Raw genomic sequence first — 57,671 nt, 5'->3', positions numbered from 1 at the left:
CTTCACCGGGCTGCCACGTAGCGGCGAGGCCGGCGCTCCAGTCCGGACTGTGCGGGAGCAGACCCCAGCGCTCGAGCGGGTCGCTGGCCGGATGGTTTCCTGCCTCGTCCACGGCCGGTGCAGGCAGGCGCTCCGGGGCGTCCAGGGGGAGGCGTGGCTCCGGAGCCTCCAGGCAGGCCCGCCAGAAGGGCGTGAAGACCTTGTACGGGCCGCCGGCGCCGGTCCGGACCGTCCACGGCTCAAACATCAGGTTCGCCTGGAAGCTGGCAGCGTTGAGGCCTTCCTCGGCGGCCCACGCCTTGACGCCGGCGTCCACCTCGCGTTCCGGGTGCCCGTAGCGGCGGTTCCAGAGCAGCGTCGATGCACCGGTTTCCCGGGCAAGGGCCGGGATGATGCCCGCGGCTGCGCCGCGGCGCAGCACGAGACGGGAGCCTGTGGCCTCAAGCCCGGCCGACAGTGCGTCCAGGGAACGGTGCAGCCACCATTTCGTGGCACCGCCCAAGGGCCTGATGCCGGGGGAGGACTCGTCCAGGACATACACCACGGTCAGCGGTTGACCCAGGGAGGCGGCCTCGGTCAGGGCCGGGTTATCGTCCAGTCTCAGGTCGTCGCGGAGCCAGACAAGGGTCGAAGAAGGAGTTCCCGAAGACATGGATCAACGGTACACGGGAGCCGGGCAGGCTCCCGGCAGCACCGCTGTTTGGCGCGACGAAGGCCGGGCCTGCCGACTGTCGGAAGACGGTCGGCAGGCCCGGCCTGGGCGGAACGGGTCACGCTCGCGGCGGACACCCGCAGGAGCGGTTACAGCTTGTCGAAGTCCGCTTCGTCGACCGTGGAGCCGGCGGGCCGGCCCTCACCGGCGCCAATGGCGGCGGGGGCGCCGCCGGACTTCAGCGCGGCAAGCCGGGCCTCGATCTCGGTCTGTTCGCCAAGGTCCTCCAGTGAGTTGAACTGGGCGTCAAGGCTTGAGGCTGAAAGTTCCTGCTGGCCGCGGACCTTGGCCTCCTCGCGGCGGATCTTTTCCTCGAAGCGGCCCACCTCGGACGTCGGGTCCATGAAGTCGATGCTCTTCAGGGCGTCGTGCACCTGGCTCTGCGCCGCAGCGGTCTTGGAGCGGGCCACCAGCTCGTTGCGCTTGCTGGTGAGCTCGTTGAGCTTTCCCTTCATCTGGTCCAGGCCATGCTTGAGCTTGTCCACGACCTCGGTCTGGGAGGCGATGCTCGGCTCAGCGGACTTGGCCTCGTTCTCCGCGGACATCTGGCGCTGGAGCGCCACCTTGGCCAGGTTGTCGAACTTCTCAGCGTCGGTGGAGTCGCCTTTGGAGCGGTATTCATCGGCTTTGCGGGACGCAGCCAGGGCCTTCTTGCCCCAGTCCTGGGCGTTCTTGATGTCCTCGTTGTAGTCATCCTGCAGCATCCGCAGATTGCCGATGGTCTGCGCGACGGCGGACTCGGCCTCGGCGATGTTGTTGGTATAGTCCCGGACCATCTGGTCCAGCATCTTCTGCGGGTCCTCTGCCTGATCCAGCAGGGAATTGATGTTGGCCTTCGCCAGCTGCGCCATGCGGCCGAAAATGGACTGCTTCATGGTGTTACCTTTCGTCCTGCTCAGTGGTTTCCACTGAATTTCGGTGAACAGTGAAATGTACCGCTTTTATCCGCCGGCCGGGAGAGTATCCCACGGCGCCTAGTCTGTAGGGCCCTCGCCGTCGGGCCCGGTAGGTGGCCGGACTCCCGGTTAGAAGTCGCCGCCGCCGCCGCCGTCCCCGCCCCAGCCGCCGCCGCCGTCCCCTCCGCCGCCGAAGCCGCCGCCGGAGTCTCCGCCGCCGCCCCAGCCGCCTCCACCACCGCCGTTGAGGATGGAATTGATCAGGATGCCGCCAAGGATGGCACCGCCAAGGCCCCCGCCGCCGCCGCCGCCGAACATTCCCCCGCGGCCGTAGCCCTGGTTGGCATAGCCGCCGAAGTGATCGACATCGGACTGCGCCAGCTGGGCTGCCTGGGCCGCAAGGGTGTGGGCCTGCTGCGCGTACTGCAGGGCAGTGACAGGATCGTTGCGGGAAATGGACAATGCGTAGTCCAGGTTCCGCTGGGATTCCGCCAGCCGGGTCCTGGCCTCGGTCCCCACGCCGCCGCGGCGGGCGGTGATGTAGTCCGAGGTGGCACTGATCTGCGCCTGTGCCGACATGATGGTCTGCTGCAGGGAGGCCTGCGCGCGGCGCGCCTGCTCCTGCTGGTCACGGATCCCGGACAGGGCCTCGTCCAATGACTGGTGCGCCGTCCCGACCCGCTCCAGGGTGGCGATCGGGTCAATTTTTCCTGCCTGGATTTCGGCTTTGACCCGCGCCAGTGCGGCCTCCACCGAGGCAACCGGTCCGGCGAGTTCCGGGTGCGCCCCGGACTGGATAATCGCTCGGGCCTGTGCCAGGTCCTGAGAGGTGTCGACGACGGCGGACTCCAGTCCGTTTCGCGCCTCGTCCAGGTTTCCGGCCACCTTGGTGATGGCACCGATCAGCACGTTGGTCTGGTGCAGGCTCTCTTCCGCGGCCCGCACGGCGACGGCGGCCAGGCTTGCCTCGCCGGCGCTGAGCTTGTCCTGGGCCGCGTCCGAGGCGTTTTGCACAAAGTCAAGACGCTCCTTGGCCTGGTTGATGTTGTCGCCTACTTGCACGAGGGCGCTCTCGGCGTACTTGGCGCGCAACTCCGAGAGCGACTGCTCGGCGCTGGCGATCCTGGCTTGCGCCTCGGCAGCTCCGGCGCGGACCGCAGCCAGCGCCTGCGGGGCGTTCTTTTCCAGCTCGCGGAGCGAATCGAAGTCCGCTTTCTGCTCTCGGAGGGAGGTAAGGGCCGCCTCGGAACGGCGGATGATCTCACCAAGCCAGGAGCGTTGCTGCTCCTCGGTATCCGGGATGTGGTCATCGAGCTGTTGCTGCAGCTTGAAGGATTCCGACATGTGGCCTTTGGCGTCCTGCAGGGCCTTCGTGAAGTTCCCGACGGCAGTATCGCCGTACTGCGCCTGCGCGAAGCCGAGCTCCTGCTCACTGGACTTGATGGCGTCGTCAGCCTCGATCAGCAATGAGCCGCTCTTGCGGCGCAGTTCCTCGACGGTGAGGCCCGCGAGCGGATCCAGCTCAGCGCCCTGCGGACCATGTTCTGTGCCGATCCCCGCGGCTGCCTTCTTCCTGCGGTTCCGCAGGAACAGGTAAGCGCCCGCCCCGCCGGCCGCGACGACTCCGACGCCAACGAGGACGGCGTTGCCGGCGCCGCCCTCTGACGGCACGGTACCCTTGCCTCCGCCGGCGGCGTCACCGATGGCTGCCGCGCTGTCGATGGCGGCCTTCGCATAGTCCCCATTGCGGAGGTTCGGATCAATGGCGCTGGAGACGATCGTGTCGCGCTGGGCGTTGGTGATCTTGCTGTTGGATGGCTTGCTCAGCTGGTACTGCCGGGTGTCCGTGGCCACCGTCAGCAGCATGGCATTCGCGCCCAGGCTTGCTTTTTCCGCAACAGCATTGGCCCAGGCAACGCGGTCGGTGGGGTTCTCGAATTTCTTGACGTACACGACGTGGTAGGTCATGGCGTGGTCGGAGCCGAGCTGCTTAATGGCCTGTTCCACCTCACCGCGCTGGCCGCCCAGCACTCCGGCGGAATCGACAACTTTCGTGACGGGGTCGAGAGCCACCGGATCTTCGGCGAGGGCCGGAGCGGCGGGAAGCGCCAGAAGTCCGGCGACGCCCAGAACGGCGAGGAGACGTTTATACGTAGACCGCATGTGCAACCCTTCAGCACTTCTGCGACCAGTTCAGGCCGAACCAGTCGTCACAGAATGCGCCAGCGCCCCCACGCAGATGTAAAGCCGCAGGTCGCTGTGGCAATTCCATTTGATTCTATGGTGCACCAAATACACCGTCTACCGGCGGGAATATGCCACCAGCGAAAAGCGCTGAGACGGTTGCGGTGGCGCCAGCAAGGTGGTGCTAAACGTCCAGCAACCTCCCAGCAAACGTGCGCTCTAGTATCAGTGTGATCGTCCATAGTTAATGCAGACGAGGATGAAAGGAAGTCTTATGACTGAGAACCCAGCGCAGGGCACGTCACCAGAGAACCGGGACCCGGCCACACCGAACGAGGGTGCTCCGGCGCACCCGCAGGCTGTGCCCTCGCCGGACTCAGCGCACGAGAACCCGACACTCCGGCTGGACCGGCCCGAGAATTCCCCGCAGCCGGTGTATCCGCAGCACCAGCCGTCCTACGGCCGCCCGCCGGAGACCCAGCAGTTTGGCGCTCCGCAGGCCCACCCCCAGCACAGCCAGGGCGCATACGGACAGCAGCACCAAGGCAGCTACGGCGGCAACCAGCCCGGTTCCCCCTATGCGTCCAATCCCGCGCACGCTCCCAAGCGCAAAGCCGCCTTCGGCGTTCCCACCCTTGTGGCCAGCATCCTGGCCGCCGGGCTCGTCGGCGGCGGCGTGGTCGCCGGGACCTCCGAGCTGCTGGGCGACCGGTCGCCTACATCGGTGGGAACCAGCAGCAACAGCCAGGCAGGCCCTGTCATTGTCAATAACAGGGACGACGTGAACGCGATCACCGCGGCCGCCATGAAAGCCACCCCAAGCGTCGTCACCATCAAGGCCACGAGCGGCAGTGAGGGCGGCACCGGCTCCGGCATCATCCTGGACACTGACGGCAACGTGCTCACGAACACCCACGTGGTGACCCTCGACGGCACGGCGGCCAACGCCGCCATTGAGGTCCGGTTGAGTGACGGGAAGGTCTACAACGCGAAGATCGTGGGCACGGATCCGCTGTCCGATCTTGCCGTCGTCAAAATTCAGGGCGCCACGGGTCTGGTTCCGGCCGTTCTGGGCGACTCGGGCAAGCTGAACGTCGGCGACACTGCTGTCGCCATCGGTTCTCCCCTCGGCCTCACCGGGACGGTGACCGACGGTATCGTCTCGACGCTCAACCGCACCATCAGTGTGGCCTCCTCGGCCGCACCGAAGGACGGGGCGGACAACTCCCAGGGCGACGGGCAGGGCTTCCAGTTTGCTCCGCCGGACGGCGGGCAGGGTCAAAGCACCACCAACCAGGGAAGCATTTCGATCAACGTGATCCAGACCGACGCCGCCATCAACCCGGGCAACTCCGGTGGTGCCCTGGTCAACACCAAGGGCGAGATCATCGGCGTCAACGTGGCGATTGCTTCGGCCGGCGGTGACTCCGCGAGCAGCGGAAACATCGGTGTCGGGTTCAGCATCCCGATCAACCACGCCAAGCGCGTGGCGCAGGAGATCATCAACACCGGCAAGGCGACGCACGGGCAGTTCGGCGTCAGCGTCAAGCAAAAGTCGGCAAACGCTTCGGCTTCCGGCTTCTCCGTCGGTGCAGAAGTGGCCACAGTAGAGGCCGGCTCTGCCGCCGACAAAGCGGGCATCAAGGTCGGCGACGTCGTAACGAAGTTCCAGGACCTCACCATCAGCGATCCGAACCAGCTGACGGCTGCAGTCCGCGAACAGGCCGCCGGTGCTGCGGTGAAGGTGACAGTGCTCCGCGGAGGCAAGGAACAACAGCTCGACGTCAACCTCGGCACGGCCGCAGATCAGTAAAAGCAGAGCAGCAGAAACAGATCAGTAGATAAAGCTGCAGGAGCAGCAAAAGAAAGCCGGGAGAGTCCCTCGGGCCGGGCAGCGCCACCAGGTGCCGCCCGGCCCTTGCCGCGCTGGGCAACCTGCCCGCGCGTGCGCTCCCCGATATGGTTAGCTAGGAGCATCCCGGCACGCCGGGCGCTTCGCGGCCACGACCCCACCCGGCTGGCTGTCCACCCGCATGGAAGGCTGCTGTAAACACAGTGGAAGAGACATTGAAGATCATTGTGCTGGTCAAACACGTCCCGGACGCCCAGTTCGACCGGCACCTCACCGGCGAGGCCAACACAACGGACCGCACCGAGAGCATCCTGTCCGAACTCGACGAATACGCCCTTGAGGCCGCCCTGCAGCTGATCGAGGCCCGCGGCGGGGAAGCGGCCGGCCACAAGGTCATCGCCCTGAGCATGGGCCCGGCCGGTGCGGTCAACGCCGTGAAGAAGTCCCTGCAGATCGGCGCCACCGAGGGCGTCCACCTCATGGACCAGGCGCTCGCCGGCTCCGACGCCGCCGCCACCTCACTGGCGCTGGCCGCAGCCGTCCGCCACCTCGGCGCGGACACACCGGTGGACCTTGTCCTCACCGGCATGGCCTCCACCGACGGCGAGACCTCGCTGGTGCCGGCCCAGCTGGCGGAACGGTTGGACCTGCCGCAGGTCACCTTCGCCTCGTCTTTGGAACTCGATGGCACCCGGCTCACCGCCCGGCGCGACGGCGATGCCCACGCCGAGACCGTCGAAGCGACGCTGCCTGCACTCGTCTCCGTCACGGACCAGATCAATGACCCCCGGTACCCGAATTTCAAGGGCATCATGGCGGCCAAGAAGAAGACGATCACCACCCTGGGCCTCGCCGACATCGGCGTTGACCCGTCGCAAGTAGGGCCATCCGGCTCCTGGACCGCCGTCGAATCCGCTGAGGCGCGCCCGGCGCGCACCGCCGGAACCATCATCACCGACGAGGGGGACGCCGGCGTCAAGCTGGTTGACTTCCTGGCCGCCCAGAAGATGCTCTAAGGGGATCGCACACCATGGCAAAAGTACTTGTATTCATTGACAACCCGGGCCAGGTCCTCAAGAAGTCCAGCCTGGAACTGCTTACCATTGCCCGGTCTTTAGGCGAACCGGCGGTCGCGCTGAACGGTGAACTGCACGGCGACGTCGCAGCGGCCCTGGGCGCCTACGGGGTCCAATCCCTGTACCGGCCTTCCGCTGCGGACCTGAATGACTACCTCGTCGGCCCGAAGGCGTCCTACCTGGCAGCGGCCGTGCAGACGGCCGACGCCACCATCGTCCTGACCGAGAACTCGGCAGAAGCCCGCGAAGTCGCTGCCAGGCTCGGCATTAAACTCGGTGCCGGGGTCATCACCGACGTCGTCGCAGTGGACCCGGACGGCACGGCGCACAAATCCGTGCTGGCAGGTTCGTACACCACCGCTGCCAAGGCCACGACGCCAGTCGCTGTCCTGACCGTTAAGGCCAACAGCGTCACCCCGGAACCCGCGGTCACCGGCACGGCCCCGGCTACCTCCACCGTCCAGGTGCCGGAAACCGCCGCAGCGGCGTCAGCCAGGATTACGGCCCGCAACGAGAAGCCCGCCAGCGGACGCCCTGACCTCGCAGAGGCGCGGATCATCGTGGCTGGCGGCCGGGGCGTCGACGGCAATTTCGGCCCCCTCGAAGACCTCGCCGATGCCCTGGGCGCGGCGATCGGCGCCTCCCGTGCCGCAACCGATGCCGGCTGGATCGGCCACGACGCGCAGGTCGGCCAAACCGGCAAGACCGTTTCACCGCAGCTGTATATCTCTGCGGGAATTTCCGGGGCCATCCAGCAAAAGGCCGGCATGCAGACCGCCAAAGTGATCGTCGCCGTGAACAAGGACGCGGAGTCACCCATCTTCGAGATCGCCGACTTCGGCATCGTGGGGGACCTGTTCCAGGTCCTTCCGCAGGCCACTGAAGAAATCAAGAAGCGCAGGGGCTGAACCCTTGGACTCCTCCGCCGCCCTGGCACAAAGCCCGTTCGATCCGGCCCACCACCGGATTGAACGGGTGCTTTGTTTTGCTGCCCATCCTGATGACCTCGATTTCGGCGCCGCCGGCACAATCGCCGCCTGGACCGCTGCAGGGGTGCAGGTCAGCTACTGCATCATGACGGACGGTGACGCCGGAGGGTTCGACCCCGGCAAGCGGGACGAGATTGTCCGGCTCCGGATCGAGGAACAACGCCGCGCCGCCGCCCTCGTCGGGGTGACGGACATCCACTACCTGCATGAGCTCGACGGATACCTCGAGGCCTCACATAGCGTGATCCGCGACGTCGTGCGGCTGATCCGCACGCTGCGGCCCGACGTCGTGCTTTCCATGCACCCGGAACGGAACTGGACGCGGATCCAGAAGAGCCATCCGGACCACTTGGCGGTGGGGGAGGCCGTGACCCGTGCGGTCTATCCGGCGCTGGAGAATCCTTTCGCTTACCCGGAGCTCGCCGAGGCGGGGCTGGAGGCCTACAAGCTGCCGTGGTTGTGGCTCTTCGCGGGGCCGGATGAGCGGGACAACCACGTCATGGATGTCACGGACCACGTAGAGGCCAAGCTCGCCGCGATCCATGTCCACGTCAGCCAGCATCCTGATCTTGAGGCCATGGACCGCACCGTCCGGGGACTGATGCTCCGGACCGCGGAACGGGCCAACCTGCCGTCGGACCGGAGCGCCGAGGCCTTTCATGTCGTATCTGTCAACGGCCCGGGCACCATCGCAGGGTTCTAGTGTTGCCCCCTGCCGCCCTCTCCCATAAGCTGGCCTCTGTTTAAATCATATTTAAGTGAGGAAGGCAGGCTTTAATGGCGAAGACTGCGCAGCACCCCGTACTGGTCATCATGGGCGTCTCGGGATCGGGAAAGTCAACGGTCGCCGGTCTGCTGGCCAGCCGTCTGGGCTGGGACTTTGCCGAAGGCGATGACCTGCATCCCGCGTCCAATGTGGCAAAAATGCATGCCGGGCAGCCGTTGACCGACGAGGACCGCTGGCCGTGGTTGGAGAGTATCGCCGGCTGGATCCGGCAGCACACCGCATCCGGAAGCCCCGGCGTCGTCACCTGCTCGGCGCTCAAGAAGCGCTACCGGGACGTCCTGCGCGGGGAGGGCGTGGTGTTCGTGTTCCTCGATGGCAGCAAGGAACGGATCTCGGACCGGCTTGCGGCCCGGCACGGGCACTTCATGCCCCCGGCCCTGCTGGAGTCCCAGTTCGAGGCGCTCGAAGCACCGACCGGGGAGGAAAACTTCATCAACCTCAGCGTCAGCCTGGCGCCCGCGGACGAAGCGCAGGAGATCATCGACCGGCTGCACCTCGCCGCCAGCGACGCCGCGACGCCGTAGTCCGTGGCCACGTCCAGCACCGACATTCCAGCTGGGAACACCCTGTGAACTCCCTCTCCCTCCTGTAGTTTCCGGCTGCCATCGAAGCCTGGTCCGGCCTCGACACACGTCTTCTCGCGGTCACTGCCGTGGGCATCGCACTCATCGTGGTGCTGATCACCAAGTTCAAGCTCCACCCCTTCCTCGCGCTCATTCTCGGGTCAGCGTTCGTGGGCCTTGCCGCCGGCATGGACCCGGCCCTGGTCATCAAAAACTTCGAAGAGGGGGTGGCGGAGTCCTGAAGGAAGTCGGGCTGCTGATTGCGCTCGGGGCCATGCTTGGCAAGCTGCTGGCGGACTCCGGCGGCGCGAACCGGGTGGTGGACACTCTCTTGGCCAAGGCCACAGGGAACGAGGCCATAGGGGTGGCCACAGGCAAACGGGCCGCTCGACGGACAGTCTGGGCGATTACGCTCGTCGCAGTCATCATCGGCCTCCCGATGTTCTTCGAAATCGGGCTCGTCCTGTTGCTGCCAGTCATTGTCATGGTCACGCAGCGCTCAATAATGCCGCTGATGCGGATCGCCATTCCCGCCCTGGCCGGCCTTTCCGTCCTGCACGGACTCGTGCCCCCGCACCCGGGACCCTTGATCGCGATCAGCGCCGTCAAGGCCGTCAAGGCCGAGCTCGGTACCACATTGGCTCTGGGCCTTCTGGTCGCCGTCCCTACGGTTGTCATCTGCGGGCCGTTGTTCTCCCGGTTAGCTGCCACGTGGGTGCCTGTGGGGGCGCCTGCTGTCAACGGCGGCATTGACACACAGGCGGAGGCTTCAAACAGACCCTGATCGGCGCCGGCGTGGTCGACTCGGTCAAGAAGTGGGCTGAGGGCACCAACATGTCCGTGCTCCTGCTGGGCTTCATCGTGGCGGTCGCACTGCGCCCTTGCCACCGGCTCCGCCACCGTGGCCACCGTGACGGCCGCAGGAATCTAGCCGGATCCGGCCGACGCCCGGTCCGGGCCTTAACGCCGCAAGCCGCGCAGGCCTTGAACTCCAGAGGAGGACAAGGCCTGCGCGGCTTCAGCCGAAGGTCTACAGGAACTAAGCGTTCAGCGGTGCAGCCGCCACTGTCGGCATCGTCGGCGATTGGGAGCCACCAACCGGTTCCACCGTGATGCCGAGCGCCGCTGCGGTGCTGATGCCCTTGACGACAGCCGGCTTGGACAGCGCCTCCGCGTCCATCAGGCCTTGGGAAACGGGCGCCGAGCCATCCTTGGGGATCAGCCACATCTGGTAGACCTTGCCGGCCGGCGGCGCCGGGACATCGTTCATCTTTACGACAATCGCATCCTTCGAGCTTGACACGGACACAGTGGCCGTACCGCCGCCGACGACGTCGACCGTGGCCCGGCGGACATCGTTGGCCTGCAGTACCTGGTTCAACGGATCATTCTGGTTCGCCACGTAGGCGCCGACACCGACTCCGCCGACCGCGATGGCAGCAGCAGCAGCGACACCCACCAGCCAGTTGCGCATTCCCTGTGGACGGCGCCGCTCCTCGCGGCGTCTCCGGGCCGCCCCGAGTTCGTCGGTGGCGGAAAGCCCGGATGGGTCCCTGACAGGCCGGGCCACCACCGGCGGAGCGGCCGGCGTGCCGTACCCCGGTTGCCCGTCCGGCGCTGCAGCCACGTCCTGGGCGGGTAGGGCTGCCAGAATGCGGTCCAGCAGGCCGGCCGGCGGTTCTTCCTCCACCGTGAAGCTGGCGGCCAGCGTTTCCCGGGTCTGCCGGACGCGCTCATCGAACGCGGCCCGTTCCGCTGGCGGGGCAACGGAGATGTGAGCCTCGATGGCCGCGCGCTCGGCGTCGTCCACGGCATTCAAGGCATACACTTCCGAGAGGTCGGCAGCCCGCCCCGACGCAAGGTCGGTGGCAATGTCGGCCGCAAAGCCGCCGGGCACGCGGCCGTTGTTTTGCGCATTAGTGTCGGTCATCTCAACTCACCCCCAGACAGGTCTTGAGACGGATCAGTCCGTCACGAATTCGGGATTTGATAGTCGGAACCGCAGCATTGAGCCTCTCCGCGACTTCCCGGTAGGTAAGGCCGCCGTAATAGGCGAGCCGCACGGATTCCTGCTGTGTATCGGTCAGCGTCTGCAGGCACCGGACCACGGCCTCGGCCTCGAGCCGGCTGCCCACCTCGTCGGAGACGGAGTCGTGATCGATGTCCTGGCTGCTGGCGCCGTACTTTGCTTCCCTGTCGGTCGACGACTGGGAGCTTCTGACTTTATCCACGGCCCTGCGGTGCGCGATGGTCATGAGCCACGCCAGCGGGCTGCCGGCCTCGGCGTTGAATTTGGCGGCATTCTGCCAGACCTGGAGGAAGACCTCCTGGGTGGTGTCCTCGCTCAGTTCGACGTCGATCAGCACCCGCCGGGCCATGCCGAAGACGCGCCGGGACGTGAGTTCGTAGAACTCGGCGAAGGCTGCCTGGTCACCGCGGGCAACCTGCTCCAGCAGCGCGGCAAGCCGGCGGTTCACGTCGGCCGGCGTGCCCGGGGGAGCGGCAGCCTCGGGGTTCGGGGCGTTGGGAGTTTCCATCACCTTCAAGCATAGGGTGCCCGCCGCCCGCCGTGGGTCAAGACAGGCACTTGACGGGGCGCGAACGGCTCCGGCACGCCGGTGGTGGGCCCGGTCCACTTGCAAGGATGTCCTCACCTGCGGCTCCTTTCGCGTTCCCGTGCACCCGCTGATTGGAAGGCGCTTCAGAAGTAATTCGGGACCGCCGGGCAGCCGGATGGGCCGGGCGCCGCAAAAGTTGGGGCGGTTGCGGCGGTTACCGCCTGGCTCCGGCGAATCCGTTCTGACGCCAGGCTTCATAGACCGCGATTGAGGCTGCGTTCGCGAGGTTCAAGGAGCGCAGCGCGGGAAGCATCGGCAGCCGGACGCGGGACGTAACATGCCGGTCGTGCTTGAGTTCTTCAGGGAGGCCGACGGACTCGCAGCCGAACATCAGCACGTCCCCGGGACGGTAGCTGATATCGGTGTAAGACGTTTCGCCGTCGGACGTGAACGCGAAGACGCGTTCCGGTGCGAGAGCAGCCCAGGCCGCGTCCATGTCCGGGTGGACGGTCACGACGGCGAGGTCGTGGTAGTCGAGGCCGGCACGGCGCAGCTTCGCGTCGGAGAAATCGAAGCCCAAGGGCTCGACCAGGTGCAGTTCGGCTCCGGTGATAGCAGCCAGGCGGATGGCGTTGCCCGTATTGCCGGGGATTTCGGGGGCATGGAAGAGGATACGGAACACCCAACCCATCTTAGCGAGCCCGCTAGTGCATTCCGCGCAGCAGACGGGCCAGCACCGGAACAATGACGGTGTTGGGGGCCGGACCTGAACTCAGGAACTGTTTGAGTCCCCGTGCCAGCCCGGCGGCGTTGACCACCTGCACGGTCTCATGCGCTTCGGAGCGCCGGTGCCGGTCGATGACCGGCTCGTGCAGGTTGCCGTCAGTGCTGTGGACGACGGTCCAGCCGGTCACATTGAGTTCCGGAAAGATATCCTGCATCCGGCGCACCACATGGGACAGCTGGGGCGGGGCGATGGACCGGCCGCCGTGGGTGAGGGCGGCGCCGTTCCAGGCATAGGCACCGGGCGGCAGCAGCATCGAACCGAGAATGGCCATGCGGTAGCCAGAGAGGACGACGTGGTCGATGTGGCTGTTGTCCGCGGGGGATTGCAATCCGTTGACCAGGCGCGCGGCCGGGATCGCAGGAAGGATCTGCCGGCTGATGAGCTGCACCGTCCGCATCTCCCGCTGGATCCTGGCCTCCGCTCCAAAAATTCCCCGCTTGCGTGGCAGCCCGTGAACCTGCTGCCGGGCGAGGCTTTCCGGGATCAGCGGCACCTCGTTGACTCCCGCGTATTGCTCGAAGGGCGGCACGAACACGGCAGCGTCCGCCGCCGTGTTGCGGGGGGTATTGGGCCGCCGGACGTTCGCTGAGGCGCGGCTCCCGGCGGCGGGAGCATCAAAGTGCGCCCCCTCATCGGGGGACGGACCTGCGAAGGTGCCGCGTCCGCCGCCGTAGGACCGGTCGTACTCAGCCCGGCTTTTGGCATCGATCAGCGTTTCGTACGCGAGCGTGACGCGCCGGAACGCGGCGGGGTCACCGCCGTGATCAGGGTGGGCCGTGCGTGCGGCCCGGCGGTAGGCCACTTTGATTTCCCTGTCCGTCGCCGTCACGGGGATGCGGAGCACCTGGTAATGCGAGCTGTTGCCCTGCGTCAAGCAAAAATCCTTTGCGTCGATGGTGCCAGCCCATCCTGGACGTCCGGTCTGGCCAGTTTAACCGGCAAGGACAAGAACGAGCGCAAGGGGACGGAAGGTTCCCTGCGGCTGGCATAATTTCGCGCATGGTCATCGTTGTCGCCGTCAATCCACGGGCTTCTTTTGGCCGCGGGCTGCACGCCGGCAGCGAGTCGGCCAAGTGCTTCCGGGATGCCGGGGCGGAAGTGCTGGTCCTGTGTGCGGACAGTTATGCCGCGCTCGTGCTGTCCGTGGACCAGGCGCTCGCCTCGGGGGTGGACGCGCTCGTCGTCGTGGGTGGCGACGGCATGGTCCATCTTGGCGTCAACGCGCTTGCGGGAAGGGGCGCGCCCTTCGGCGCAGTTCCGCTGGGGATCGTTCCGACCGGCACGGGAAATGACATGGCGGGAGCGCTCGGCCTGCCCTCCCACGACGTACCCGCGGCCTGCGCGAGGGTGCTCGCGGCGCTGGCTTCCGGCGGCCGGCTGATCGACGCAGGACGGGCCACGTCCGAAGGCCGGTCCTGCTGGTTCGCCGGAGTGGTCTCCGCCGGGTTCGACGCGGCGGTCAACGAACGGGCCAACGCCTGGCGGTGGCCCCGGGGAAAGGCACGCTACCACTTGGCCCTGCTCCGGGAGCTCGTCTCGTTCCGGCCGATCAACTACACGGTGACGGCGGACGGCGAGCGCTGGCAGCAAGGCGCAATGCTGATCTCGGTCGCCAACGGTCAATCGATCGGCGGCGGCATGAGGATCACCCCCAACGCCCTGCTCGACGACGGCTGCCTGGACCTTTTCATTGTCGGCCCGCTGTCCCGCATCGGCTTGCTGCAGGTCTTTCCAAGGGTCTTCTCCGGCGGCCATCTGGGGCATCCGGCGGTCCATATCCGGCGGGTGCGAAAGGTGGTGCTGTCGGCGGCGAATGTGGTGGCATACGCCGATGGCGAGCGGCTCGGCCCGTTGCCGCTGACCATCGAGGTGGTTCCCGATGCCGTTCGCGTCCTGGCCTAGCCCGCAGAGGCCAACTCCCGGATCAGGCAACGCGCAGCCGTGCGTGATCCTTCGGCTTGAGGCCGGTCAGCAGGACGCCAACGACTACCATGATGCCGCCCGCCACCTGGACCAGGGTGAGCGGCGTTCCCAGCGCCACGGTGATGACTGCCGTGAAGACCACGATCAGGTTCAGATAGTTCCCCGCGATACCCGGCGGGGTGGTCTTCAAGGCAATATTCCACAACAAGTAGGCGCCCAGGGACGGGAAGACCACGATGTAGGCCAGTGACCAGGCCTCCGCCTGCGTCTGCGGAAGCCGCACCTGTGTGGCGAGGGCGAACGGGGCCAGCGTTACGGCCGCTATCGCCACTTGGACGGCAGTCGCTGAGATGGCAGGGACATCCAGCCTGCGGGCGATGATTGTGTAGAAGGCCCAGACGGCGACTGCGCCGATCATGAGCACTTCACCACCATTGAGAGAAAGACTGAACACCCGCTGCAGTTCTCCCCGCGTAAGTACCAGCAGAACGCCGAGCAGGCCGAGGCAGATGCCGGACCAGCCCAGGCGTGTCGTCCGCTCGCCGAGGAGGACGATCGCCAGCACCACAATCAGCGCCGGATTGGCTGACGTGATCAGGGCGGCGTTCACGGCCGAGGTCTGGCCGAGTGCTCCGTACAGCAGCAGGGTGTATCCGCTCATGCCCAGTGCGCTCAGCAGCAGGAGCACCGGCCAACGGCGCAGGACCGCGCGCCAGTCCGGTTTCTCCACGACGTGGGCCAGGAGCAGCAGCGGGACGGCGGCGAGCGTCCATCGCCAGAATGTCAGGTCCAGTGGCGTCATCGATGCCACCGCAGCCTTGCCGACGATGAAATTCCCGGACCAGAAGAGGGCGGCAAGAACAAGGTAAAAGGACGCTTTCACTGCTCGAATGTACACCAGTGCCGGCTGGGGCCCGCAGGTAGAATTGCCTTGTGTCCGTCTACCTTGATCATGCCGCCACCACCACCCTTGCGCCGGAGGCCCTGGCCGCGCTGACCCGCGAACTGGCCCGGACCGGCAACCCGTCCTCGCTTCACGGATCGGGCCGCCGCGCCCGGCGTGCCGTGGAGGACGCCCGCGAGGTGCTGGCGGCTGCGGCCGGCGCGCACCCCTCGGAAGTGATCTTCACCTCGGGTGGAACGGAGGCCGACAACCTCGCCGTCAAGGGCCTCTACTGGGCCCGGCGCGCTGAAAACCCGGCCCGTACCCGCATCCTGTGCACCGCCGTCGAGCACCACGCCGTGCTGGACACCGTGGAGTGGCTCGAGCGCCATGAACGGGCGGAGGTGACCTGGCTGCCCGTGGACGCGGACGGCGTCGTTGAGCTTTCCGTGCTGGCGGAGGAACTTGCGCGGGACCCGGGGTCGATCGCCCTTGTCACGGTGATGTGGGCCAACAACGAGGTCGGCAGCATCCAGCCCATGGCCGAGATCGTGCGGCTGGCCCACGGGGCCGGGGTTCCGGTCCATTCCGACGCCGTCCAGGCGTTCGGCTCCGTGCCGGTGGACTTCCGTGCCAGTGGCCTCGATGCCATGTCGGTGTCCGGGCACAAGATCGGCGGCCCCGTCGGCGTCGGGGCGCTCCTGCTGGGACGTGCCGTGAAGCTGACTCCGGTCCAGCACGGCGGAGGGCAGGAGCGCGACGTCCGCTCCGGAACGCTCGACACCGCGTCGATTGCGGCCTTCGCCGCGGCGGCCGAAGCCGTCACTGCCTCGCTCCGGGTCGAAGCGGGCCGCATCGCGGCGCTCCGGGACCGGCTGATCGACGGCGTCCGGACGGCCGTGCCCGACGCCGTCCTGCGCGGGGCTCCTGGTAGCGGGCGGCTCCCGGGCAATGTGCATTTCACTTTTCCCGGCTGCGAAGGTGATTCGCTGCTGTTTCTGCTGGATCTGGCCGGCGTCGAGTCTTCCACCGGATCCGCCTGCACCGCGGGCGTGCCCCGGCCTTCCCACGTATTGCTGGCCATGGGGCTGGATGAGGACACGGCCCGGGGGGCCCAGCGCTTCAGCCTGGGCCATTCCTCCACCGGGGCCGACGTCGACGCGTTGCTCGCTGCCCTGCCCGGCGCCTACTCCCGCGCGCGCCAGGCCGGCATGGCGGGGCACGAATCCAGCATTCAGACCGCCGGCACCGTGGCCCGCCGGTCCGCGGGTCCGGGCTAACGGGCGGCCCGCGCCGTAGTGATGCGCCCCGGGCGTTTTTTGGGCTGAAAACGGCGTGGCGATAGGATGGACCAGCAGGGCGTTGTGCTATCGACGCCGGCATTCACCAGTCCCCAGAGAAAGCCAGTATGCGAGTTCTTGCAGCCATGAGCGGTGGCGTCGATTCCGCCGTTGCCGCAGCCCGCGCCGTCGAGGCCGGGCACGACGTAGTCGGCGTCCACCTTGCCCTTTCGCGGATGCCGGGCACCCTGCGCACCGGCAGCCGCGGCTGCTGCACCATCGAGGATTCCCGCGATGCCTGGCGGGCCTGCGACGTGCTTGGTATCCCTTACTACGTGTGGGACTTCTCCGAGCGTTTCAAGGAAGACGTCGTCCAGGACTTTATCGACGAGTACGCTGCAGGCCGTACCCCCAACCCCTGCATGCGCTGCAATGAGCGGATTAAGTTCGCCGCGCTGTTGGAGAAGGCGATTGCCCTGGGGTTCGACGCCGTGTGCACCGGCCACTATGCCAAGGTGATCACCGACGCCCAGGGCAACCCGGAGTTGCACCGGGCCGCGGACTGGGCCAAGGACCAGAGCTACGTGCTCGGTGTCCTCACGCACGAGCAACTCAGGCACTCCATGTTCCCGCTCGCGGACACGCCCTCCAAGGCCGAGGTCCGCGCCGAGGCCGAGCGCCGCGGCTTGTCCGTGGCCAACAAGCCCGACAGCCACGACATCTGCTTCATCCCCGACGGCGACACCGCCGGCTGGCTGGCCGAGAAAATCGACATGACGACCGGCGACATCGTGGATGAATCCGGCGCCAAGGTCGGCGAGCACCCGGGCGCCAACGCCTTCACCGTCGGACAGCGCCGCGGCCTGAAGCTGGGAACCCCGGCCGCCGACGGCAAGCCGCGCTTTGTGCTGGAGATCCGGCCCAAGGAGAACAAAGTGGTCGTCGGGCCCGAGGCGCTGCTGGCCATCGACGAGATCCGGGGCATCAAGGTGTCCTGGGCCGGGCTGCCCATCGCGGAGATTGCCACCGGCGGGAATTTCGACTGCTACGCCCAGGTCCGCGCCCATGGTGACCCTGTGCCCGCAACGGCGCACATGGACCACGGCGACCTCGTGGTCACCCTGGCGGAACCGCTGCGCGGCGTGGCCCCCGGGCAAACTGTGGTGCTTTACCAGGGCAGCCGGGTCCTGGGACAGGCCACCATCGACGCCGCCCGGTCGCTGCAGCGGGCGGCCCTCTAGCCGACGGCCCTCCAGCGGACCGCCTTCCGGCGGACGGCCCTCCCGCGGACCGCCCTCCGGCGGACGGGACGGCGGACGTCCGGGCCGACAAGCCGCACACCTCAGGTGTGCGGCTTTTTTTGGCGGCCGGAACCGGCCGGCCCCGCCCTGGCGCAGCGAAGAAAATGACAGGCTTGGCCCAATCGGATAAATTTTGTGTCTCATCTCACAAGATGTAACGATTTACCTGATGGTGGTCTGGTTGAATCAAGGCATCAGGACAGTGCTCTGCCCCGCGTCATGACCAACATCAGTTCCGGGCAGCGCCCCAGTACTCATCGAACAGAAAGTTCACAGATGGCAATGAACAAAAAGGCCCTGCAGAGCGCTATCGCGCTCGCCGGGGTATCCGCCTTCGCACTAACCGCCTGCACCGGCCCTTCCGGCGGCGGTTCGTCGACTGGCAGCGCGGCCGGCGGAGGCACCGTGACGTATGGCACCACCGACAAGGTCGTCACCCTCGACCCGGCCGGCTCTTACGACGCCGGCTCCTTCATGGTGATGAACCAGATCTACCCGTTCCTGCTCAACTCGAAGCCCGGCACCGCCGACTCCACCCCGGACATCGCCGAGTCGGCCTCCTTCACGAGCCCCACCGAGTACACGGTCAAGCTCAAGCCCGGCCTGAAGTTCGCCAACGGCCACGCCCTGACGTCCTCCGATGTGAAGTTCTCCATCGACCGCGTCGTCAAGATCGCCGACGACAACGGTCCCGCCTCGCTGCTGGGCAACCTCGATTCGGTTACGGTCAAGGACGACTCCACCGTGGTGTTCACGCTCAAGGCCGGCAACGACCAGGTCTTCCCGGGCGTCCTTGCAGCCAATGCCGGTCCGATCATTGACGAAGAAGTCTTTCCGGCGGACAAGTTGTTGACGGACGATGAGATCGTCAAGGGCAAGCCCTTCGCCGGTCCCTACACGATCGAAAGCTACAAGAAAAACGAACTCGTGGGCCTCAAGGTCAACCCGGACTACCAGGGCCTGCTCGGCAAGCCGGCCAACGGCGGCGCCACGATCAAGTACTACGCCGATTCGAACAACCTCAAGCTGGATGTCCAGCAGGGCAACATCGACGTCGCCGGCCGCAGCCTGACGGCCACCGACGCCGCCGACCTCGAAAAGGACTCCAAGGTCAAGGTCTACAAGGGACCGGGTGGTGAACTGCGCTACATCGTGTTCAACTTCGACACCATGCCGTTCGGTGCCAAGGCCGCCGACGCCGATCCCGCCAAGGCCCTCGCCGTGCGGCAGGCCATGGCCGACGTCGTCGACCGCGACGCGATCGCCAGTCAGGTCTACAAGGGGACCTACCTGCCGGCCTACTCTGTTGTTCCGGACGGCTTCGTCGGGGCCATCCAGCCGCTCAAGGAAATGTACGGCGACGGCAGCGGCAAGCCCAGCGTCGACAAGGCCAAGAAGGCGTTTGCCGACGCTGGCGTGAGCGCTCCGGTCACCATCAAGCTCCAGTACAACCCGGACCACTACGGCAAGTCCTCGGGTGACGAATACGCCATGATCAAGGAGCAGCTCGAAAAGTCGGGCCTGTTCAAGGTTGAGCTGCAGTCCACCGAATGGGTCACCTACTCCAAGGACCGCACGGCTGACGCGTACCCCGTGTACCAGCTCGGCTGGTTCCCGGATTACTCCGACGCCGACAACTACCTCACGCCGTTCTTCGTCCCCGGCAACTTCCTGAAGAACCACTACGAAAACCCCGCCGTCACGGACCTGATCAGCAAGCAGCTGACCACCGTTGACAAGGGTGAGCGCGAAAAGGTCCTCGGCGAGGCCCAGACAGCCGTCGCCAAGGACCTGTCAACGCTGCCGCTGTTGCAGGGCGCCCAGCTCATGGTCGCCGGCAAGGACGTCAAGGGTGTCGAAAAGACCCTCGATGCTTCCTTCAAGACCCGCCTTGGTGTCATTTCCAAGTAGGTCCCACCCCCATCCGGTTCTGACCAGCCAACGAGGCGGGGCGCCCACACGGCGTCCCGCCTTGATGCTGAGACAGGACAACCGATTCCGGAGCCCGCAAGGGCCTCGGAACACACATTTAGGTACCAATGACAACACTTATCGAGGCGCCGCCGACTGACGGCGAAGGCCTTCTGCCGATAAAGAAAAAGAAGTCCGGTGGGGGACTGGGCCGCTACATCCTCATCAGGTTCTTCCTGATCTTCCCGACGATCCTCATCCTGGTCACCATGGTGTTCTTCCTGATGCGCACCACCGGCGACCCCATCACCGCAGCCCTGGGCGGCCGGCTTCCACCGGAGCAGCTCCAGGAACGCATCACTGCCGCCGGCTACGACCGGCCCATCTTTGTGCAGTACTTCGAGTACCTGGCCCAGCTCATCACCGGCAACTTTGGCACCACACTCTCGGACAACCGGCCGGTCTCGGAAATGCTTGCCACCTACGGCGCCGCAACCCTGGAACTGACCATCAACGCCCTCCTCGTGGCGCTGGTCGTGGGCATCCCCCTGGGACTGCTCGCCGCGCACCGGCGCGACAAGGGTCCCGACGCCGGGCTTCGTGTCTTCGCGATTCTCTGCTACGCCACACCGGTGTTCTTCTCCGGGCTTCTCTTCAAACTGACGTTTTCGGTCTGGCTGGGCTGGCTGCCGGTCGCTGGCCGCGCGACGCCGGCCTCGGAGCTCGCCCTGACCTCGCTCGGGTCGCCGACCGGCATCTACTGGCTGGACGCCATCCGCAGCGGCAATACTGCCGCGCTGGCGGACGTTATGGCGCACGCCGTCCTGCCGGCCCTGGCCCTGGGGCTCCTGACGGCAGGCATCTTCCTTCGCCTGGTCAGGACCAACGTGATCGGCACGCTCGGCAAAGACTACGTCGAGGCCGGCCGCTCCCGCGGTGTCAGCGAATACCGGCTGGTCACCAAGCACGCCTACAAGCCTGCCCTGATCCCCATCATCACCGTGATGGGACTGCAAATCGCCGTGCTGCTTGGCGGGGCGGTCCTGACCGAGACCACGTTCGAATGGAAAGGGCTGGGGTTCCAGCTCGCAACCTACCTGACGGCCCGCGACTTCGTGGCAGTCCAGGGCATCGTGGTCCTCCTTGCCGTCATTGTGGCTGTGACCAACTTCTTCGTGGACATCGTCGCCGCGCTGATCGACCCCCGCGTGAGGTACTGATATGAGCACCACTGCCGTTACTGAACCCATCAAGGACCCCCGGGGGCCGTGGTTCCGGCGCCTGCCGGTCATCTCGCACTTCAATAAGAGCGTCGGCCTGCAGCGCGGAATGCTCGTCGCCGGGCTTGTCCTCACCGCCGTGTTCCTGCTCACCGCGCTGCTTGCCCCCCTGATCGCGCCCTTCGGCTTCTCCCAGATTTCCGACGCCGAGGGCGGCTTCCCGGCGCAGCAAGCCCCCGGCGGAAAGCACCTCATGGGCACCACCGTCGGTGGCTACGACGTCTTTTCCCGCGTCGTCTGGGGGGCGCAGACCGCCGTCCTGGTCATCATTGTGGCCGTGATCATGTCCATCTTCATCGGCGTGATCCTGGGCCTGGTCAGCGGCTACATCGGTGGCTGGCTGGACCGGACCCTGGTGGTGATTGCCGATGCCATCTACGCCTTCCCGCCGCTGCTGGTGGCGATTGTCATGGCGATTGCCATAAGCGGCGGAAGGTCAAGCCTCTGGGGCGGCATCCTCGCGGCGGCCATCTCCATCACCGTCGTCTTCATTCCGCAGTACTTCCGCGTTATCCGGGCCGAGACCATCCGGCTCAAAGCGGAACCCTTCGTGGAATCGGCCAAAGTGGTGGGCGCCTCCAACATCCGCATCATGCGCCTGCACGTGTTCAAGAACGCCACCCGCACCCTTCCCCTGATCTTCACTCTCAACGCCTCCGAGGCCATCCTTACCCTGGCCGGCCTGGGTTTCCTGGGTTTTGGCATTGAGCCGACGTCCGCCGCGGAATGGGGCTTCGACCTCAACAAAGCGCTGGCAGACACCACGTCCGGGATCTGGTGGACAGGTGTATACCCGGGTCTCGCGATCGTCCTCACCGTCCTGGGCCTGACACTGGTCGGGGAGAGCATCAACGACCTCAACGACCCCCGGTTGCGTGGCCGCAAGAAAGCCGTCGCCGGCAAGGGCGGCCCGGACTCCACCACCGGCGCCAAAGCTGCCCTCGAAGCAGAAGCGAGAAGTTCATGACCAGCAACATCGATACAACCGGCCCCGCCGTCGGCCCCGTCCTCGACATCGACCACCTCAAGGTCACCTTCGCCACCGACGCGGGGGATGTCTACGCCGTCAAAGACGTGAGCTTGACGGTCAACCCGGGCGAGGTCGTGGCGATCGTGGGCGAATCCGGCTCCGGCAAGACCGTCACCGCCAAGACCATCCTCGGTCTCCTGCCGGAGACCGCCATCAGCTCCGGCGCGGTGCTGATCAACGGCAACAACGTGATCAGCGTCAGCCCGGCGAAACTGCGGGAAATCCGTGGCCGCGACGTCGCCATGGTCTTCCAGGAGCCCTCCACCGCCCTCAACCCGGTTTTTACTGTGGGCTGGCAGATCGCCGAGGGCATCCGTTCGCACGCCCGCCACGGGAAATCAGGACGGGTCAGCGCCAAGGAGGCCAAGACCCGCGCCATCGAAGCGCTCCGGAAGGTCGGCATCCCGGACCCGGAAACCCGGGTCAACTACTATCCCCACCAGTTCTCCGGCGGACAGAAACAGCGCGTGGTGATCGCTGCCGCACTCGCACTGAACCCGGGACTGATCGTGGCCGACGAGCCCACTACGGCGCTTGATGTCACGGTGCAGGCAGAAATCCTTGAGTTGTTGCGGGACCTCCGGGACCAGTACGGCACCTCGATCGTGCTGATCACCCACAACATGGGTGTCGTGGCCGACCTCGCCGACCGCGTCGTGGTGATGTACCAGGGGGACGTCGTTGAAGAGGCAGCCTCACGGGTGCTCTTCGCCGAGCCGAAACAGGAGTACACCAAAAAGCTCCTGGCAGCCGTTCCGCACCTTGGCCGGAACTCCGCCTCCGAGGGCATGACCCAACGGGCGCACCAGGGCGGGAAAGTGCTCGTCGAGGCCACCAACCTGACCATCGAATACCCCGGCCGGTTGGGGAGCCCCGCCTTCAAGGCTGTGGACGGGGTCAACTTCACCCTGTCCGAAGGGGAGGTCTTCGGCCTGGTGGGGGAGTCCGGCTCCGGCAAGACCACCATCGGGCGGGCCATCGCGGGCCTGAACCGGACCACCGGGGGCAGCTTGAAAGTGCTGGGCTATGAGATGCTCAACTTGAAAGAGCGCACGTTCAAGCCGCTGCGGAAGGAGATCGGGTTTGTGTTCCAGGACCCGGCCGCGTCGTTCAACCCCCAGCTGACAATCGGGGACTGCATCGCCGAACCTTTGATCATCCACACCAATCCCAGCCCGGCCCAGGCCAGGCAGCGGACCCGGGAACTGCTCGAAGCCGTGCAGCTGCCGGCGGCCTACGCCGACCGGTTCCCGCATGAGCTCTCCGGCGGGCAACGGCAGCGAGCCTCCCTCGCGCGCGCTCTCATCCTGAACCCGAAGCTCCTCGTCGCCGACGAGCCCACCTCGGCCCTGGATGTCTCTGTCCAGGCGGTCGTGCTGGAATTGTTCAAGGAGATCCAGGCCGAATTTGGCTTTGCGGCCTTGTTCATCAGCCATGACCTCGCAGTGGTGGACATTCTCTCGCACTGGGTTGGCGTTCTCTACAAGGGCGAGATGGTGGAGCAAGGGCTCGGAAACCAGGTGATGGGCAACCCGCAGCACGCCTACACCAAGAAGCTGATTGCCTCGCTGCCCGTGCCGGACCCGGACGAGCAGGCCAGGCGCCGGAAGGACTTCCGCGCCGTGCTGCACAGCTAAGCCCTCCGGCAGCAGCCCAAGGGACATGCCCGCCGTTCCCCTTGAACGGCGGGCATGTCCCTTGGGTAGGCCGGACCAGACCGGCAGCGGAAAACGCGCCGAACTGGCCTCCGGGCGGGCCTTCGCCCGAAGCTTGGCAGCGGATGCGATGAGCGCCCGTGCCTCTAGACTGGACCAATGACCGAGCAGACCCGAACTCCTCCCGACGCCGAATCCTATGACCCCGGAGCCAGCTCACTGGCCGGTCAGGTGGATCCCGCGGTGATGGCGGAGCTGCTGTCGATCCGCTCGAGCATCGACAACATCGATGCCACCCTCGTTTACCTTCTTGCCGAGCGGTTCAAGGCCACCCAAAAAGTCGGAGTCCTCAAGGCCACCCACAAGCTTCCTGCCGGCGACCCTGGCCGGGAAACGGCACAGATTGCCCGGCTGCGCCGGCTCGCCGCCGAAGCCCACCTGGACCCGGCCTTCGCAGAAAAGTTCCTAAACTTCATCATCGGTGAGGTCATCCGGCACCACGAGGCCATCGCCGAAGACCACGAGGCAGCCACCCAGGCCGCCATTGCGCACGCCGCCGGTTCCCCCACGCGTGGCTCCGCGGGCCCCGCTGACTCAGCCGGGGCGTGAGCGTGGCTGCCCCCGAACGTCCGCTGCCGGGCGAGGTCACTGCCACCGCCCTGGGCACCTGGCCCGGAGAGGATCCGGTGGAGGCCGCGCGCATCATCCGCGGTGAACTTGGCAGTCCGCACTTGCCGTTCCTGGCCGAGCTTCCGGACCGGGGCGTGGGATCCGACGCTCTGGGCCGGACGGCCGCCTTGCTGGTGGACCTGTCCGTGGACGTCCAGCCCTACGGCTGGCGCATTGTGGACCGGCCCGGCAAGGACCTCAAACGGGCGCGCTCGGCACTGTCCACCGACATCAACATCCTCGCCGACGTGATCGGCGCCGAAGATACGGCAGCACCGGACCTCAAGGTCCAGCTCCGCGGGCCGCTCAGCCTCGCCACCGGACTGCACCTGCACAACGGGGAGCGCGCGCTGATCGACTACGGTGCCCGGCGGGACCTTGCGGCCTCCCTGGCGGCTGGAGCCGGCAGCTACCTCAGCCGGGTGGCGGCTGCAGCTCCCGGCGCCCGCCTCGTGGTGCAGATCGATGAGCCCGAGATCGCGTCCGTGCTGGCCGGTACCATTCCCACCTCGAGCGGCTACCGGACCCTGCGTTCAGTCTCAGGGCAGGAAGCCACCGACTCCTGGAAGATGGTCATCGACGCGTTGCGGGCGGCCGGTGCCGCGGAGGTGGTGATCAGCGTCCCGGACGTCGAGGCCCCCATCAACCGGATAGTAGCGGCCGGCGCTGACGGGATCGCCATACCCCTGCGCGCGCTTACGTCCCGCCAATGGGAACAACTCGCCGGCGCTATCGAAGGCGGCAAGAGGCTGTGGGCCGGAGCGCTCGAGGTTTCCACCCCCGCAGCGGCGATGCCCCGGGTAGCCGACGTCGTGGACACCGTCTGGCGGCCATGGCGCCAGCTGGGTCTGGCCCCCGCGGCTCTGGGCGGGGTCCGGGTCACCCCCTCGGACGGGCTGGCCAGGCTTTCGCCGTCGGCCGCCACGGCGGCTTTGACGCGGCTGACGCAGGTAGCCGACGGCCTCAACCAGCTTGCCCTCGGCTAGCGCCGGCCTGTGCCGCCGTCAACTGCGGCTTTCCCAGCGGTCCGGCCTGGCGTAGTCCGGCAGGAAGCCCGATGATGTCAACCGGCCGGGGTAGGGTTCCAGCCGGTAGTCGAAGTGTCCCGCGTAGACCAGGACCAACCCGAGTTGCGGCTGGATCACCTTGACCTGGATGCGGTGTTTTCCGGCCGTGCCCTCCCGGGGCGCCCACCACTGTTCGGCGTAGGCTTTGGCATCGAGCGCGGCCGGCAACGGAATCCGCAGCGGGCCCAGGAACAGCCGGGAGGCCTCCGAGACTCCCCGCAGACGTCCTTCGGCCGTGACACCGAGATTGAGGTCCGTGACGAGCCGCCGGTACCGCCCGACATAGTCCAGCAGCCGGGGCTGGCCGCCGGCATCGTCCCAGCTAGTGGTGTCGTGGAAAAGCCGGGTGGTGCCCGGAAAGAAGATTTCGCGGCGGGCGGTCAGGCTGGAGCGGCCGAACGGGTCCAGGTGGGCGTGGTTCTCGATCCGAAACCGGATGCTTTCCCCGTACTCCGGGAAGAACGCCTGCTCTCCGCCGGCAAGCCGCAGCAAGGGGCGAAGCAAGCTCTGCCGGCAGCCCACCACCTCGAACACGCCCTCCCCGACGCCATAGTGGCCGGACCCGGGCGCGAGTGAAAAGTACTCCTGCAGCTCCGGCTGCAGCCGGCCAAAGTCAGTGCCAAGAGCCCGGTGGTAGATCGGGATACTCAAAGAAGCCTCCAGGGGTTTCATGTGGTTGAAGTGTTTCTGTCCACAGCATGCGGGATGGGCGGGGTTTGTTCCAGTCGGCGGGCGCACCGCCGTCGCATCAACGGGCCACCCGGGTAGCGGCGGCGCCATGCCCGGGCAGGGCTGAATACGACAAAGCCATTGCAATAAGGGAATATATACATATGAAGGCACGCATTCTGGTAGTGGACGATGACGAGGCGCTGGCCGAGATGATCGGTATTGTGCTGCGCAATGACGGGTTCGAGCCCGTCTTTTGCGCTGACGGTGGGCAGGCGCTGGAGGTCTTCCGCTCTGCCAAACCGGACCTGGTCCTGCTGGACCTCATGCTTCCGGGCATCGACGGCATCGAAGTCTGCCGCCAGATCCGCGCCGAGTCAGATGTTCCGATCGTGATGCTCACTGCCAAGGCGGACACCTCCGACGTCGTCCGCGGGCTCGAGTCCGGAGCAGACGACTATGTGCCAAAGCCCTTCAAACCGGCCGAACTGGTGGCCCGTGTCCGCGCCCGGTTAAGGCCCGGTGACCAGAAGGCGCCCGAGACCCTGCGCATTGCCGACGTTACGATCGATGTGGCCGGCCACCTCGTCAGCCGTGGAACTGAACGCATCTCGCTGACGCCGCTGGAATTCGACCTGCTCGTTGCCCTGGCACGCAAGCCCTGGCAGGTTTTCACCCGGGAACTCCTCCTGGAGCAGGTCTGGGGGTACCGGCATGCCGCAGACACCCGCCTGGTCAACGTCCACGTCCAGCGGCTCAGGTCAAAGATCGAACGTGACCCGGAAGCCCCCGAAGTTGTATTGACGGTCCGTGGTGTCGGCTACAAAGCAGGCTCCTGAGCCACCGGACGGCCAGACCGGGGCCGACCCGGTCAAAGACCCCACGGCAGTTGACCCCGCCGGCGCCGACCACGTGACGGCAGGCGGCCCGGCCGCGGGTAGGCAGTCGCTGCCTTTCCGCACCCGGCTTTGGGTGAAGCGGGCCAGAATCGTCGGCATCCGGGTGGCGCGGTTGGTCGGCATCGGGGCTTCCCGCCTGTTGCCAGGGACCCGCTACCTGCTGCGCTCCGTGCACCGCCGGTGGCGGCGGTCCTTGCAGTTCCGGACCATGCTGACCACTCTTATGCTGGTCGTCATCTCCTTCGCCGTCGTCGGCGCGTATCTGTCCAATCAGATCGCCGCCAATCTTTTCCAGGAACGGCTCGTCCAGGCTGAGTCGGAGACCCGCTACAACGTCAAGCAAGTCCAGGACACGTTTGACGGTGCCCAGGTTACTGACCAGTCGAGCGTGATCACACTCGTTTATGACACCCTTAATGCCGTCGAAGGCCGAGGCTCCGTGATCCAGCGGCGCTACGTCTTCGAGGCCATGCCGGAACAGACCAAACCCCGCAACCGCTGGGTCGAATCCCGGGCGTCGGACCAGCTCACCATCAGCGTCATCCCAACCGAGCTGCGGGCCGCCGTGCAGGACTCGGGCAAGGAGCAGTTCTGGGCGTCCACGGAGTTCCCGGTGGGCACCGAAGACCGGCCCGGCATCGCCGTCGGCAATAAGGTGACCTTCAACGGCACGGTTTACGAGCTCTACCTGATCTACGACTTGAACACGGCCCAAAAAACCCTCGACGAGATCCAAAACGTCCTGCTGGCCGGTGGCGCCGTGCTGACGCTGCTGATCGGCGCTGTGGCCTGGTATGTGACCCGCAACGTCGTCAGCCCCGTCAGCCACGCCGCCCTTGTCTCCGAAAAGCTCGCTGCCGGACAGCTGCAAGAACGCATGGTGGTCAAAGGCGAGGACGAGGTCGCCCGGCTCGGGGCGTCCTTTAACCACATGGCGGCGAGCCTCCAGGAGCAGATCACGCAGCTGGCTACCCTGTCCCAGATGCAGCAGCGGTTCGTCTCTGACGTCTCCCACGAACTCAGAACCCCGCTGACCACGGTGCGGATGGCCGCCGAAGTGCTCTACGATGCCCGCGACGACTTCGACCCCATCAACAAACGCTCCGCTGAGCTGCTCTACAACCAGGTGGAGCGCTTCCAGTCGTTGCTGGCAGACCTGCTGGAGATCTCCCGCTTCGATGCCGGCGTGGCCACCCTCGACGCCGAACCGGGCGACCTTGTGCAGCTTGTCGCGCACGTGATGGAAGGCGTGTCTCCGGTGGCCGCCGAGTATGGCTCCGCCGTCACCCTCAATGCGCCTGCAGGCAGCATCATCGTGGATATGGACGACCGCCGGATCGACCGGATCCTGCGCAACCTGGTCCTGAATGCGCTGGAGCACGGCGAGGGCCGTCCGGTGAACATCTCCGTGGCCGCCAATGACCATGCGGTGGCGGTGGCGGTCCGCGACCACGGCATCGGTATGGCCCCCGCCGAGGCGGCACGCGTGTTCGACCGGTTCTGGCGGGCGGATCCGGCGCGGGCGCGCACCACCGGCGGCAGCGGCCTTGGGTTGTCCATTGCTGCCGAGGACGCGAAACTCCATGACGGCTGGCTTCAGGCCTGGGGGCGCAAAGGCAGCGGGGCCAACTTCCGGCTCACCCTCGCGCTGCGCCGGGGCGGGATCATTACTAAGTCCCCCCTCCAGCTGGAGCCGGTCGACGTCGGCCTGGAGGACGACGGCAGCGAGCGGACCATGCTCCTGCTCGATCCCGGCCCGGCAACGCGCGCCGATGGCCACGCCCGCGGCGCAGGCAGCACCCCCGGTGCAGCCGCCGCGGATCCGGGGTCCGCGGGAACCGGGACTGACACGACCGGGACTGACACGACCGGGACTGACACGACCGGGACTGACACGACCGGGACTGACACGACCGGGACTGACACGACCGGGACTGACGCGACCGGGACTGACGCGACCGGGACTGACGCGACCGGGACTGACGCGACCGGGACTGACGCGACCGGGACTGACGCGACCGGGACTGACACGACCGGGACTGACACGACCGGGACTGACACGACCGGGACCGCAGCAACTGGAACCGCAGCAACCGGAACGAAGGAGCGGCCATGAGCCAGACCTCAGGGAAGGCCTGCCGTGCTGCGGCGTCGTTGCTGCTGGTGGTGCTGCTGTTCCTGCTGACCTCGTGTGCGCAGATCCCCCGGTCGGGCCCGGTCGGAAAAAGCACCGACGAGAGCGCCGGCAACCCCAATAACGCCCCCGTGTTCTTCCCGTCCGCCCCCCGTGAGGGAGCCGGGCCGGAAGCGGTGATCGAGGACTTCTATCTCGCCGGCAGCGGCTATGAGGACGACTACGCCGTCGCGCGGCAGTATCTGACCCAGGCGTCGTCGGTGACCTGGAAGCCGGACCAGCGGGTGCTCGTCTTCCGGTCGGCCCGCGTTGTGCCGACCGGTGTGGAAAACGTCTTCAATTACGAACTGGACGTGTCCTATTCCGTCGATGTGGACGGGGTCGCCACCCAGCTTCCCGAAGGAACCAAGGAAAATATTCCCGCCACCCTGACCAAGGTGGACGGACAGTGGCGCATTGCGGAACTCCCGGACGGGACGGCGATCCCGGAAGAAACATTCAAAGTCATCTACGGCGCCTATCCGATCTACTTCTATGACCCGACATATACGTACGCCGTGCCCGACGTCCGGTGGTTCATCAAAAAGAAGACGGTCAAGGCCATGACCAGCGCGTTGCTCGGCGGCCCGGCACCGTATCTAAAGGGTGCGGTTGTCAGCGCCTTCCCCTCGGGCATCAAGCTGGCCCGCGAATCGGTCCCGGTGGTTTCCGGCGCAGCGCAGGTGGACCTGACAGCGAAGGACCTCGTTGAGGCGTCCAATGAGGACCGGTTGCGGATGCAGACCCAGCTCGCCCTCACGTTCCGCAGCCAGCCCGACGTCATCAACGTGGAGCTCCGGGCCAACCAGGATCTGGTGCGCGTGGATGACAACGGTTCGGTGCTGCCGCCGATCCGGGACAAGAACGTTCCAGCCCGCCAAATCGCTGTCAGCAACAACGATCTAATCCGGTACGAGAACAACAGGATCTCGCCGCTTCCTGACATGCAGGCCGTGTCGGCCCTGGCGCCGCGGGTTCCGGCGGAGTCCCCGGTCTCGCAGGCCGTCGCCTTCCTCAACGCCGGCCGCGGGACGTTGTACTCCATCGTGCCCGGCCAGCCCGCACGCGCCCTGACCACCCGCGCCACCTTGACCCGGCCGTCTTTCGACCGGTACGACTGGGTCTGGACGGCGGGTCCGGGGGCCAGCGGCGCCACGGAAGTGATCGCCCACCGGCCGGGCGTCGTGACCGAAGGCACCGCCGTCCCGGCCGTCACCCTGTCGCCCGCCTGGCTTGCCGGGCGCTCCGTCAAGGAGGTTCGGATCTCCCGCGAAGGTACCCGCGCCCTCGTCCTGACGGAGCTGAATGGCAAGACCCGGGTCCAGATCGCCGGCATCGTCCGGGCAGCCGACGGCACCCCCAAGGAACTTACTGTGCCGACGACGCTGTTGGCGACGAACAATCCGGATCAAGGCGTGTGGGTCGATGATACGACGGTTGCCGTCATGAAGGGCTCCTCGACCGAGCCCGTCACCCCGGAGCTGCTGTACCTCACGTCATCCCAGCCGCAACAGCTCGCCCCGTGGCCGGGCCTCACCGCGCTCAGCGCCGGCAACGGCAGCGAAGAAATCTACGCCCAGTCCGCCGACGGCATCTTCCTGCGGCTCGGCAACGGCTGGTCCCCCCAGCTCAAGGGACCCATCGATCCGTCGTACCCGGGGTAGGGTTCCGGGCAGTTCCCTGCGGAAGCGGTTGTTCACAGCTGTCGCGCAGGCATGCTTCCGCCCGCGGTGATCTGCCCCGATTATCCACTTGTTATCCACTTAAGCTGCCACGGGCTGCTTTCGTCCGCCGCGGAGGCGGAAACTTGCCGGATGGAGACAACCGGATCAGCCCGCGACGGCGAGCAAGGCGGCCAAGCCGGCGGCCTACGCCGTCCCCGGAGCCGGGCCGGCGCGGGCCCCCGATGGCGCCCGCGCCCGGCCGACCCCGACCTTGCCCCGGAGGCCGCGCATGCGGCAAGACACCGCGGCGGTTACTGCCGGCCGCTGGCACGGCTCGCGGACTCGGCCGCGGCAGCCGCGGCCGAAGTCCTTGCGCTCGCAGCGCCGGTGGATTGCGTATGTTGTGGAGCAGAAGATCTGACGCTCTGCGGCGGTTGCGAACGGCACGTCCGTCAGTTGATGCGCCAACCGTTCCGGGCAGAGGCACAAGCCCCCGCCCTCATGGACGCCGACGGGTCCGTGCTCCTTCCGGTCGTGGCTGCTGGAACCTACCGCGCGGAGCTGGCGCAGACGGTCCTGTCCTTCAAGCGCCACGGCCAGCGACAGCTCGCCGAGGTGTTGTCCATCGGCCTGGCCCGGGCCATCAAGGCAGCCGCCGGGCAAGCCCCGGGACTGCTGCTGGTGCCAGTGCCGACCAGCAGCCGGGCCTACCGGAAGCGGGGGTTCAGCCCGGTCCACGTGTTGCTGGACCGGATGGGACGGACCCGGACCAAGGGGGAGCAGTACTGCCGGGTGAGCGCCGTCGTCGCCCTCCGGAAGACCGGACAGCGGGCCAGGGTGGCCGGGGCCTACTACAGCCTCCCCGGTATCGGGGCAGGACCCGGCGGGCAAAAGGGCTTGGGGCGTCAAGGCCGGGCGCAACGGGTGCGCGGATCCATGCGGGTGCGCCGCGGTCCGTTCTGTCCCGACCTGACGGGACGGCCCTGCATCATCGTCGATGATGTCCTCACTACCGGGGCCACGTTGGCCGAAGCTGCCCGGGCCTTGCGGGAGGCCGGCGCGCTGGTGCGGGGCGCCGTCGTCCTCGCCGCGACACGCCCGCCGGAGACGCGCAACCTGGGCGAGGCAGGCCGCCAGCTGGCGGAAGAAGGCCCCTCAATCAAAATATAAACCGAAAAAGGATGAATTAGAGGGGGCTATGAACTAACGTCGGAGATGGGTACCAAGAATAGATGTACCTGTCGATAGCGGCTCGGAAAGGGGCTCGACTGTCAGTCAGATCGGCCCCGGGAAGTACCGCCGTCGTGTCACCGAAGTCATTTGGAGGGCACCATGGAGTTCATGATCAGCGGACGTAATTTGACGGTCTCGGACCGTTTCCGCGAGTACGCCGACGAGAAGATCTCGAAGATCGCGTCGCTGGGGGACAAAGTCCAGAGAGTGGATGCGAAGGTTTCCAAGGAGACCAAGGCCCGGCAGACCGATGAGATGCTCACGGTCGAGCTCACCGTCCTGGGGCGGGGCCCCGTCATTCGAGCCGAAGCCAGCGCCGCTGACAAGTTTGCCGCGTTCGATCTCGCCTACAACAAGCTCCTCGAGCGCCTGCGCCGAGCAAAGGACCGCAAAAAGGTCCACCATGGCCGGCACACCCCCAAGTCCGTCACCGAGGCGACGGCCACCCTCGAGCCCGCCAGCACCAGCGAGCCCATCTACGTCGAGGCCAACCACTGGCAGGAGTCCAAAACGGCTGCCGCGGAGAAGTCGCCGTATGAGGTTGAGAACGATATCCCCGCCGGAGACTCGCCCGTACTCATCCGCCGGAAGGTCTTTCCCGCAGCATCGCTCAGCCTTGATGATGCAGTAGACAACATGGAGCTCGTGGGCCATGACTTCTATCTTTTCGTGGACAAGGAGACCAAGGCGCCGTCCGTTGTGTACCGCCGCGAGGGATGGACCTACGGAGTGATCAGCCTGGACCAGACGTGTGAGCCGGGGCAGGCTCCGCTGGAGGAGAAGATCCTGGCTTACCGCTCCGAGGATGAGCCCGCCAGCGCATAAGCTGGTGCCGACCATCCAATGAAGGGACAGGCGTGTAGGAAGTGCTGAGCCTCAAGCAGGCACGGCGGATCGCACTGGCAGCCCAGGGATTGGACAAGGTACGGCCCGCCGGACCCGTCAGCGCACGGGCGGTGGGCCGTACGTTTGCCCGGCTCCAGCTGGTCCAGATCGATTCCGTCAATGTTCTGGCGCGGAGCCACTATCTGCCGTTCTTCTCCCGGTTGGGCAACTATGACCGCGCCATCCTTTCCCGGATGGCCGGCACCCACCCGCGCCGCATGATGGAGTACTGGGCGCACGAGGCCAGTTTTATCCGTCCTGAGCATTTCCAGGACCTGACCCTGTGGCAAAACCGCTCCTGGGTGGGGGCGCACAACATGGACGCCGAACTGCAGACAAGTGTCGCGTCCCGCGTCCTTGCGGCGCTGGCCGACGGACCGCCGCTGACCGCCGCCGAGCTCACCGCCCGCCTGGGTCACATCGAGGACCGGCAACAGTACAAGTGGGGCTGGAACTGGAACGCAGTGAAAAGGGTTCTGGAGCACCTGTTCGAGGCGGGCCATATTTCGGCCGCATCCCGCACGGAGTCCTTCGAGCGGCGCTACACCCTCACGTCCAGGGTGCTCACCGAACGGCCAGCCGGGACTACCGGCACCCCGGAGGTGGGACCGGAGCGAGAGAACGCGCTGGTGCACCTCATTGATGCCGCCGCCCAGGCCCACGGCATCGGCACGCTGCGGTGCTTTGCGGACTACTTCCGGACGCCCATGCGTCCGTCCGGGGCGGCCGTGGCGCGCCTCGTGGACGCCGGAAGGCTCCTGCCTGTCACTGTGCGGGGTTGGGACAAGCCCGTGTACCGGCATGTCGAGGCGAAGCTGCCCCGCACCGCCACCGGCCGTGCACTCCTGAGTCCCTTCGACTCGCTGGTCTTTGAGCGGCGACGTCTCGAAGACCTTTTCAACTTCCACTACCGCATCGAGATCTACACCCCGGAGCCTAAACGCCGGCACGGTTATTACGTGCTGCCGTTCCTGCTCCGCGATGGAATGGTGGCCCGTGTGGACCTCAAAGCCGACCGCGCCAACGGCCTTTTGCTGGCGAAGGCGGCCTACGCGGAACCGGGAGCTCCCGCCGACACCGCCGTCGAACTCGCCGCCGAACTCAGGCTCATGGCAGAGTGGCTTGAACTGGACCGGGTTGTTGTGTTCCCGAAAGGGGACCTGGCGCCGGCGCTCGCCGACGCCATGTGCGGAGCGGGACGCGGTGGATCCGCTGAGAGGGAACAGGCGTAACCGCCGCTGCGTCTCTCCCGTAGACTAAACACGCCAGAATTCGGCAGCTTGAGACTGGGAGCAACTTCACGTGGCATCACTTATCGAAAAACTTCTCCGCACGGGTGACAAAAAAACCCTAAGGCAGCTGCGGAACTATGCTGATTCCATTAACGCCCTGGAAAGCTCCTTCCAGACCTTCAGCGACGCCGAGTTGCGCGAAGAAACAGACCGTCTCAGGGCCCGGCACGCTGACGGCGAAATACTGGATGATCTCCTGCCCGAGGCGTTCGCCGCAGTCCGTGAGGCCTCCTCGCGCACCCTGGGGATGCGCCACTTCGACGTCCAGTTGATGGGCGGCGCCGCCCTGCACCTGGGCAATATCGCGGAGATGAAGACCGGTGAAGGCAAGACCCTGGTAGCCACCGCTCCGGCCTACCTGAACGCCCTGACCGGCAACGGCGTGCACGTTATCACCGTCAACGACTACCTGGCCGAATACCAGTCGGACCTCATGGGACGGGTGTACCGGTTCCTGGGCCTGACGAGCGGCTGCATCCTGTCAAACCAGGACCCCTCCGTGCGCCGCGAGCAGTACACCGCGGACATCACTTACGGCACCAACAACGAATTCGGCTTCGACTACCTCCGCGACAACATGGCGTGGGACAGATCCGAGCTCGTCCAGCGCGGCCACCATTTCGCCATTGTCGATGAAGTGGACTCCATTCTCATCGATGAGGCCCGGACCCCTCTCATCATCTCCGGACCAGCCCAGGGCGACACCAACCGCTGGTACAGCGAGTTCGCCAAGGTGGTCACCCGGCTCAAGTCCGAGGAGGACTACGAAGTCGACGAAAAGAAGCGCACCGTTGGTGTGCTTGAAGCCGGGATCGAGAAGGTCGAGGATTACCTCGGCATCCACAACTTGTACGAGTCCGCCAACACCCCGCTGATCGGTTTCCTGAACAACGCCATCAAGGCCAAGGAACTGTTCAAGCGGGACAAGGATTACGTCATCCTCGACGGTGAAGTCTTGATCGTTGACGAGCACACCGGCCGTATCCTGGCCGGCCGGCGCTACAACGAGGGCATGCACCAGGCGATCGAGGCCAAAGAGGGCGTCGAGATCAAGGCTGAAAACCAGACCCTTGCCACGGTCACCTTGCAGAACTACTTCCGCATGTACGACAAGCTCGCAGGCATGACCGGTACTGCCGAAACCGAAGCCGCAGAGTTTATGAGCACCTACAAACTGGGCGTCGTCGCGATCCCCACCAACAGGGACATGACGAGGATTGACCAGGCCGACCTTGTCTACAAGAACGAGGCCGTCAAATTTGACGCCGTCGTCAAAGATATCGCCGAGCGGCATGAAGAGGGCCAGCCGGTCCTGGTTGGCACTACGAGCGTCGAGAAGAGCGAATATCTCTCCCGGCTGCTGGCCAAGGAGGGCATCCGGCACGAGGTCCTCAACGCCAAAAACCACGCCCGTGAGGCAGCGATTGTGGCCCAGGCCGGGCGCAAGGGTGCCGTTACTGTGGCGACCAACATGGCCGGCCGCGGTACAGACATCATGCTCGGCGGCAACGCCGAGTTCACCGCCGTCGCCGAGTTGGCTTCGCGCGGACTGGACCCGGAAGAGAACTCCGAAGAATATGAGGCAGCCTGGCCGGCTGCCTTCGAGGCCGCCAAGCAGTCCGTCAAAGACGAGCACGAGGAAGTCCTGACGTACGGCGGCCTGTACGTGCTTGGCACCGAGCGCCACGAATCACGGCGAATCGACAACCAGCTCCGAGGCCGCTCCGGCCGTCAGGGCGACCCCGGCGAGTCCCGGTTCTACCTGTCGCTGACGGATGACCTGATGCGCCTGTTCAACTCCGGGGCGGCGGAACGGCTCATGAACAGTTCCGTGCCGGACGACGTCGCCCTCGAATCCAAGCTCGTCTCCCGTGCCATCGCCTCCGCGCAAGGCCAGGTAGAGGGCCGCAACGCCGAACAGCGCAAGAACGTCCTGAAGTACGACGACGTCCTGAACCGCCAGCGCGAAGCCATCTACGGCGACCGCCGCCGCATTCTTGAGGGCGACGACTTGCACGAAAAGGTCCAGTTCTTCCTGGAGGACACCATCACCGCCTTCATCGAGCAGGCCACCGCTGAGGGCAATGGTGACGATTGGGACTTCAACTTACTGTGGTCGAACCTCAAGACGCTCTACCCGGTGAGTGTCACACCACGCGACGTCATCGACGAAGCCGGCGGGAAGTCCCGGATCACAGTCGAGTTCCTCAAGGATGAGATCCTTTCCGATGCCCGCCTCGTCTACCAGGCCCGTGAAGAAGCCATCGGGCACGAGAGCATGCGCGAACTCGAACGGCGCGTCGTTCTGTCGGTGATCGGCCGCAAATGGCAGGAACACCTCTATGAAATGGATTACCTGAAGGAAGGCATCGGGCTGCGCGCCATGGCCCAGCGCGACCCTCTGGTGGAATACCAGCGCGAGGGCTTCATCATGTTCCAGGCGATGATGGAGGCCATCCGGGAGGAAAGCGTCGGCTTCCTCTTCAACCTTGAGGTTGAGGTGACGCCCGCCGCAGACGTCGTCGTTGCGGACGCCGCGGGCCAGCACACCGAACACCAGGAACCGCAGATCCATGCCGCGGGGCTGGAGGCGCCCGAAAAACCGGCCCAGCTGCAATACACCGCACCCGGAGAAGACGGTACGGCCCAAACCCGTGTGGAGGCCAAAGTCGCGGGCCGCTCCGGCAACCCCGCCAAGGCCGGACAGGACGCGCCGCGCCGGCCGGGGAAAAAGAAGAAACGCTAACCGGCCGCGGGCAGTAAACCGCGGCCTGGACGGGGCGTGCAGTATGAGGAGCAGTCAGGAAAGAGGACCGGAGCATGTTCCGGTCCTCTTTCCTGGCTGCGCGTTCCTCCTTCCGTTGCTTCGAACAGCCAACCCCAGACGGCTACAGCGGCTGGGCCACGCGGGCCTCAGCCAATCTCCAGAACGGTGATCCGCCATGTCAGCCGGCACCGCTCCAACCGCAAGGCGACGGCCCGTACCCGCAGTTCCTCGACCACGACGGCGCTTGCTTCATAGATGTCAGCGGAAATGCGGCACGCCCGGACCGACCGGACCGAAGGATTGCGGTGCAGCCGGCCTGCAGTCGGACTCGCCCCGCACGGCACGCGCCGGGTCAAGGCGGCCCGGTGTTGCAGGGCAGCGAGGCAGCGTTCGTCGAGCCGGCGGGCCAGCTGCTGCGCCGGCCGGGTGCCGGCCAGCACTTCTATGGCAGCCTGGACGGTGCTGCGCAAGATTGCGCATACCTCCCGCTCCTCATCAGCCAGGCGCAACTGCGGAACTGCCGGAACGCGGGGACCGGCCGGAGGCTCGTCCGGCGCGCCGCCGCCGGCCACCAGGCGCAGTGGCGGGGCTATCGACGTGGCGGCTTCCGCAGCGGCATGGTGTCTGGTCAGGGCGGTCATGATGCTTCCTTTACTGGGGGAGTTTGGTGTTGTGCGGTTGCCGGGCCCCGGCTGGTATCTTCATCCGGCCATCACTCGCCGGCCGGAAGTCTCAATACCTGGCCGGGCCTCAGGAGGTTGGGGTTCCCGCCGATGATGTCCTTGTTGGCTTGGTAAAGCCGCGGCCAGTCCACGGCGATGTCCACGTCCGAGGCGAAGGGTCCAAGGCGGGCCGCCGACAAGCTCCAGAGTGAATCTCCGGGGCGTACTGTCACTTCGCTTGCCGGGCCGGGAGGCTGTTGGCGACGCGGGGGCTGCGCGGCCAGCGGCCAGGGGTCGACAACCGGACTGAGCGGCTGCCATTGCGGACCAGCGACGGCAGGGTTCGCCGCCGGTTGCCCGGGGTGGGGCGTGGGCCCGGGAAGCGCTGCGGCCGCGTCAGCCGCAGCGCCAGTTGCTGCCGGGACTGCGATCGGAGTCCACGCCACAGACGCTCTGGGGATGACGGCGGCATCCGTTACCGGTGCGGCGGTCGAAGCCACGGCCAGCGGGGCGGTGAGGAGGTGCAGTCCCAGCGTGGCCAAGGCCAGCCTGCGCATGAAGGCCGGGGCGAACTTTCCTGTCGCTGTTGCTGCCCGGAGGTTCCCCCGGCGTTCCAGGCAGGCGGCCACGACAGCAATGAACAGGGACAGGGCCCACCAGACGATGACAATCAGGCCGGCCATGTTTGCGGCGATCCCCAACTGGTCTTCGAATCCGAGCGACTGATGACGAGACGAGGAAGACCGCCAGCGCAGAAGGATGCTGCCTCCCGTCCCCGCAAGAACAAATCCCAGCAGCAAAATGGCGGCGGCCACAGCGGCATCAGCGCCAAGCCCGCGACGCCGCCCCGCGAGGGAATTGTTTGCTGCTACCCGCATGGAACTCCGCCTTAACCTGGATATCGATGACTACGTACATTTGATGCTGTTTGAGACTGTTTGACTTAGTTTGATCTATTTGAGCCCAGTTTGTCTAGGGTCGATTTTTTAGGTTGTGCGGTTGACCCCCGGTATCGGCAGGCCTACGCTGGCGCCATGCGCTGGGATGCCCTTTTTGCCGATCTGGAGACACAACTCGCCGCCAGCGAGCGGCTTGATCTCGACGCCGAAATCACCGAGCGGACACGGACCGAGGCGGCAGCGGTGGAGCTCACGGATCGGCTCCGGGGCTCGGTGGGGCAGCTGATCGTGGTTCAGTTGGCGTCCGGATCGGCGCTCGAGGGGACTCTAAGCCACGCAGGAAGCCAAGCCCTCGTGTTGGATGAACCACAGCACCAAGTGCTCGTTCCCTACGCCGCGGTGGTTCGATACCTCGGTCTTTCGAGGCTGGCCGTACCCGAATTGTCCAAGGTGCGACAGAGGCTGGGCCTGGCCAGTGCGCTGCGCGGGCTGGCACGGGACCGGGCTGCCCTGGCCGTCCTGCTGGCAGGCGGTCCGGCAGGAGAAACAACCCTCCATGGGGTGATTGACCGGGTTGGTCGCGACCATCTGGACCTGGCGGTCACCGGCGGTGGCGAGGACCGCCGGCGCGCCAACGTCCGGCAAATGGCGACGATACCCTTTGGCGCGTTAGCCGGGCTCAGGTCGGCCCGGAGGCCCGGGTCCGACGGCCGGCGGTACTAGGTGCGGCTTCCGGCGCCATCAGCAAGGCGCAAGTCACAAGACGCAAGACGCAAGAGGCAAGACACAAGACGCCAGACAGAAGACACAAGACGCCAGACAGAAGACACAAGACGCCAGACAGAAGACACCGAGGATGCCGGCCGTGGCCGTCCTGCCCGGGTATCGCGGCGCATCCGGCTCAGCGGGCTTTGGCCTTGGCTTCCTCGATCATCCGGCCGGCTTCCGCGTAGCGCTCCTCGATGTACTGCTCGAGCATCTTTTCCTCAACACGCCACTGGCCACGGCCGCCCACCTGGATGGCCTTGAGTTCACCGCTGCGCACAAGTGCGTAAGCAGCGGGAGCGTTAATCTGGAGCTGCTCTGCGACGTCGGCGAGGGTCAGGAATCGTGGCATATGTTCATTTTGCCATCAATGGCATCATTTGAGGCTCTTATCCACAGTCCGGCCCACTTCGTTCCAGCATCTTCCCGTCCGGGCGCGAAGACGTAACAATGTAGGGGCCACGCCATTGCGGGGCGGCGACTACAGGGGGAGCGGGCGCATGAGTGTGGGCACGGTAGCTGCCGGAGCACGGCTGAAGAGGCCATCCTGGAAAGACCCCCGGCTCCTGGTGGGCATCCTGCTCGTCCTGGCCTCGGTCGCGGGCGTCGTTTCCCTCGTCGGGGCTGCCGACCAGACCGTCGAGGCATACACCGCCCGGGAAGCGATTGCCGTCGGTGAGAAGCTGACCGCGGACAAGCTGAACCGCGTCAAGGTCCGCCTTGGTGACGTGGAGCAGTACTATCTCACCCCGGCCTCCGGTCTTCCCGACGGGCTTGTTGCTGTCCAGAGAATCGGCAAGGACCAGCTGGCGCCGCGCGCGAGTTTCGGTCACCCAGACGGCCTGGACCGGAAACCGGTCGCCGTCACTGTCGATGAGGCTTTGCCGGCACAGGCCGCTGCCGGCTCGCGGGTGGATGTGTGGGTGGCGCTGCCGGATACCCGCAACGGATTCAATCAGCCGGCCCTGCTGTTGCCGGGGGCTGAAATCGCCCAAATCACGCCAGGCAGCACCGCTTTGGGGTCCGCGCGGTCCACTGTCGTGATGGTGCTGGTGACCAACGAGCAGATGCCGAACCTGCTGGGTGCCCAGGCGAATAAGGCCAAGATCTCGGTGGTCTGGAATCCCGGCGGTTCATCCCGATGAGTATCCCGGTAGTCACCGTCGGCGGCTCGAGAGAGGACCTGGTGGGCGGGCTGGAGCGCCTTCACGGGCCGGTGTCAGTGGTCCGGCGGTGCCAAGAACTTGCGGAGCTGCTGGCGGCCTGCCAGGGAGGATTGGCCCGTGCGGCGGTCGTGGCCCAGGGCAGTGAGGAGTTGACGGCGTCTCTGGTGGACCGGCTGTCCGCCGTTGGCGTCGCCGTCGTGGCCCTGACCGACAGCCCGGAGGAGAAAACCCGGCTGCGGGGCATCGGCGTCGCCGCCGAACTCACCAGCGTCGATGCCCCTACCCTCGCCGGACGCATCATGGCGTCCGTTGCACAACTCGCTGGCACCGAACGGAGGCTGTGGCCGGCGGCCAATGCCGGTCTTGCTGAACCGGGCAGGGACCCCGGCGGCGCGGGCAGCCCTGCCACGGGGGGTGTTGAAAGCCCGGGCACAGGGCAGATCATTGCCGTGTGGGGACCCGTCGGCTCGCCGGGACGGACCCTGCTTGCCGCCAACATGGCAGGCGAACTCGCCGCGGACGGCAAGTCCGTGCTGTTGGTCGACGCAGACAGCTACGGCGCCAGCGTCGCAGCCATGCTGGGGCTCTTGGACGAAGCGGCAGGACTCGCGCAGGCTTGCAGGCTTGCCGATCAGGGCCTGCTCGATCCGGAGGCGCTGCTCAGGATCGCAACCCCGGTGGTGACAAAGACGGGCACCTTCCGCGTATTGACCGGAATTACCCGTGCCGACCGCTGGACAGAACTCCGCGCCGCGGCCCTTTCCCTGGTGCTGGCCAGGGCCAGGCAGGTGGTGGAGGTCATCATCATCGACACCGGGTTTTGCCTCGAGTCCGACGAAGAACTGAGCTTCGACACCATGGCTCCGCGGCGAAATGCTGCGACGTTGCGGAGCCTCGAGGTGGCGGACACGGTGTTTGCTGTAGGGCTGGCTGACTCCATTGGGGTGCCGAGGCTCGTTCGGGGCCTCGCGGAACTTCAAGCCGCTGTCCCGCACGCATCCCCGCAGGTAGTGCTGAACAAGGTCCGTCCGTCTGCGGTGGGACGATTCCCGGAACGGCAATTGCGTGACGCCTGGGAGCGGTACGGGCCCACGGTGCCGCTGGGGGCATTCCTTCCCGCGGATCCCGCCGCCTGTGATGCGGCGCTGCTCGCCGGGTCGCTGTTGCTTGAGTCCGCCCCCGACTCTCCGCTCCGGAATGCCATCGCATCCCTGGTTTGTGCACCCGTCCAAGGAAAAAGTCATTCCTCTGTATTTTCTTCCACAGCAAGGCGCCGTCTTAAGCGTTAGGCTCGCTGAAAGAGCCGCAACGAAGCGGCCGTGAACTTTTTATGGAGGCGTTTGTCGATGTCGTCTGGGTCCAGCGTGGAGGATCAAACCGTTTCGATCGGTGCCGAAGCGGGCTACCTGAGGGACTACTACGAGCACCTCGCCGGAGAAGACGCCAGGGGGTATCCCCAGGAGCTCCTGGCTTCCCGGGCGTCCCTGCACAAGGATGCTGCCGTGAACAGGTTCCCGGGACGGGCCAGCATCACGATCTCCGACGAAACCGACCGCAGTGTTGTTTACATCGTCACCGATGACATGCCCTTCCTCGTCGACTCCGTCAACGCGGAACTGGTCCGGCAGAATGCCCCCATCCACCTGGTGATGCACCCGCTGTTTGTTGTGACCCGCAACCGCCAGAGCGGGGAGCTCGTCAAGGTCTCCCGGGTCCCCTCCCACCTGGGGATCTCCAGCGGTGACACAGCGGCGATGCCCAACCTTTCGCACCTGATCGCCCAGGGCGACAACGCTTCGCATATGGAATCCTGGATTGCCGTCGAAATTGATCTCGTGGACGAGGCGAAGCGTGCGGCGCTGATCGAGGGTATCGGCCGTGTGCTCGCTGACGTGCGGGCCGCCGTCGAGGACTGGCCGAAGATGCGCAGCCGGGCACTTCAGATTGCCAAGGGCCTGGACACCGTGGCCGATGCCGCGCAGATCGCCGAGCTCCGCCAGGCCCAGGAGCTGTTGCGCTGGCTGGACGATGGAAACTTCACGTTCCTCGGCTACCGCGAATACGAACTCAAGACCGAATCCGGCGAGGACGTGCTGGAACCCCGCGAAGACAGCGGCCTGGGGCTGCTGCGCGGCAGCGCCGACACACCCCACCAGATCCAGCACCTCACCGAGACGGGCCGTAAAAAAGCCCGGGAGAAACGTGCACTGGTCATCACCAAGGCCAACTCCCGCTCCACCGTGCACCGTTCCGCGTACCTGGATTACATCGGGGTAAAGAGTTTCGACGCGGCCGGTAACGTCAACGGCGAACGCCGCTTCATCGGACTCTTCGCCACAACGGCCTACTCCGGCTCCGTGCGCGACATCCCGGTAGTGCGTGAGAAGATCGCCGCGGTACTGAACGACGCCGGGTTCCCGCCGGATTCGCACTCCGGCAAGGACCTCCTGGGCATCCTCGAAACTTACCCCCGCGACGAGCTGTTTCAAGTTGAAGTTCCCGATCTGGCGGCCATTGCCACGGGCATCCAGCGTCTGCAGGAGCGGCGCCGGACCAGGCTGTTCCTTCGGCCGGACATTTACGGGCGATTTATGTCCGCGCTCGTTTATCTTCCGCGGGACCGCTACACCACGAACGTCCGCCTCCGCATCGAGCAGGAACTGCGCCAGACCTTCGACGCCGTGTCCATCGATTACGAGGCGCGGATGACGGAATCAGCGCTGGCGCGTCTCTTCTTCCGGATCAGGCTTCCCAAGAACGCCGATGTCAGCAACGTCAGCAGCGACGACCTCGAAAAGCGGCTGGTCCGTGCTGCCCGCTCGTGGAGCGAAGGCATCGCCGAGGTCCTGCGCACCCAGGCCGATGCGGCCGGGGGCCTCACAGACGACGGCGCCAAAGGCCTCGCCGGCGTGTGGGCGGAAGCCTTCCCTGCAAGCTACCGCGTCGACTACGAAGTAGAGGATGCCCTCACCGACATCGCACGCTTCGAGAAGTACGGCGCTGCACCGGAGCACGCCGGGGAAGGCGTCAAGGAACAGCCCGGCGTCCACGTCTACCTCCCCGAAGGGGCAGGAGCGACCCTCGAAGAGGACGCCCGCGTCAAGCTCTACATGCTGGAGCCCAAAAGCCTCAGCCAGATCCTGCCCTACTTTCACAACCTGGGGCTCGAGGTACTGGACGAACGTCCATTCGAGATCGAGACCGCGGACCACCGCGACTTTTTCCTCTACGACCTCGGCCTGAAGTACCCCGCAGGGGTGGACCCCCTGGAAACCGGGCAGCTTCTTGCCGACTCCTTCGGCGCCGCGGTCTCCGGAGCCGTGGAGTCGGACAGCTTCGACCGGCTGGTCCTGCGGGAGGGAATGCACTGGCGCCAGGTGGTGGTGCTGCGGGCCTACGCCAAATACATGCGGCAAATGGGCAATACCAACTCCTACGGATTCCTCGCCGATACCTTGCTGGCCAACCCTGAGGTCAACCGCGGCTTGAATGACCTTTTTGAAGTCCGCTTCGATCCCGCGCTGGGCGGCGACGCCCGCCAGGCAAAGCAGGAGGAAGTCCTCACCGCCCTCGACGCAGCGATCGAACAGGTCGCAACGCTGGATGCCGACAGGGTGCTGCGGACCTTCAAGAACTTGATCCAGGCCACTCTGCGGACAAACCACTACCAGAACAAGGCGCATCTGAGTCTTAAGCTGGACCCGTCAGTCATTGAAGGACTGCCGTTCCCGACTCCCATGTTTGAAATCTGGGTTTATTCGCCCCGGGTCGAGGGTGTGCATCTGCGTTTCGGCAAGGTGGCACGCGGCGGGCTGCGCTGGTCGGACCGGCGTGAGGACTTCCGCACCGAAATCCTGGGCCTGGTCAAGGCCCAAACCGTCAAGAACGCCGTCATTGTGCCCACCGGCGCCAAGGGCGGGTTCTACGCCAAGCAGCTCCCGGACCCGGCCTCGGACCGTTCCGCATGGATGGCTGAGGGCATCGAAAGCTACAAGACGTTCATCCGCGGGCTCCTGGACGTCACCGACAACCTCGTGACAATGCCGGAGGGCGAACGGCTGGTGCCACCGGCCGACGTCGTACGGCATGACGACGATGATTCCTACCTCGTCGTCGCGGCCGATAAGGGGACCGCGTCCTTCTCCGACATCGCCAACGGGCTGGCCAAGGAGTACGGGTTCTGGCTTGGCGACGCATTCGCCTCCGGCGGCTCTGTCGGGTACGACCACAAAGCGATGGGCATCACCGCCCGCGGGGCCTGGGAATCCGTCAAACGGCACTTCAGCGAGCTTGACCTGGATACCCAGTCCGAGCCTTTCACTGTGGTGGGCGTCGGTGACATGTCCGGCGACGTCTTCGGCAACGGGATGCTGCTCTCCAAGCACATCCGGCTGCTCGCGGCCTTTGACCACCGGCACATTTTCCTGGATCCCACTCCGGACGAGGCTGTTTCCTTTGCCGAACGCCAGCGGCTCTTCGAGCTGCCCCGTTCGTCCTGGGACGATTACAACAAGTCCCTGATCAGCCAGGGTGGCGGCGTCTTCGCCCGTCAGGCGAAATCGATTCCGGTCTCGGAGCAGGTCAGGTATGCGCTCGGATTGCCGGAAGGGACCACGAAGCTCAGCCCGCCCGAACTGCTGCGCGCCATCCTGCTTGCTCCGGCCGATCTGCTCTACAACGGCGGCATCGGCACGTACGTCAAGGCCGGCACGGAAACCCATTCCGAGGTGGGCGACAAGGCCAACGACTCCATCCGGGTCGACGGCCGCGACCTGCGCGTCAAGGTGGTTGGGGAGGGTGGCAACTTAGGCATGACCCAGCGTGGCCGGATCGAGGCGGCCCTGCAGGGTGTCATCTTGAACACCGACGCGATCGACAACTCCGCTGGCGTGGACTGCTCGGACCATGAGGTCAACATCAAGATTTTCGTTGACCGGATGGTCGCGGCGGGGAAGCTCGATCCTGCGGAGCGGTCGGAGTTCCTGGCGTCGATGACCGACGAGGTCGGCCGGCTGGTGCTCGAGGACAACATCGACCAGAACATCCTGCTGCTCAATGACCGGATGCGGGTTTCCGAGTGGAGCCCTAGCTACGAACGCCTCATGGACTGGCTGGAGAAATCGGCGGACCTCAAACGTGACCTGGAGGCGCTGCCCACTACGGAGACGCTCCGCGAGCGGCTGGAGCAGGGGCAGGGCCTGACCTCGCCTGAGCTGTCCGTGCTGGCGGCCTACGCCAAGATCGAACTCGCCTCGGCGCTTCGGGACAGCGACCTCGCCGAGGACCCCTGGTTCCGGGCGACCCTGCGGGCTTATTTCCCGCAGCAGCTGCGGGACAGGTTCGATGCAGACCTGGACACCCATCCGCTGCGCCGCGAAATCATCGCGACCGTAGTGGCAAACGACATGATCAACATGGGCGGCATCACCTTCGCGTTCCGCGCCATGGAGGAAACCTCCGCCACTGAGGCCGCGGTCGCCAAGGCTTTCGTGGCACTCCGTGAAGTCTACGAACTGGACATCATGGTAGGGGAACTGAACGAGCTGCCCGCGTCGTTCCCGACGGAGCACTGGAGCACCATTCACCTGGATATCCGCCGGCTTCTGGACCGGGCGGTACGGTGGATCCTGAGCCAGAGCAACGCCTCCCGGCCCATCGCCGAGACCGTGGCCGAATTCAAGCCCCTGATGGATCCCATGCGGTCACGCCTGCTGGACTACCTGCGTGGCCAGGACCGTGACCGCGTGGCCGAGTGGCTGGAAAAGGCGCGTAGCTGGGACGTTCCCGAAGATCTGGCGCACCGCTGGGCTGAACTGTTCGAGAGCTTCGTGCTGCTCGACGTCGCCAAGATCGTCCATGTGAGCCCGGAACCGGTCGAGAACATCGCCCATGTCTACTACGCGGTATTCAACCGTTTCCACGCCGACTCCCTGCTGGAGCGGATCACCAAACTGCCCCGGGAGGACCGCTGGCAGGCCCTGGCACGGGCGGCCCTGCGTGATGATCTCTACTCCACAGTGTCCGATATGACGAAGGCGGTTTTGGAGTCGTCACCTCCGGAGATGCCGGCGGAGGAACGCCTACTGGCGTGGGAAAGCCAGAATGTTGAGCAACTGGACCGTGCCAGGAGCATGTTCGACGAGGTCAATGCCCTCGAGGCCGATGACATGGCCTCGCTGTCGGTAGCATTGAGGCTCTTGAGGTCAATCGTTCGACGCTAGGGCAGCAGCAGCTGCTGCCGGCGTTTGCAAATGGAGGTGCTGTGGCAATCTTTACGGACCCTATCAGGGAGCATGCTGATTTTGGGCCGGGGGATGCCGAGTGGCTGCACCTCCTGGTCGGCGACTGGCAGATGGTCGCCGACCTGGCGTTCGCGGACCTGGCGCTGTGGTTTCCGCATCCCGAGTTCGGCTACGTAGCACTGGCCCACGTCCGTCCGTCCACCTCGCACACGGTGTTCCACGCCGACTTCGTGGGGGAGGGGATCCGGTCGGATCTGCAACCGCTCGTCGACAAAGCGTGGGAAAGCCGGACGATTGAGCGATCCAACGAGACCAACTGGAGCAGCGACATGGCCCTCCGGGTGGAGGCCGTGCCAATGGTCCGCAATGGCCGGACCCTCGCCATCGTCACCACCCACATGGATCTCTCGAGCTCCCGTATGCCGTCCCGGCTGGAGTTGACGTACCGGCAATGCGCCTATGACCTGTTGCGGATGGGAACGCTGGGGCTGTGGCCGGACTTCGCCTCGCCCACCGGTTCGCGCCGCGGCGCCCCCCGCGTCGGTGACGGTCTGATCCGGCTCGATGCCGAGGGAATCGTCCAGTACGCGAGCCCCAACGGGGTTTCCGCGTTCCGGCGGCTCGGCGACGGCGAGTCCCTCGAGGGCCGAAGCCTGGCCGAGGTCACGGCCGGCTTGCTGAAGGACCGCCGCCTGGTGGACGAGACCCTGCCGCTGGTGGTCACCGGACGCATGCCGTGGCGCAGCGAAATCGAGTCCCGCGGAGTCAGCCTGTCGCTGCGGGCGATCCCGCTCCGCGATGAGCAGCACCGGTTCGGCGCGCTGGTGCTTTGCCGGGATGTCAGCGAGCTGCGGCGCCGGGAGATGGAACTCGTTACCAAGGACGCCACCATCCGGGAAATTCATCACCGGGTGAAAAACAATCTGCAAACCGTTGCCGCGCTGTTGCGCATGCAGTCCCGGCGCATGGTCAGCGACGAGGCCAAACAGGGACTTGAACAGGCGATGCGGCGTGTGGCCACGATCGCCCTCGTGCATGAGACGCTGTCCCAGGGCCTGACCCAGAGCGTCGACTTTGACGAGCTTATCGGGCGCCAGTTCCGCCTCTCCGCCGAGGTTGCGTCACCGTCGCAGCAGGTCAAGACTGAGCGTTCCGGACTCTTCGGCGATCTGCCAAGTGACTTCGCCACTCCGCTGGCGTTGGTCATCAACGAACTGGTGACAAACGCCGTCGAACACGGCTTGGAGGGGCGAACCGGAACCGTCTGGCTGGCAGCGGACCGGTCAGAGAGCGAGGACGGCGATGAACTGCTGACCGTGACGGTGGCGGACGACGGCGTTGGCATCCCCGCCACACCCTATGTGGAGGGACTCGGCCTGCAGATCGTCCGCACCCTGGTGACCAGCGAACTCGGTGGGAGCATTCAGTGGAAGGCCAGGGACGGTGGCGGGACGGCTGTCCAGATTGTCCTGAGCCTGGCCAAACGGTAGCCGGCCGGCGGGCCGGCCCCGGGCCTGCCCCGTTGGCGGGGTACCGTTGGCGGGCTTAACGGAGTATGGCCGAAGACCTAGGTCTGCGGCCATACCTTTCCGACGGTGAGTCAGGAACGCGGGGTCAAGAGGCGCGGCGGGCGCGGGCTGCGCGCCGCTTGAGCGCGCGGCGTTCGTCCTCGCTCATGCCACCCCATACGCCGGCGTCCTGTCCGGACTCGAGGGCCCACTGCAGGCACGTGTCGACCACGGGGCATCGACGGCAAACACTCTTGGCTTCCTCGATCTGCAGGAGAGCAGGACCGGTATTTCCGACGGGGAAGAAAAGCTCCGGGTCCTTGTCAAGGCACGCTGCGCGGTTACGCCAATCCATGCTGATCAGTCACTCCATTTCTTGGGCACTCATTAAATGCCTTTGTGAAATTATTCACTAGAGGCTTCATAAAAAAGGGGCCCTGTGGGCCCCCTCGGTCATCTGGATTAAGCGTGTCATGTTAACGCTGCGTAAACAAGGGGTTTCCCACTGCAAGATACGGTGGGATCGTGAGCGATGCATCACATTGGCTGGCGGCGCCGGTGCACTTAGCCGACCATGTCCGGTACTGTGCCAGTGTGTCAAGAGCAGCCAACAACCCCTCCGAGCCCGGCCGCGACGGCGATAGCTCCGGACCCCCTGCCGGCCCCGGCGATTCCCGAACGGGCACGCACGGGCGCCCCCCGGGAATTTTCATCATCGCGGTCATTGTGGCGGTGGAGGCGACAGCCCTGCTGGCGGCAGCCGTCTGGTACGGGAGTCAACTTCTAACCGGCGCTCCGGTGCTGTCGTTCTGGGGCGCGGTGTTCACCCTCGGACTTCTTCTGGCGTTTTCGGCCTGGCTCTATGCAGTCTCAACGTTTCTGTTCCGCGGCTACCGGTGGCCGCGTGCCGGGGCCCTGGTGGCGCAGCTCTTCACCCTCACCATCGGTTTTCCCACGATGTCCGGCGGATACCCCCTGGCAGGTCTGGCCATGCTGGTCCCGGCGGTCGTGGCGATCGTCTTGCTGTTCGATAAACGCGTCATCTCGTTCACTTCGCGCGCCGGCGGATCGCCCCCCGCGCTCTAGCCGGGCCAGTACCGGGCGGCCCTCACCCAACGCTCCGGGCATCTGCCGAAGCATCGAATGCCAACTGCACCGCGCAGGTGCGCCCCTCTGAGATCAGAACGGCTCGTCCCGGAGGAGGACTCTGCTCCAGTTCGAACCGAACACCAAACAACTCTCCGTCCATCTGTGTCCGGGGGGCAATAAGAAGGCCGCGGCCTTGATTCACCGCATCCTGGGCCAGTGCTATCCGTTGCCGAATGGCCGAGCTGAAGCCGGCAGTCAGGATCACGCGCCAGCCGAGGTTGTGCAGCAGATGCAGCCGGTTGTTCGTCTCGGGTGACTGCAGATCAAGGTCATCGGCCAGGAGAATCGTTTCTGGATCCAGTGCTGCGGCGCGTGCAGCATCATGGATTCCGGCCCAGAAACGTTCCGGATCGTTCGCCGCCGGCGGCCGGATGAAACCCTTATGTGGATTCAGGCCGGGCAGTGCGGAGAGCAGCGACGTCTTTCCCGAGGTGGGGCCACCAAGCACGGCAAGCACCCCGCCGTTCGGCACATGGACTTCCGCCGGGAGGAGTTCATCGCCGGTGACCCCCAGCCACAACCGGTCAGGCAGTGGCATAGTTTCAGCCGCCGCCGATGTGCTGGGCCTGGGCAGTGCCGGCCCGCCGGGTCCCGCTCCGCCCGGACTGATCCGGAGGAGGACCTCGGCTGCAGTCACCTGAACGGGCAGGGCCTCGACGCGGAAGGGCCGGGCACGGACGGCGGCTCGGCGGCGGCGGACGGCCGGGGGGAGGGGCCCGAACAGCTGGCCGACGTTGCCGGAAGTTGAGGGTGTGATGGACATCGGCCCAAAAACGACAACCCTGCCGGCTTGAGTTCCGGTGGCCGGCAGACGTGGCCAAGTAAGCCGTGCCTCTTCCGTGGATCCGACCGGCAGGAAGATCCGGTTGGGCAGGGCGGCGAAGAACCGAGAAGTCACGAGTTCGCGTTCACCGGCCACCAGCACGGTGATTCCCGCCCGTCGGCCGTCACGGACGATGTCCTGGAGTAAGTCTTCGGCCCACGCCAGCGGGCCGGCCCTGAACGCGGAGACCCAGGACCCCCAGCCGTTTAGCGCAAGGAGGAGGGCCGGCGGCCCGGCAGAGTGTTCTCCGGTCAGCCTCCGGGTCATTTCCGCCGCAATGCGCTCCAGGACCCGTGCGGCCCGGCGGAGTTCGTACAGCCCCACAACTGCCCCCACCCTGGGCGCGGTCGCAGCTGCACTGAACGTCCCGCCGGCATCCAGGAGGTATATATGTGAGTCGTTATCACAGGTGAGGAGCTGTTCCACGATGAGATCCATGGCGGCATCGGCGCCTCCTGTGAGACCCGAAATCAGAGCCAGATGTCCCTGCATGCGGGGGTGCCAACCGAACTCGGTGACGCGTTGTTCCCCGGGCAGGTCCAGCAGGCCCAGTCTGATGCGACCGCGGCTGCCGTCCGCAGGGAAGGGCAGTTTCGCGGGGAGTGGGCCAGCGACGGGCCGTCGCGGTCTCACGCCGCCGCCGGCCTCCCACAGGGCACTTATGGTGTCCGTGAGTTGCTGGACCGCCGGCGACTGCGGCGCATGGACGTCTCCCGGCCGGCCGGTCCCCGGGCCCGTCCCTGCGCCCTCATGCCGGCCTGCCGGCGGGCTGGCCAGATATTCCGCCGCTTCCATTACGGCGGTTGTGTGCCCCGGTCCGAGCGCGGGCGGCGTTACCGCGGCAGTCTGGAACTCCTCGGGAGCTCCGTTTCCGCGGACGAGAAACGCGCGGCCCGGCGTCGAGACCGGTATGGCTGCGGCCAGCGGGGAATTAATGACGTCGAGGGATTCCAGCTCGGATTGGACCCTTAGGGCGATGCAGCTGGTCACGTTCGCGCGGATGTCCGCGGAGACAGCGCCTTGGGGACGTTGGGTGGCCATGATGAGGTGTACTCCCAGGGCGCGGCCGACGGCGGCGATCCGCATGAGCTCCGCGAGGGCCTGGGGCGCCTCGTCGAGCAGGATTCTGAACTCATCGATAATGAGGACCAGATGTGGCAGCGACCGCCCGGCCGGGCTCAGGGCTTCGTAGGACGGCAGGTCGGCGGCCTGGTGTGCGGCGAGGAGTTCCTCCCGGCGGCGTACCTCGGCCCGCAAGGAGGCAAGGGCCCGCGCCACTTCTTCAAGGGCGAGGTCCGTGAGCAGGCCCACACAATGAACCAGGCCGGCCAACGGCTGCAGTGCCGAGCCGCCTTTGAAATCAATAAACAGCAGGTTGACCCGGTTCGGTGGATGCGCAGCCGCGAGTCCGGCAGCCAGTGTCCGCAGCAGTTCCGATTTGCCGGAACCGGTAGTGCCCGCCACCAGGATGTGGGGGCCGTCCGCTTGGAGATCCAGCCGCAGGGGGCCGGATCTTCCGACCCCGACCACGACGGGAAGCCCAGGCCCGGCGGCCGACGCTTCCCAACGGGCGGAGATGCCAGCGGCTGAAACCGGCAGCAGCCCGCTGAGGGAACAAACGTCGGGAAGGTCGGCCGGGGGTGACAACGCAGGGGCTGCTGTCGCCAGTCGACGGCAACTGCGGTCAAAGACGCGGGACGGAACGAGATCGGGAATAAATTCCAGCGTCGGGGAGCGGACCGATGACAACCGCGCAGTGCGCTCGCCGAGCACCAGGGCAGTGCCGGCGGCCGGTGGTGCTGCCGGATCGGAGGTGCAACAGAGCACCTGCCAGCCGCGGCTGACCGCTGCAGCACAAATTCCGGTGGCTCCCGCCCCTGTGGCAATGATCAGCACCCCTCGCTCAAACCCGGTTCCCGGGCCGGCCGCCAAGGTTCTCAAGGTGGCACCGGCCTCCGCAGTCAGCAATGCGCCCGGCAGGAAGCGGGCGGCAAGCAGCGGCGGGGGTGGGCCCTGGATGAGGATCCGGGTACGCCCGGCAGCGGGGTAGCTGGCAAGCTGCAGCACGAAGGACCTGATTAGTCCCGCGACAGCTGTTTCCGGGCCCCGGAGGGTCGTCACCGGAGTGGCAGGATCCAGCGTCACGGGCATCAAACCGAGCGGAGGTGGCCGAAACCCCGGGCCGGGAGGTTCCAGCCTGACGTTTGCGTCCTGCGGCAGGAGGCCGAGCCGCAGCCAGACCGGGCCCGGGTCGATGGCGGGAGCCGGACGGGGGCCAGGTTGCGCGGACCACCCATGCAGGGACAGTTCGCCGGGGGAGGGTGCGGCCCGCCGGCGTCGTTCTGCGTCTTCCCCGGCAGCCGCGGCGACGGCCGCCCGCAAATCGAGGCGCTGCCTTCGACCCGCTACAACGGGCACCAGAATCGAAGCCGCGGACACCGCGGTGAAAGCCAGAAAGATCCACATGCCCGTCAGGAGTGCCATGCCCACACCGATGGCCAGGGGCAGGACAGCACCCAGCAGGAGGGCCGCCCGGTTGACGGAAAGAACGGGATTGCTGACGATCAGAGGATCCGAGACGTCTGATCCGGCAGTGGCCGGGATGTCGGTGTCCGTGGAACCCCCGAAAACCAGGGACATCGACGAACTGCCGCACCGGATTATCGAGTCTGTGGAAACGGCCGCCGTGCCCACCTTCCTGCCGTCCACACTGACCCCGTTGGCGCTCCCGAGATCGCTGAGGGTGACGGCGGATTCCGTCACGTCCAGCTGCGCATGTTCGCGGGACAACTCCGCGTCCGGGATGGAAATTTCCGTGCCGGCGCGTCCGATGCGGAACCGGCCGCGCCGTAAGGGAAAGATCATTCCGGCGCCGGGACCGCTGTGGACGGCCAGGACGAGAGGGGCCGCGGCGGGCACGGTGGATGCTGTTGCGCCGTCGACTATGGCCCCGTCCACCGGAACTGCCCCGTCCACCGGAACTGCCCCGTCCACCAGAACTGCCCCGTCCACGAGGGGGCGCACGCCGACGCGCAACCCGGCCACCGCGATCCGGTCCACGCTCAGGTGTCCGGTCCCGAAGCGACGGGAGAGTGCCGCCTCAAGTTCTGCGCCTGCACATCCGCCATCGACATCGATGCTCAGCTCCACCGGGCCGGAGGCAAGCGCTGACCCGGGCGCCGGCACGAGAGTGCAGTGCAGCATCATCGGGGAGGGACCTTTCCGGCGGCGATCATTAGTGTCCACGGTAGGCGGGGGAGCAGCGTCCCATCGAAGCGGAAAACCGCTATGTGGACAGCGGGCACGACCCCGGTAACCGCTGTAGAGAACAGGGCCACGGCGGGCCCCGGGCGGGGCCCCGATTCGCCGGTTCGCAGGTTGTCTCGGGTAGGCTGGAGCAGCAGACAATGCACAATGTTGCGCTGCCCACATTCGAACCAGGAGATTTTGTGACCGCTGACCTCGTCATCGTAGGGTCAGGCTTCTTTGGCCTGACAATCGCAGAACGGGCCGCCACAGAGCTGGGCCTCAAGGTCGTCGTCATCGACCGCCGCCACCATGTCGGAGGCAATGCCTACAGCGAAAAGGAAGAGACCACCGGTATCGAAGTACACCGGTACGGCGCCCACCTTTTCCACACCTCAAACGAGCGCGTCTGGGAGTACGTCAACCGTTTCACGACGTTCACGAACTATGTTCACAAGGTGTATGGCGTTCACAAGGGCGAGGTCTACTCCCTGCCGATCAACCTGGCCACCATCAACCAGTTCTTCCGCGCCAACTTCACCCCGGGTGAGGCGCAGGAACTGATTAAAGAACAAGCCGGGGAACTGGCCGGTACGGATCCGCAGAACCTCAATGACAAGGGCATCCAGCTCATCGGCCGTCCGTTGTATGAGGCTTTCATCAAGCATTACACCGGCAAGCAGTGGCAGACGGATCCCAAGGACCTGCCCGCAGGCATCATCTCCCGCCTCCCGGTGCGGTACAACTATGACAACCGCTACTTCAATGACAAATACGAAGGCCTGCCGACCCACGGCTACACCGCCTGGGTGGAAAAGATGGCGGAGCATCCGAACATCGAAGTCCGGCTCAACACCGACTTCTTTGACGAGTCGCAGGAGTTCAGCAAGAACAAGGTAGTGGGCAACATCCCGGTCGTCTATACCGGACCCGTGGACCGGTACTTTGATTTCGCTGAGGGCGACCTCTCCTGGCGCACCATCGACTTCGAAGAGGAAGTGCTCGACGTCGGCGACTTCCAGGGAACGTCGGTAGTGAACTACAACGACGCGGATGTCGCCTACACGCGCATCATTGAGCCGCGCCACTTCCACCCGGAGCGCGACTACCAGACGGAGAAGACCGTCATCATGCGCGAGTTTTCCCGTGCGGCCGAGAAGGGCGACGAGCCCTACTACCCGATCAACACCGCCGCCGACCGCGAACGCCTGGTCAAGTACCGTGACCTCGCGGCGGCCGAGAAGGACGTTCTGTTCGGCGGACGCCTCGGCACGTACAAGTACCTCGACATGCACATGGCCATCGGGTCGGCGCTGACCATGTTCGATAACAAGATCCGCCCGCACTTCGAGGGCGGCGCCACCATTGAAAGCGGAGGAGTGGACGCGTGATGACCACTGAAGAGTCGTCCTCATGGAGCGCTCTTCAGAGGGTGATCCTCCCATCGGCCGATCAGACGGACACCATCCCGCTTTACGTGGACGCCGGACCCGCCAGCGGCATCCGGTTGCGGGAAAACGACGAACTGGCGCGCACTCCGAAGCTGCCCGAAGACAAGCTGCAGATGTTCAGTTCGGGAAGCCGCCAGGCCCACTTCGAGGACTTGCTCTCGCGGCGGTCCATGCGCGTCCGGTCCGGTGAGCAGCTCTCTTTCGGTACCTACTTCAACGCGTTCCCGGCAAGCTACTGGCGGCGGTGGACCTCAGTCCGCGACATCCGGCTCGTGGTGCGGACCACCGGTACCGGAGCTGTGACCGTGTACAAGTCCAATGCCCGGGGTTCCGTGCAGCGGGTAGACGGGCAGCACGTGGATGGTGACACCACGTCGGTCTTCGAGCTGTCCCTCATGCCGTTTGGCGACGGCGGCTGGTATTGGTTCGATCTTGCAGCCAGCTCCACGGACCTGGTGCTCCAGAACGGCCAGTGGGAAACCGCCGAAGCCGCGCGCGAAAGCGGCCAGGTCACCCTGGAAATCACGACAATGAATAAGCCAGACTTTTGTCTGAACAACGCCCGGATCCTCGCGGCGAACCTGGACGCCCTGACCAACGTCAAGGAAATCCTGATCGTGGACCAGGGGACGCAGAAAGTGGAAGACCAGCAGGGTTTCGCTGAGGTCGAAGCGTCACTCGGCGGCAAACTGCGGGTCATCAATCAGGCAAACCTGGGCGGTTCCGGCGGCTTTGCCCGCGGCATGTACGAGGCAGTGGAGAACGGCAGCGATTACGTCCTGCTGCTCGATGACGACATTGTCGTCGAACCTGAGAGCATCGCCAGGCTGCTCACGTTTGCTGACCGGTGCCGCAAACCAACCATCGTTGGCGGGCACATGTTCGACCTCTACAACCGCAGTGTCCTGCACACCTTCGGCGAAGTCGTCGATCCGTTCCGGATTGTTCCGGCGCAGCCGCACGCAGACATGGAGCTGCGCCACGATTTCAGCGTCGCCAACCTCCGGCAGACAGCGTGGCTGCACCGCCGGGTCGACGTCGACTACAACGGGTGGTGGATGTGCCTGATCCCGACGCGTGTGATCAAGGAAATCGGTCTGTCACTGCCGCTGTTTATCAAATGGGACGACGCCGAGTACGGACTCCGCGCCAGGGAAGCCGGATTCTCCACAGTCTCCCTCCCTGGGGCTGCCGTCTGGCACGTCTCGTGGATGGACAAGGACGACATGGTCGGCTGGCAAGCATATTTCCACGAACGAAACCGGCTGGTCACCACCCTGATCCACAGCCCCTATCCCAAGGGCGGCCGGGTGCTGCGCGAGTCCGTGCAGGCTGATGTCAAGCACCTGGTGTCCATGCAGTACTTCACCGAACACGGACGGCTTGAGGCGTTGAAAGACATCTTCAAGGGCCCCGCCGAACTGCACCGGGTACTCGCCACGAAACTTCCGGAAATCAATGCGCTGAAATCCGAGTACACGGATGCCCAGCTCAAGGAGAACGTGGACGATTTTCCGGCTCCGAAGTTGGGCCGCGGCCCCATGGGCGGTGCCCTGATAGGCATGCCGCGCAAGAAGGACCTGGTTCCGTGGGGCATTAAGACCGTGTCCCGGCAGTTGGTCAAGACGCCTGCGCCGGAGAGCGCGGAAAGGCCGCAGGGCTTTTTGGCGCACCGGGACAACCGTTGGTTCAGGCTGGCCCACTACGACAGCGTCGTGGTGTCCAATGCTGAGGGCACGGGTGCCTCCTGGTACCGGCGCGACCCCAGAAAGCTGAAGATGATGCTGGCCGAAGCAACTCGACTGCACCTCCGGCTTTACCGGGAGTGGGACAAGCTGGCCGAGCAGTACCGTGCCGCCGTCCCGGAGATCACGTCCATCGCCGCCTGGAAAAAGACGTTCGACGCCGACTCCCGGGAGGGCAGCTGATGGCCGGCCAGGAGGACACCCTCGTCAAACCCGGAAGCGGCCGCGGCCTGCTCGACGTGTACGGCGACCGTTTCCTGCTGAAACTGCTGGTGCGCAAGGAAATCAAGATCCGCTACCGCGGGTCAGTGCTGGGACTGATGTGGTCCTACGTGAAGCCGCTGATGCAGTTTTTGATCTACTTCATCGCGCTGGGCATCTTCCTCAATCTTGAGCACGGCACGCCCAACTACGCGATCTACCTCTTCTCCGGGATAGTTTTAGTCAACTTCTTTACGGAGTCCCTCTCCAACGCGACCCGTTCAATCGTGGATAACCGCGATCTGATCCGGAAAATCTACTTACCGCGGGAACTGTTCCCGGTGGCTACGGTGTGGGTCTCGGCTGCCCATTTCCTGCCCCAGCTTCTGGTACTTGTCGCCGCCTGCCTCGTCGTGGGGTGGACGCCGTCTCTCCTGCAAATAGCTGCCGCAGTTCTGATCTTTATCATGGTTGCGGTGCTGGCAACCGGGCTGGGCCTGATGTTCGGGGCCGTGAACGTGTACTTCCGTGACTCCGAGAACATCGTGGACATGATCGTCATGGTGGTGACGTGGGCTTCGCCGGTTCTTTACGTGTGGACCATGGTTGCGAAGGTCATGGGGCCGTGGTTCTGGGTCTACATGCTGAACCCTATGACAACCGCCGTCGGAGTCTTCCACTGGACCTTTTGGGAGCCCACGCTGAAAGCGGACCAGATGGTCAGCGACACTATGCCTCCGGAACTCTTGAGCTTCTGGCTTCCCGTTTCCCTGCTCACCTCCGTGGCCATCCTGTTTCTCGGTCAGTTGATGTTCCGCCGGCTTTCCGT

44 protein-coding genes and 1 pseudogene (2 of these 45 cut by a window edge) are annotated in these 57,671 nt (G+C 65.8%); 31 read left to right on the top strand and 14 right to left on the bottom strand.

Features of this window, described 5'->3' with window-relative positions:
- From RCH15_RS09390 to RCH15_RS09380, 3 genes are all read right to left on the bottom strand, one after another.
- Positions 1 to 652 carry the start of a cryptochrome/photolyase family protein gene (locus RCH15_RS09390; protein WP_326960315.1) on the bottom strand. It extends 788 nt beyond the left edge of the window, so 652 of the gene's 1,440 nt are visible here — the first part of the coding sequence; the start codon lies at positions 650 to 652; the stop codon falls past the left edge of the window.
- A gap of 149 nt (positions 653 to 801) precedes the next feature.
- Entirely contained in the window at positions 802 to 1,587 is a 786-nt protein-coding gene (locus RCH15_RS09385; protein WP_326960313.1) for a PspA/IM30 family protein, read from the bottom strand.
- 150 nt (positions 1,588 to 1,737) lie between these two features.
- The gene (locus RCH15_RS09380; RefSeq protein ID WP_326960310.1) at positions 1,738 to 3,771 is read right to left on the bottom strand and encodes a TPM domain-containing protein; all 2,034 of its coding nucleotides are present in this window, start codon (positions 3,769 to 3,771) and stop codon (positions 1,738 to 1,740) included.
- A gap of 295 nt (positions 3,772 to 4,066) precedes the next feature.
- Between RCH15_RS09380 and RCH15_RS09375 the strand changes: the two genes are divergently transcribed.
- The 6 genes and pseudogenes from RCH15_RS09375 to RCH15_RS09350 all read left to right on the top strand — a co-directional run.
- Positions 4,067 to 5,605, top strand: a complete 1,539-nt coding sequence (locus tag RCH15_RS09375) for a trypsin-like peptidase domain-containing protein (RefSeq protein WP_326960308.1) — start codon at positions 4,067 to 4,069, stop codon at positions 5,603 to 5,605.
- A gap of 254 nt (positions 5,606 to 5,859) precedes the next feature.
- Positions 5,860 to 6,660 carry an electron transfer flavoprotein subunit beta/FixA family protein gene (locus tag RCH15_RS09370; protein WP_326960333.1) on the top strand — a complete coding sequence of 267 codons (801 nt, stop codon included), beginning with the start codon at positions 5,860 to 5,862 and terminating at the stop codon, positions 6,658 to 6,660.
- A gap of 14 nt (positions 6,661 to 6,674) precedes the next feature.
- Positions 6,675 to 7,628, top strand: a complete 954-nt coding sequence (locus tag RCH15_RS09365; protein ID WP_326960306.1) for an electron transfer flavoprotein subunit alpha/FixB family protein — start codon at positions 6,675 to 6,677, stop codon at positions 7,626 to 7,628.
- Positions 7,629 to 7,632: 4 nt separating this feature from the next.
- The gene (locus tag RCH15_RS09360; protein WP_326960304.1) at positions 7,633 to 8,412 is read left to right on the top strand and encodes a PIG-L deacetylase family protein; all 780 of its coding nucleotides are present in this window, start codon (positions 7,633 to 7,635) and stop codon (positions 8,410 to 8,412) included.
- Between the two features lie 74 nt (positions 8,413 to 8,486).
- On the top strand, positions 8,487 to 9,020 hold the full coding sequence (locus RCH15_RS09355; protein ID WP_326960302.1) for a gluconokinase: 534 nt from the start codon (positions 8,487 to 8,489) through the stop codon (positions 9,018 to 9,020).
- 80 nt (positions 9,021 to 9,100) lie between these two features.
- Positions 9,101 to 9,987, top strand: a pseudogene (locus tag RCH15_RS09350) (GntT/GntP/DsdX family permease); the annotation flags it as partial.
- A gap of 111 nt (positions 9,988 to 10,098) precedes the next feature.
- Here RCH15_RS09350 and RCH15_RS09345 read toward each other — a convergent pair.
- From RCH15_RS09345 to RCH15_RS09330, 4 genes are all read right to left on the bottom strand, one after another.
- Positions 10,099 to 10,989 carry an anti-sigma factor gene (locus RCH15_RS09345; protein ID WP_326960300.1) on the bottom strand — a complete coding sequence of 297 codons (891 nt, stop codon included), beginning with the start codon at positions 10,987 to 10,989 and terminating at the stop codon, positions 10,099 to 10,101.
- 1 nt (position 10,990) lies between these two features.
- Entirely contained in the window at positions 10,991 to 11,596 is a 606-nt protein-coding gene (gene sigK, locus RCH15_RS09340; protein ID WP_326960297.1) for an ECF RNA polymerase sigma factor SigK, read from the bottom strand.
- 235 nt (positions 11,597 to 11,831) lie between these two features.
- Positions 11,832 to 12,299, bottom strand: coding sequence for a tRNA (cytidine(34)-2'-O)-methyltransferase (locus RCH15_RS09335; RefSeq protein WP_326960295.1), 468 nt, complete (start codon positions 12,297 to 12,299; stop codon positions 11,832 to 11,834).
- Positions 12,300 to 12,321: 22 nt separating this feature from the next.
- Entirely contained in the window at positions 12,322 to 13,278 is a 957-nt protein-coding gene (locus tag RCH15_RS09330; protein WP_326960293.1) for a J domain-containing protein, read from the bottom strand.
- A 125-nt stretch (positions 13,279 to 13,403) separates the two neighbouring features.
- Here RCH15_RS09330 and RCH15_RS09325 point away from each other — a divergent pair, with 125 nt between their 5' ends.
- Positions 13,404 to 14,306 carry a diacylglycerol/lipid kinase family protein gene (locus RCH15_RS09325; protein WP_326960291.1) on the top strand — a complete coding sequence of 301 codons (903 nt, stop codon included), beginning with the start codon at positions 13,404 to 13,406 and terminating at the stop codon, positions 14,304 to 14,306.
- 22 nt (positions 14,307 to 14,328) lie between these two features.
- Here RCH15_RS09325 and RCH15_RS09320 read toward each other — a convergent pair whose 3' ends face one another.
- Positions 14,329 to 15,210 (bottom strand): DMT family transporter, encoded by an 882-nt coding sequence (locus RCH15_RS09320; RefSeq protein ID WP_326960289.1) that lies wholly within the window; start codon positions 15,208 to 15,210, stop codon positions 14,329 to 14,331.
- Between the two features lie 50 nt (positions 15,211 to 15,260).
- Here RCH15_RS09320 and RCH15_RS09315 point away from each other — a divergent pair, with 50 nt between their 5' ends.
- The 8 genes from RCH15_RS09315 (at position 15,261) to RCH15_RS09280 (ending at position 25,322) form a co-directional block, all read left to right on the top strand.
- Positions 15,261 to 16,490 (top strand): cysteine desulfurase family protein, encoded by a 1,230-nt coding sequence (locus tag RCH15_RS09315; RefSeq protein WP_326960287.1) that lies wholly within the window; start codon positions 15,261 to 15,263, stop codon positions 16,488 to 16,490.
- 128 nt (positions 16,491 to 16,618) lie between these two features.
- Positions 16,619 to 17,731 (top strand): tRNA 2-thiouridine(34) synthase MnmA, encoded by a 1,113-nt coding sequence (mnmA, locus tag RCH15_RS09310; protein WP_326960285.1) that lies wholly within the window; start codon positions 16,619 to 16,621, stop codon positions 17,729 to 17,731.
- Positions 17,732 to 18,067: 336 nt separating this feature from the next.
- Entirely contained in the window at positions 18,068 to 19,702 is a 1,635-nt protein-coding gene (locus RCH15_RS09305; RefSeq protein WP_326960283.1) for an ABC transporter substrate-binding protein, read from the top strand.
- 128 nt (positions 19,703 to 19,830) lie between these two features.
- Positions 19,831 to 20,922 (top strand): ABC transporter permease, encoded by a 1,092-nt coding sequence (locus RCH15_RS09300; RefSeq protein ID WP_326960281.1) that lies wholly within the window; start codon positions 19,831 to 19,833, stop codon positions 20,920 to 20,922.
- 1 nt (position 20,923) lies between these two features.
- A complete protein-coding gene (locus tag RCH15_RS09295) occupies positions 20,924 to 21,949 on the top strand; it encodes an ABC transporter permease (RefSeq protein ID WP_326960279.1) in 1,026 nt (341 codons plus the stop codon).
- Positions 21,946 to 23,649, top strand: a complete 1,704-nt coding sequence (locus RCH15_RS09290; RefSeq protein ID WP_326960277.1) for an ABC transporter ATP-binding protein — start codon at positions 21,946 to 21,948, stop codon at positions 23,647 to 23,649. Before RCH15_RS09295 ends, RCH15_RS09290 begins: the two co-directional genes overlap by 4 nt.
- Before the next feature lie 177 nt (positions 23,650 to 23,826).
- Complete coding sequence (locus tag RCH15_RS09285; RefSeq protein ID WP_326960275.1) at positions 23,827 to 24,276, top strand: chorismate mutase; 450 nt, start codon at positions 23,827 to 23,829, stop codon at positions 24,274 to 24,276.
- 2 nt (positions 24,277 to 24,278) lie between these two features.
- Positions 24,279 to 25,322 (top strand): hypothetical protein, encoded by a 1,044-nt coding sequence (locus tag RCH15_RS09280; RefSeq protein WP_326960273.1) that lies wholly within the window; start codon positions 24,279 to 24,281, stop codon positions 25,320 to 25,322.
- A gap of 18 nt (positions 25,323 to 25,340) precedes the next feature.
- Here RCH15_RS09280 and RCH15_RS09275 read toward each other — a convergent pair whose 3' ends face one another.
- Complete coding sequence (locus RCH15_RS09275; protein ID WP_326960331.1) at positions 25,341 to 26,054, bottom strand: DUF4166 domain-containing protein; 714 nt, start codon at positions 26,052 to 26,054, stop codon at positions 25,341 to 25,343.
- 182 nt (positions 26,055 to 26,236) lie between these two features.
- Between RCH15_RS09275 and mtrA the strand changes: the two genes are divergently transcribed.
- From mtrA to secA, 7 genes are all read left to right on the top strand, one after another.
- On the top strand, positions 26,237 to 26,911 hold the full coding sequence (mtrA, locus tag RCH15_RS09270; protein ID WP_024365603.1) for an MtrAB system response regulator MtrA: 675 nt from the start codon (positions 26,237 to 26,239) through the stop codon (positions 26,909 to 26,911).
- Positions 26,883 to 29,087, top strand: coding sequence for an MtrAB system histidine kinase MtrB (gene mtrB / locus RCH15_RS09265; RefSeq protein ID WP_326960269.1), 2,205 nt, complete (start codon positions 26,883 to 26,885; stop codon positions 29,085 to 29,087). Before mtrA ends, mtrB begins: the two co-directional genes overlap by 29 nt.
- Positions 29,084 to 30,808, top strand: a complete 1,725-nt coding sequence (locus RCH15_RS09260; protein ID WP_326960267.1) for an LpqB family beta-propeller domain-containing protein — start codon at positions 29,084 to 29,086, stop codon at positions 30,806 to 30,808. The genes mtrB and RCH15_RS09260 overlap by 4 nt, the downstream gene beginning before the upstream one ends.
- Positions 30,809 to 30,958: 150 nt before the next feature.
- Positions 30,959 to 31,978 carry a ComF family protein gene (locus tag RCH15_RS09255; RefSeq protein WP_326960265.1) on the top strand — a complete coding sequence of 340 codons (1,020 nt, stop codon included), beginning with the start codon at positions 30,959 to 30,961 and terminating at the stop codon, positions 31,976 to 31,978.
- Positions 31,979 to 32,140: 162 nt separating this feature from the next.
- The gene (gene hpf / locus RCH15_RS09250; RefSeq protein ID WP_326960263.1) at positions 32,141 to 32,866 is read left to right on the top strand and encodes a ribosome hibernation-promoting factor, HPF/YfiA family; all 726 of its coding nucleotides are present in this window, start codon (positions 32,141 to 32,143) and stop codon (positions 32,864 to 32,866) included.
- 41 nt (positions 32,867 to 32,907) lie between these two features.
- Entirely contained in the window at positions 32,908 to 34,158 is a 1,251-nt protein-coding gene (locus RCH15_RS09245) for a winged helix-turn-helix domain-containing protein (protein ID WP_326960261.1), read from the top strand.
- A 70-nt stretch (positions 34,159 to 34,228) separates the two neighbouring features.
- On the top strand, positions 34,229 to 36,964 hold the full coding sequence (gene secA / locus RCH15_RS09240) for a preprotein translocase subunit SecA (protein WP_326960259.1): 2,736 nt from the start codon (positions 34,229 to 34,231) through the stop codon (positions 36,962 to 36,964).
- A gap of 167 nt (positions 36,965 to 37,131) precedes the next feature.
- Here secA and RCH15_RS09235 read toward each other — a convergent pair whose 3' ends face one another.
- On the bottom strand, positions 37,132 to 37,626 hold the full coding sequence (locus RCH15_RS09235; protein ID WP_326960256.1) for an Rv3235 family protein: 495 nt from the start codon (positions 37,624 to 37,626) through the stop codon (positions 37,132 to 37,134).
- Positions 37,627 to 37,697: 71 nt separating this feature from the next.
- Positions 37,698 to 38,525, bottom strand: coding sequence for a LysM peptidoglycan-binding domain-containing protein (locus tag RCH15_RS09230; protein ID WP_326960254.1), 828 nt, complete (start codon positions 38,523 to 38,525; stop codon positions 37,698 to 37,700).
- Between the two features lie 156 nt (positions 38,526 to 38,681).
- Here RCH15_RS09230 and RCH15_RS09225 point away from each other — a divergent pair, with 156 nt between their 5' ends.
- Positions 38,682 to 39,269 carry a hypothetical protein gene (locus tag RCH15_RS09225; RefSeq protein WP_326960252.1) on the top strand — a complete coding sequence of 196 codons (588 nt, stop codon included), beginning with the start codon at positions 38,682 to 38,684 and terminating at the stop codon, positions 39,267 to 39,269.
- Positions 39,270 to 39,447: 178 nt separating this feature from the next.
- On the opposite strand, the gene RCH15_RS09220 is transcribed toward RCH15_RS09225, so the two are convergent.
- Positions 39,448 to 39,663, bottom strand: coding sequence for a helix-turn-helix domain-containing protein (locus RCH15_RS09220; RefSeq protein ID WP_326960250.1), 216 nt, complete (start codon positions 39,661 to 39,663; stop codon positions 39,448 to 39,450).
- Between the two features lie 148 nt (positions 39,664 to 39,811).
- On the opposite strand from RCH15_RS09220, the gene RCH15_RS09215 reads away from it, so the two are divergent.
- The 4 genes from RCH15_RS09215 to RCH15_RS09200 are packed head-to-tail and all read left to right on the top strand — an operon-like array spanning position 39,812 to position 48,209.
- Positions 39,812 to 40,456, top strand: coding sequence for a hypothetical protein (locus tag RCH15_RS09215; RefSeq protein WP_326960248.1), 645 nt, complete (start codon positions 39,812 to 39,814; stop codon positions 40,454 to 40,456).
- Positions 40,453 to 41,766 carry an AAA family ATPase gene (locus tag RCH15_RS09210; RefSeq protein ID WP_326960246.1) on the top strand — a complete coding sequence of 438 codons (1,314 nt, stop codon included), beginning with the start codon at positions 40,453 to 40,455 and terminating at the stop codon, positions 41,764 to 41,766. Before RCH15_RS09215 ends, RCH15_RS09210 begins: the two co-directional genes overlap by 4 nt.
- A gap of 57 nt (positions 41,767 to 41,823) precedes the next feature.
- Positions 41,824 to 46,698 (top strand): NAD-glutamate dehydrogenase, encoded by a 4,875-nt coding sequence (locus tag RCH15_RS09205; RefSeq protein WP_326960244.1) that lies wholly within the window; start codon positions 41,824 to 41,826, stop codon positions 46,696 to 46,698.
- 41 nt (positions 46,699 to 46,739) lie between these two features.
- Complete coding sequence (locus RCH15_RS09200; protein ID WP_326960243.1) at positions 46,740 to 48,209, top strand: sensor histidine kinase; 1,470 nt, start codon at positions 46,740 to 46,742, stop codon at positions 48,207 to 48,209.
- A 124-nt stretch (positions 48,210 to 48,333) separates the two neighbouring features.
- Here the strand turns inward: RCH15_RS09200 and RCH15_RS09195 are convergent, their stop codons facing one another.
- Positions 48,334 to 48,582 (bottom strand): WhiB family transcriptional regulator, encoded by a 249-nt coding sequence (locus tag RCH15_RS09195; RefSeq protein WP_003804966.1) that lies wholly within the window; start codon positions 48,580 to 48,582, stop codon positions 48,334 to 48,336.
- A gap of 239 nt (positions 48,583 to 48,821) precedes the next feature.
- Here RCH15_RS09195 and RCH15_RS09190 point away from each other — a divergent pair, with 239 nt between their 5' ends.
- Complete coding sequence (locus RCH15_RS09190) at positions 48,822 to 49,313, top strand: hypothetical protein (RefSeq protein ID WP_326960241.1); 492 nt, start codon at positions 48,822 to 48,824, stop codon at positions 49,311 to 49,313.
- Positions 49,314 to 49,335: 22 nt separating this feature from the next.
- On the opposite strand, the gene RCH15_RS09185 is transcribed toward RCH15_RS09190, so the two are convergent.
- Positions 49,336 to 53,406 (bottom strand): FtsK/SpoIIIE domain-containing protein, encoded by a 4,071-nt coding sequence (locus RCH15_RS09185; RefSeq protein WP_326960239.1) that lies wholly within the window; start codon positions 53,404 to 53,406, stop codon positions 49,336 to 49,338.
- 242 nt (positions 53,407 to 53,648) lie between these two features.
- Between RCH15_RS09185 and glf the strand changes: the two genes are divergently transcribed.
- The 3 genes in view from glf to RCH15_RS09170 are tightly spaced (each overlapping or abutting the next) and all read left to right on the top strand, a layout consistent with a single transcriptional unit that may run on beyond the window.
- The gene (gene glf, locus RCH15_RS09180) at positions 53,649 to 54,836 is read left to right on the top strand and encodes a UDP-galactopyranose mutase (RefSeq protein WP_326960237.1); all 1,188 of its coding nucleotides are present in this window, start codon (positions 53,649 to 53,651) and stop codon (positions 54,834 to 54,836) included.
- Positions 54,836 to 56,824, top strand: a complete 1,989-nt coding sequence (locus RCH15_RS09175; RefSeq protein ID WP_326960329.1) for a glycosyltransferase — start codon at positions 54,836 to 54,838, stop codon at positions 56,822 to 56,824. The genes glf and RCH15_RS09175 overlap by 1 nt, the downstream gene beginning before the upstream one ends.
- On the top strand, positions 56,824 to 57,671 hold the 5' portion of the coding sequence (locus RCH15_RS09170; RefSeq protein WP_326960235.1) for an ABC transporter permease. Its footprint extends 22 nt past the window's final position; only the first 848 of its 870 coding nucleotides appear in the window; the start codon lies at positions 56,824 to 56,826; the stop codon falls past the right edge of the window. Before RCH15_RS09175 ends, RCH15_RS09170 begins: the two co-directional genes overlap by 1 nt.

This window comes from Arthrobacter sp. MP_M4, assembly GCF_035984855.1.
Classification (GTDB): Bacteria; Actinomycetota; Actinomycetes; order Actinomycetales; family Micrococcaceae; genus Arthrobacter.
Note: the sequence above shows the minus strand (reverse complement) of the source record. Positions and strands in the feature narration are given on the sequence as shown.

Bases quoted from the DNA above. Each gene is read 5' to 3' on its own strand.
- RCH15_RS09220 (WP_326960250.1), bottom strand. From the start codon at position 39,663: ATGCCACGATTCCTGACCCTCGCCGACGTCGCAGAGCAGCTCCAGATT.
- RCH15_RS09375 (WP_326960308.1), top strand. From the start codon at position 4,067: ATGACTGAGAACCCAGCGCAGGGCACGTCACCAGAGAACCGGGACCCG.
- RCH15_RS09285 (WP_326960275.1), top strand. From the start codon at position 23,827: ATGACCGAGCAGACCCGAACTCCTCCCGACGCCGAATCCTATGACCCC.
- RCH15_RS09235 (WP_326960256.1), bottom strand. From the start codon at position 37,626: ATGACCGCCCTGACCAGACACCATGCCGCTGCGGAAGCCGCCACGTCG.
- RCH15_RS09195 (WP_003804966.1), bottom strand. From the start codon at position 48,582: ATGGATTGGCGTAACCGCGCAGCGTGCCTTGACAAGGACCCGGAGCTT.
- RCH15_RS09185 (WP_326960239.1), bottom strand. From the start codon at position 53,406: ATGATGCTGCACTGCACTCTCGTGCCGGCGCCCGGGTCAGCGCTTGCC.
- RCH15_RS09380 (WP_326960310.1), bottom strand. From the start codon at position 3,771: ATGCGGTCTACGTATAAACGTCTCCTCGCCGTTCTGGGCGTCGCCGGA.
- RCH15_RS09215 (WP_326960248.1), top strand. From the start codon at position 39,812: ATGAGTGTGGGCACGGTAGCTGCCGGAGCACGGCTGAAGAGGCCATCC.
- RCH15_RS09305 (WP_326960283.1), top strand. From the start codon at position 18,068: ATGGCAATGAACAAAAAGGCCCTGCAGAGCGCTATCGCGCTCGCCGGG.
- RCH15_RS09385 (WP_326960313.1), bottom strand. From the start codon at position 1,587: ATGAAGCAGTCCATTTTCGGCCGCATGGCGCAGCTGGCGAAGGCCAAC.
- sigK (WP_326960297.1), bottom strand. From the start codon at position 11,596: ATGGAAACTCCCAACGCCCCGAACCCCGAGGCTGCCGCTCCCCCGGGC.
- RCH15_RS09355 (WP_326960302.1), top strand. From the start codon at position 8,487: ATGGCGAAGACTGCGCAGCACCCCGTACTGGTCATCATGGGCGTCTCG.
- mnmA (WP_326960285.1), top strand. From the start codon at position 16,619: ATGCGAGTTCTTGCAGCCATGAGCGGTGGCGTCGATTCCGCCGTTGCC.
- RCH15_RS09290 (WP_326960277.1), top strand. From the start codon at position 21,946: ATGACCAGCAACATCGATACAACCGGCCCCGCCGTCGGCCCCGTCCTC.
- RCH15_RS09255 (WP_326960265.1), top strand. From the start codon at position 30,959: ATGGAGACAACCGGATCAGCCCGCGACGGCGAGCAAGGCGGCCAAGCC.
- mtrA (WP_024365603.1), top strand. From the start codon at position 26,237: ATGAAGGCACGCATTCTGGTAGTGGACGATGACGAGGCGCTGGCCGAG.
- RCH15_RS09225 (WP_326960252.1), top strand. From the start codon at position 38,682: ATGCGCTGGGATGCCCTTTTTGCCGATCTGGAGACACAACTCGCCGCC.
- RCH15_RS09325 (WP_326960291.1), top strand. From the start codon at position 13,404: ATGGTCATCGTTGTCGCCGTCAATCCACGGGCTTCTTTTGGCCGCGGG.
- RCH15_RS09175 (WP_326960329.1), top strand. From the start codon at position 54,836: ATGACCACTGAAGAGTCGTCCTCATGGAGCGCTCTTCAGAGGGTGATC.
- RCH15_RS09345 (WP_326960300.1), bottom strand. From the start codon at position 10,989: ATGACCGACACTAATGCGCAAAACAACGGCCGCGTGCCCGGCGGCTTT.
- RCH15_RS09210 (WP_326960246.1), top strand. From the start codon at position 40,453: ATGAGTATCCCGGTAGTCACCGTCGGCGGCTCGAGAGAGGACCTGGTG.
- RCH15_RS09230 (WP_326960254.1), bottom strand. From the start codon at position 38,525: ATGCGGGTAGCAGCAAACAATTCCCTCGCGGGGCGGCGTCGCGGGCTT.
- RCH15_RS09260 (WP_326960267.1), top strand. From the start codon at position 29,084: ATGAGCCAGACCTCAGGGAAGGCCTGCCGTGCTGCGGCGTCGTTGCTG.
- hpf (WP_326960263.1), top strand. From the start codon at position 32,141: ATGGAGTTCATGATCAGCGGACGTAATTTGACGGTCTCGGACCGTTTC.
- RCH15_RS09300 (WP_326960281.1), top strand. From the start codon at position 19,831: ATGACAACACTTATCGAGGCGCCGCCGACTGACGGCGAAGGCCTTCTG.
- RCH15_RS09365 (WP_326960306.1), top strand. From the start codon at position 6,675: ATGGCAAAAGTACTTGTATTCATTGACAACCCGGGCCAGGTCCTCAAG.
- RCH15_RS09295 (WP_326960279.1), top strand. From the start codon at position 20,924: ATGAGCACCACTGCCGTTACTGAACCCATCAAGGACCCCCGGGGGCCG.
- RCH15_RS09205 (WP_326960244.1), top strand. From the start codon at position 41,824: ATGTCGTCTGGGTCCAGCGTGGAGGATCAAACCGTTTCGATCGGTGCC.